Origin of the sequence: Winogradskyella luteola, assembly GCF_019203985.1 — a bacterium.
Lineage (GTDB): Bacteria > Bacteroidota > Bacteroidia > Flavobacteriales > Flavobacteriaceae > Winogradskyella > Winogradskyella luteola.
On sequence record NZ_JAGSPD010000004.1, the window covers coordinates 57,672 to 115,342 of the forward strand.

Annotated in this window: 46 protein-coding genes and 1 tRNA gene; 21 read left to right on the forward strand and 26 right to left on the reverse strand. The window is 34.9% G+C overall.

Features of this window, described 5'->3' with window-relative positions:
• Nucleotides 1-100: 100 nt before the first annotated feature.
• The 4 genes from KCG49_RS05975 to KCG49_RS05990 form a co-directional block, all read right to left on the reverse strand.
• Complete coding sequence (locus KCG49_RS05975; protein ID WP_218545294.1) at nucleotides 101-3,667, reverse strand: efflux RND transporter permease subunit; 3,567 nt, start codon at nucleotides 3,665-3,667, stop codon at nucleotides 101-103.
• A 164-nt stretch (nucleotides 3,668-3,831) separates the two neighbouring features.
• Nucleotides 3,832-4,995: an efflux RND transporter periplasmic adaptor subunit gene (locus tag KCG49_RS05980; RefSeq protein WP_218545295.1), complete on the reverse strand. Its 1,164-nt coding sequence runs from the start codon at nucleotides 4,993-4,995 to the stop codon at nucleotides 3,832-3,834.
• 10 nt (nucleotides 4,996-5,005) lie between these two features.
• Entirely contained in the window at nucleotides 5,006-6,349 is a 1,344-nt protein-coding gene (locus KCG49_RS05985) for a TolC family protein (RefSeq protein ID WP_218545296.1), read from the reverse strand.
• 7 nt (nucleotides 6,350-6,356) lie between these two features.
• Nucleotides 6,357-6,962, reverse strand: coding sequence for a TetR/AcrR family transcriptional regulator (locus KCG49_RS05990; protein WP_218545498.1), 606 nt, complete (start codon nucleotides 6,960-6,962; stop codon nucleotides 6,357-6,359).
• A gap of 154 nt (nucleotides 6,963-7,116) precedes the next feature.
• Between KCG49_RS05990 and KCG49_RS05995 the strand changes: the two genes are divergently transcribed.
• Both KCG49_RS05995 and KCG49_RS06000 read left to right on the forward strand, forming a co-directional pair.
• Nucleotides 7,117-8,091: a polyprenyl synthetase family protein gene (locus KCG49_RS05995; protein WP_218545297.1), complete on the forward strand. Its 975-nt coding sequence runs from the start codon at nucleotides 7,117-7,119 to the stop codon at nucleotides 8,089-8,091.
• Nucleotides 8,091-8,441: a hypothetical protein gene (locus tag KCG49_RS06000; RefSeq protein WP_218545298.1), complete on the forward strand. Its 351-nt coding sequence runs from the start codon at nucleotides 8,091-8,093 to the stop codon at nucleotides 8,439-8,441. Before KCG49_RS05995 ends, KCG49_RS06000 begins: the two co-directional genes overlap by 1 nt.
• Here the strand turns inward: KCG49_RS06000 and KCG49_RS06005 are convergent.
• A complete protein-coding gene (locus tag KCG49_RS06005; RefSeq protein WP_218545299.1) occupies nucleotides 8,438-8,983 on the reverse strand; it encodes an alpha-ketoglutarate decarboxylase in 546 nt (181 codons plus the stop codon). The two genes, KCG49_RS06000 and KCG49_RS06005, sit on opposite strands and share 4 nt — an antisense overlap.
• 114 nt (nucleotides 8,984-9,097) lie before the next feature.
• Here KCG49_RS06005 and KCG49_RS06010 point away from each other — a divergent pair, with 114 nt between their 5' ends.
• The gene (locus tag KCG49_RS06010; protein ID WP_218545300.1) at nucleotides 9,098-11,857 is read left to right on the forward strand and encodes a 2-oxoglutarate dehydrogenase E1 component; all 2,760 of its coding nucleotides are present in this window, start codon (nucleotides 9,098-9,100) and stop codon (nucleotides 11,855-11,857) included.
• Between the two features lie 87 nt (nucleotides 11,858-11,944).
• Entirely contained in the window at nucleotides 11,945-13,201 is a 1,257-nt protein-coding gene (gene odhB / locus KCG49_RS06015) for a 2-oxoglutarate dehydrogenase complex dihydrolipoyllysine-residue succinyltransferase (protein ID WP_218545499.1), read from the forward strand.
• 503 nt (nucleotides 13,202-13,704) lie between these two features.
• Here odhB and KCG49_RS06020 read toward each other — a convergent pair.
• Together KCG49_RS06020 and KCG49_RS06025 are read right to left on the reverse strand one after the other, a co-directional pair.
• Entirely contained in the window at nucleotides 13,705-14,331 is a 627-nt protein-coding gene (locus KCG49_RS06020) for a response regulator (protein ID WP_218545301.1), read from the reverse strand.
• 46 nt (nucleotides 14,332-14,377) lie between these two features.
• Nucleotides 14,378-14,830, reverse strand: coding sequence for a retropepsin-like aspartic protease (locus KCG49_RS06025; protein ID WP_218545302.1), 453 nt, complete (start codon nucleotides 14,828-14,830; stop codon nucleotides 14,378-14,380).
• A gap of 48 nt (nucleotides 14,831-14,878) precedes the next feature.
• Here KCG49_RS06025 and KCG49_RS06030 point away from each other — a divergent pair, with 48 nt between their 5' ends.
• The 8 genes from KCG49_RS06030 to KCG49_RS06065 all read left to right on the forward strand — a co-directional run bounded on the left by KCG49_RS06030 (nucleotide 14,879) and on the right by KCG49_RS06065 (nucleotide 20,042).
• Nucleotides 14,879-15,646, forward strand: coding sequence for a TatD family hydrolase (locus KCG49_RS06030; protein ID WP_218545303.1), 768 nt, complete (start codon nucleotides 14,879-14,881; stop codon nucleotides 15,644-15,646).
• A gap of 3 nt (nucleotides 15,647-15,649) precedes the next feature.
• A complete protein-coding gene (locus KCG49_RS06035) occupies nucleotides 15,650-16,675 on the forward strand; it encodes an asparaginase (protein ID WP_218545304.1) in 1,026 nt (341 codons plus the stop codon).
• A 74-nt stretch (nucleotides 16,676-16,749) separates the two neighbouring features.
• Nucleotides 16,750-16,837, forward strand: a tRNA-Ser gene (locus KCG49_RS06040).
• A 75-nt stretch (nucleotides 16,838-16,912) separates the two neighbouring features.
• On the forward strand, nucleotides 16,913-17,680 hold the full coding sequence (locus tag KCG49_RS06045; protein WP_218545305.1) for a MotA/TolQ/ExbB proton channel family protein: 768 nt from the start codon (nucleotides 16,913-16,915) through the stop codon (nucleotides 17,678-17,680).
• A 10-nt stretch (nucleotides 17,681-17,690) separates the two neighbouring features.
• A complete protein-coding gene (locus KCG49_RS06050) occupies nucleotides 17,691-18,128 on the forward strand; it encodes a hypothetical protein (RefSeq protein WP_218545306.1) in 438 nt (145 codons plus the stop codon).
• A gap of 6 nt (nucleotides 18,129-18,134) precedes the next feature.
• A complete protein-coding gene (locus KCG49_RS06055) occupies nucleotides 18,135-18,770 on the forward strand; it encodes an ExbD/TolR family protein (protein ID WP_218545307.1) in 636 nt (211 codons plus the stop codon).
• An 11-nt stretch (nucleotides 18,771-18,781) separates the two neighbouring features.
• A complete protein-coding gene (locus tag KCG49_RS06060) occupies nucleotides 18,782-19,246 on the forward strand; it encodes an ExbD/TolR family protein (RefSeq protein WP_218545308.1) in 465 nt (154 codons plus the stop codon).
• A gap of 97 nt (nucleotides 19,247-19,343) precedes the next feature.
• Nucleotides 19,344-20,042 carry a porin family protein gene (locus KCG49_RS06065; RefSeq protein WP_218545309.1) on the forward strand — a complete coding sequence of 233 codons (699 nt, stop codon included), beginning with the start codon at nucleotides 19,344-19,346 and terminating at the stop codon, nucleotides 20,040-20,042.
• On the opposite strand, the gene KCG49_RS16425 is transcribed toward KCG49_RS06065, so the two are convergent.
• From KCG49_RS16425 to KCG49_RS06105, 8 genes are all read right to left on the reverse strand, one after another.
• Nucleotides 20,037-20,282 (reverse strand): hypothetical protein, encoded by a 246-nt coding sequence (locus KCG49_RS16425; RefSeq protein ID WP_256259894.1) that lies wholly within the window; start codon nucleotides 20,280-20,282, stop codon nucleotides 20,037-20,039. The genes KCG49_RS06065 and KCG49_RS16425 overlap by 6 nt on opposite strands.
• Before the next feature lie 378 nt (nucleotides 20,283-20,660).
• Nucleotides 20,661-22,124 (reverse strand): RNA polymerase factor sigma-54, encoded by a 1,464-nt coding sequence (gene rpoN / locus KCG49_RS06075; RefSeq protein ID WP_218545311.1) that lies wholly within the window; start codon nucleotides 22,122-22,124, stop codon nucleotides 20,661-20,663.
• Nucleotides 22,125-22,203: 79 nt separating this feature from the next.
• Nucleotides 22,204-23,637: an asparagine--tRNA ligase gene (gene asnS, locus KCG49_RS06080; protein WP_218545312.1), complete on the reverse strand. Its 1,434-nt coding sequence runs from the start codon at nucleotides 23,635-23,637 to the stop codon at nucleotides 22,204-22,206.
• Nucleotides 23,638-23,671: 34 nt separating this feature from the next.
• Nucleotides 23,672-26,083, reverse strand: coding sequence for an efflux RND transporter permease subunit (locus KCG49_RS06085; RefSeq protein WP_218545313.1), 2,412 nt, complete (start codon nucleotides 26,081-26,083; stop codon nucleotides 23,672-23,674).
• 132 nt (nucleotides 26,084-26,215) lie between these two features.
• Nucleotides 26,216-27,496, reverse strand: coding sequence for a DUF5686 family C-terminal domain-containing protein (locus KCG49_RS06090; RefSeq protein ID WP_218545314.1), 1,281 nt, complete (start codon nucleotides 27,494-27,496; stop codon nucleotides 26,216-26,218).
• A 66-nt stretch (nucleotides 27,497-27,562) separates the two neighbouring features.
• Nucleotides 27,563-28,114, reverse strand: a complete 552-nt coding sequence (frr, locus tag KCG49_RS06095; RefSeq protein WP_256259895.1) for a ribosome recycling factor — start codon at nucleotides 28,112-28,114, stop codon at nucleotides 27,563-27,565.
• Between the two features lie 46 nt (nucleotides 28,115-28,160).
• A complete protein-coding gene (gene pyrH, locus KCG49_RS06100) occupies nucleotides 28,161-28,868 on the reverse strand; it encodes a UMP kinase (RefSeq protein ID WP_218545315.1) in 708 nt (235 codons plus the stop codon).
• A 208-nt stretch (nucleotides 28,869-29,076) separates the two neighbouring features.
• Nucleotides 29,077-29,880, reverse strand: coding sequence for a THC0290_0291 family protein (locus tag KCG49_RS06105; protein WP_218545316.1), 804 nt, complete (start codon nucleotides 29,878-29,880; stop codon nucleotides 29,077-29,079).
• A gap of 224 nt (nucleotides 29,881-30,104) precedes the next feature.
• Here KCG49_RS06105 and gdhA point away from each other — a divergent pair, with 224 nt between their 5' ends.
• From gdhA to KCG49_RS06125, 4 genes are all read left to right on the forward strand, one after another.
• Nucleotides 30,105-31,448: an NADP-specific glutamate dehydrogenase gene (gene gdhA, locus KCG49_RS06110; RefSeq protein WP_218545317.1), complete on the forward strand. Its 1,344-nt coding sequence runs from the start codon at nucleotides 30,105-30,107 to the stop codon at nucleotides 31,446-31,448.
• Between the two features lie 123 nt (nucleotides 31,449-31,571).
• Nucleotides 31,572-33,950 carry a type IX secretion system anionic LPS delivery protein PorZ gene (porZ, locus tag KCG49_RS06115; protein ID WP_218545318.1) on the forward strand — a complete coding sequence of 793 codons (2,379 nt, stop codon included), beginning with the start codon at nucleotides 31,572-31,574 and terminating at the stop codon, nucleotides 33,948-33,950.
• A gap of 2 nt (nucleotides 33,951-33,952) precedes the next feature.
• On the forward strand, nucleotides 33,953-34,672 hold the full coding sequence (gene recO / locus KCG49_RS06120) for a DNA repair protein RecO (protein WP_218545319.1): 720 nt from the start codon (nucleotides 33,953-33,955) through the stop codon (nucleotides 34,670-34,672).
• 32 nt (nucleotides 34,673-34,704) lie between these two features.
• On the forward strand, nucleotides 34,705-37,134 hold the full coding sequence (locus KCG49_RS06125; RefSeq protein WP_218545320.1) for a TonB-dependent receptor plug domain-containing protein: 2,430 nt from the start codon (nucleotides 34,705-34,707) through the stop codon (nucleotides 37,132-37,134).
• A gap of 12 nt (nucleotides 37,135-37,146) precedes the next feature.
• Here KCG49_RS06125 and KCG49_RS06130 read toward each other — a convergent pair whose 3' ends face one another.
• On the reverse strand, nucleotides 37,147-40,749 hold the full coding sequence (locus tag KCG49_RS06130) for a RemA C-terminal-like gliding motility protein (protein ID WP_218545321.1): 3,603 nt from the start codon (nucleotides 40,747-40,749) through the stop codon (nucleotides 37,147-37,149).
• A 105-nt stretch (nucleotides 40,750-40,854) separates the two neighbouring features.
• Between KCG49_RS06130 and KCG49_RS06135 the strand changes: the two genes are divergently transcribed.
• Nucleotides 40,855-41,325, forward strand: a complete 471-nt coding sequence (locus KCG49_RS06135) for a regulatory protein RecX (RefSeq protein ID WP_218545322.1) — start codon at nucleotides 40,855-40,857, stop codon at nucleotides 41,323-41,325.
• A gap of 69 nt (nucleotides 41,326-41,394) precedes the next feature.
• Here the strand turns inward: KCG49_RS06135 and KCG49_RS06140 are convergent, their stop codons facing one another.
• The 5 genes from KCG49_RS06140 to KCG49_RS06160 all read right to left on the reverse strand — a co-directional run bounded on the left by KCG49_RS06140 (nucleotide 41,395) and on the right by KCG49_RS06160 (nucleotide 47,324).
• Nucleotides 41,395-41,886, reverse strand: coding sequence for a DUF6646 family protein (locus tag KCG49_RS06140; protein WP_218545323.1), 492 nt, complete (start codon nucleotides 41,884-41,886; stop codon nucleotides 41,395-41,397).
• A 60-nt stretch (nucleotides 41,887-41,946) separates the two neighbouring features.
• On the reverse strand, nucleotides 41,947-42,807 hold the full coding sequence (locus KCG49_RS06145; protein WP_218545324.1) for a cupin-like domain-containing protein: 861 nt from the start codon (nucleotides 42,805-42,807) through the stop codon (nucleotides 41,947-41,949).
• 270 nt (nucleotides 42,808-43,077) lie between these two features.
• Nucleotides 43,078-44,505, reverse strand: coding sequence for a flotillin family protein (locus tag KCG49_RS06150; RefSeq protein ID WP_218545325.1), 1,428 nt, complete (start codon nucleotides 44,503-44,505; stop codon nucleotides 43,078-43,080).
• Between the two features lie 51 nt (nucleotides 44,506-44,556).
• Nucleotides 44,557-45,201 carry a hypothetical protein gene (locus KCG49_RS06155; protein WP_218545326.1) on the reverse strand — a complete coding sequence of 215 codons (645 nt, stop codon included), beginning with the start codon at nucleotides 45,199-45,201 and terminating at the stop codon, nucleotides 44,557-44,559.
• 302 nt (nucleotides 45,202-45,503) lie between these two features.
• Nucleotides 45,504-47,324 carry a TonB-dependent receptor plug domain-containing protein gene (locus tag KCG49_RS06160; protein ID WP_218545327.1) on the reverse strand — a complete coding sequence of 607 codons (1,821 nt, stop codon included), beginning with the start codon at nucleotides 47,322-47,324 and terminating at the stop codon, nucleotides 45,504-45,506.
• A 70-nt stretch (nucleotides 47,325-47,394) separates the two neighbouring features.
• Here KCG49_RS06160 and KCG49_RS06165 point away from each other — a divergent pair, with 70 nt between their 5' ends.
• Nucleotides 47,395-48,891 carry an aminotransferase-like domain-containing protein gene (locus KCG49_RS06165; protein ID WP_218545328.1) on the forward strand — a complete coding sequence of 499 codons (1,497 nt, stop codon included), beginning with the start codon at nucleotides 47,395-47,397 and terminating at the stop codon, nucleotides 48,889-48,891.
• Here the strand turns inward: KCG49_RS06165 and KCG49_RS06170 are convergent.
• Nucleotides 48,881-49,297 (reverse strand): putative signal transducing protein, encoded by a 417-nt coding sequence (locus KCG49_RS06170; protein WP_218545329.1) that lies wholly within the window; start codon nucleotides 49,295-49,297, stop codon nucleotides 48,881-48,883. The two genes, KCG49_RS06165 and KCG49_RS06170, sit on opposite strands and share 11 nt — an antisense overlap.
• Before the next feature lie 49 nt (nucleotides 49,298-49,346).
• Between KCG49_RS06170 and KCG49_RS06175 the strand changes: the two genes are divergently transcribed.
• The 3 genes from KCG49_RS06175 to KCG49_RS06185 all read left to right on the forward strand — a co-directional run bounded on the left by KCG49_RS06175 (nucleotide 49,347) and on the right by KCG49_RS06185 (nucleotide 52,168).
• Nucleotides 49,347-50,603, forward strand: coding sequence for a Y-family DNA polymerase (locus KCG49_RS06175; RefSeq protein WP_218545330.1), 1,257 nt, complete (start codon nucleotides 49,347-49,349; stop codon nucleotides 50,601-50,603).
• Nucleotides 50,604-50,680: 77 nt separating this feature from the next.
• A complete protein-coding gene (locus KCG49_RS06180) occupies nucleotides 50,681-51,124 on the forward strand; it encodes a LexA family protein (protein WP_218545331.1) in 444 nt (147 codons plus the stop codon).
• Nucleotides 51,125-51,316: 192 nt separating this feature from the next.
• Nucleotides 51,317-52,168: an OmpA/MotB family protein gene (locus KCG49_RS06185; RefSeq protein ID WP_218545332.1), complete on the forward strand. Its 852-nt coding sequence runs from the start codon at nucleotides 51,317-51,319 to the stop codon at nucleotides 52,166-52,168.
• Between the two features lie 83 nt (nucleotides 52,169-52,251).
• Here KCG49_RS06185 and KCG49_RS06190 read toward each other — a convergent pair whose 3' ends face one another.
• The 4 genes from KCG49_RS06190 to KCG49_RS06205 form a co-directional block, all read right to left on the reverse strand.
• Nucleotides 52,252-53,010 carry a CPBP family intramembrane glutamic endopeptidase gene (locus KCG49_RS06190; protein WP_218545333.1) on the reverse strand — a complete coding sequence of 253 codons (759 nt, stop codon included), beginning with the start codon at nucleotides 53,008-53,010 and terminating at the stop codon, nucleotides 52,252-52,254.
• 18 nt (nucleotides 53,011-53,028) lie between these two features.
• A complete protein-coding gene (locus KCG49_RS06195) occupies nucleotides 53,029-53,532 on the reverse strand; it encodes a hypothetical protein (RefSeq protein ID WP_218545334.1) in 504 nt (167 codons plus the stop codon).
• Between the two features lie 327 nt (nucleotides 53,533-53,859).
• The gene (locus tag KCG49_RS06200) at nucleotides 53,860-55,656 is read right to left on the reverse strand and encodes a ribonucleoside-diphosphate reductase subunit alpha (RefSeq protein ID WP_218545335.1); all 1,797 of its coding nucleotides are present in this window, start codon (nucleotides 55,654-55,656) and stop codon (nucleotides 53,860-53,862) included.
• A gap of 3 nt (nucleotides 55,657-55,659) precedes the next feature.
• Nucleotides 55,660-56,949, reverse strand: a complete 1,290-nt coding sequence (locus KCG49_RS06205) for a ribonucleotide-diphosphate reductase subunit beta (RefSeq protein ID WP_218545336.1) — start codon at nucleotides 56,947-56,949, stop codon at nucleotides 55,660-55,662.
• Nucleotides 56,950-57,671: the final 722 nt, after the last annotated feature.

The following is a 57,671-nucleotide window of genomic DNA, read 5'->3' on the forward strand; positions in this document are numbered from 1 at the left end:
GGATAATTAAATAAAAAGCCTCAACAATTGTTGAGGCCTTCCGCTATTAATCAAACCTTGTAAGCTTGAGGTTTATGTTCTTGTTTGGTTTTAATTTGTATCACTTATCCATATTCAATACTTCTTGCGGTACTAATCTTTCGGGCACAATGTCTTCTGGAATGATATCTGAGCCACCAAATTTAGATTTTAGCCACATTTTTAATGAAGTTGATAAATAGAATAAAACGGGTACTACAATTAAGGTTAAGAATGTTGCTATAAATAGACCATAGATAACAGTCCAAGCCAGTGGTCCCCAAAAAATTACGTTGTCCCCTCCAAAATAGATATTGGGATCGAACTCGCTAAAAAGCGTAAAGAAATTAATGTTAAGACCAATAGCCAAAGGGATTAGGCCAAGTATTGTCGTTATAGCTGTGAGCAATACAGGTCTTAAACGTGCCTTACCAGCTTTAATAATTTGTTTCAATAACTCGTCTTTAGGTAGGTATTCGGATATATCTAAATCTAACTGATTTTTTCTCCTATCAATCAATAGTTGGGCATAATCAAGTAAAACCACACCGTTGTTAACCACAATACCAGCAAGCGATATAATACCCATCATGGTCATTAAAATAACAAAGGAATCACCAGTTATGACAATACCACCAAATACACCGATTAAACTCAAGAAAATTGCAATCATGATAATGGCTGGCTTCGAAACTGAGTTGAACTGGAAAATCAATATGAAAAAGATTAAACCTAAACCTGTAAAGAAAGCGCCCATTAGGAATGCCATTTCCTTCTCTTGTTCTTCAATCTGGCCTGTATAATCTATTTTTACAGTAGAAGGTAAGTCATTAAAATTTTTCATTTCATTTTGAATCTGACTTACAACGGCACCAGCGTCTGTATAGCCAGGAGCTAAAGCAGAGTAAACCGTCACAACACGCTTAGTATCTTTGTGCTTAATGGCACTAAATCCTGAATTATTGTTTTGTTTGGCTACAGTAGATACAGGTATTTCCTTTACCTGACCAGAAGCCATATCTCTAAACACAATATTCTGATTGAAAAGCGCACTTGTGTTGTACCTTAAATCTTCGTTAAAGCGCACATAGATATCATAGTCATCACCATCTTCTTTATATATACCAGCTTTTGCACCAAATAATGAATTACGCAATTGCTGACCAACTTGTCCTGTACTTACCCCAAGCTCACCTGCTTTTTCTCTATCCACAAGAACTTGCATACCTGGTTTATCCTTGTTTACATCGATTTTAAGCTCATCAATTGCTGAGATGTTTTTTGAATTGATAAATTCGCGCATACGTTCTGCAACAGCAATGAGTTCGTCGTAGTCATTACCTTCTAATTCAATGTTTACAGGTGGGCCAGCTGGTGGTCCGTTAGCATCTTTTTCAACAGATATTAAGACACCTGGGTAGATGCCTGCAAGTGCTTCCTGTACTTTTTTACGTAACACTTCACTATCTTTTCCTTTACGGAATTTGTACTCACGCATAGAAGCCGTAATCTTACCTTTATGTGGCATTTCAGCAGCAGAGCCGCCATCGGTTTGAGGGTTTCCTGCACCTTCACCGACTTGTGACACTGCACTTTCTACCAAGAAATTTTCACCATCGGCGATGTACTCTTCGTCATAAAGAATACCGTACACCTTGGCTTCAATTTCCTTGGTGATCTTATTTGTCTTGGCAATATCTGTTCCTTCAGGATATTCTATATATACAATAATCTGATTAGGTTTGTTATCTGGAAAAAATTCAATTTTTGTTCGTTGGCTTGCAACAGAGGCTCCAAAACTTCCGAAGGCCAAAAAGAAAAGAATAAGACTTCCAAAGGCAATCAATTGAGGTTTCCAACCTTTAAAGGCTCCTGTGAGTGTGCGTTCATAGAAGTTTTCTAAGCGGACCAAGGTTTTTGTCTGGAATCTATTTGCAGCCTTTCTAAGTATTAAACGGTATATCCAAAGTAATATAGCTGTTACGATCATTAAGGTTCCCAAACCTCGGTAGGCTCCACCAAATATCATAATGATTAGACCAATACCTCCTAAAATTGCTGATATGGCAATGATATTTTTTAGAGGCATGTCTTTATCCTCGGTGGTCATAAATTGAGACACTAAAACTGAATTAAAAAAGATGGCCACTAATAAGGATGACCCTAATACGACAGAAAGTGTTATAGGGAAATAGACCATAAACTGTCCCATCAACCCAGGCCATAAGCCTAGAGGAATAAATGCAGCAACAGTTGTAGCCGTAGAAATAATAATGGGGAAGGCGATTTCGCCAATACCTTTTTTGGCAGCTTCAACACGGGATAGACCCTCTTGCTCCATAAGTCGATATACATTTTCGACAACTACAATACCATTATCAACCAGCATTCCCAGACCCATAATTAGACCAAAAAGAATCATGGTATTCATAGTGTAACCTAATGCATCTAAAATCATTAAGGACATAAACATGGACATTGGGATTGCAAACCCTACAAACAATGCATTTTTAAATCCTAGAAAGAACATTAGAACTGTTACTACCAGTATAATACCAAAGATGATATTGTTTACTAAGTCATCCACTTGACCTATGGTTTTAGAAGATTGATCGTTGGTAGTAGTTACCCTTAAGTTTGTAGGCAATACATTAGCTTTTGCGTCTGCTACAATTTTTTCGATCTTTTCTGCCGCGGCGACCATGTTTTTACCCGAACGCTTTTTAACATCGAGCATTACCACGGCATCACTTTTACTACTTTCAGGAAGATACTCACGTGCGTAAGTCGTCTTATCCTTTGGTCTAAAAGAAATGGTGGCAATATCCTTTAAATAAATTGGGTTATTGTTTTCAGATTTTACAACGAAGTTTTCTAAATCTTCAGGTCTGTCGATTTCGCCTATGATTCGTATGGTTCTTCTTTGTCCACTTGTAATGAAGTTACCAGCTGACATGGTCATATTACCATTGCCAATTGCTCCAGTAATATCATCAAAACTTACTTTAGAAGCCATCATTTTATAGACATCTACAGCAACCTCTACTTCTTTTTCTTGAGCTCCTCTAATATCAACTTGCTTTATTTCAGGCAAATCTTCAATTTCATCTTCGAGGTATTCACCAAATTCTTTTAATCGTTCTACAGTATAATCTCCTGAGATATTAATATTAAGAATTGGCATTTCTTCAGAGAGACTCAATTCAAAAACATTAGGCTCTACTTTAGCACCATTGAATGTTGGCCAGTCTTCGCTTGAGGTTTCAGAATCAATTTCGTCTTTCACTTTTTGCTTTGCGGCATCAACAGAAATGTCTTCGTCAAACTCTACAATCACCATAGAATAGTCTTCTTGGGATGTAGAAGTGATTTCAACAACATTGCTAACGTTCTTAAGCTTGTCTTCTAAAGGGTCAGTAATTAGCTTTTCAATATCTTCGGCAGTGTTTCCTGGGAAAAGGGAGCTAATATAGATTTTAGTCTCTCTAATCTCTGGAAAGCTTTCTCGTGGCATACTAAAATAGGCAGAACCTCCTAAAAATAGTATTAAGACAATTGCCACATACATCGTGGTTTTATTGTTAATTGCCCAAGATGATAAGCCAAATTCCTTATCGACTTTTTTCTTTTGTTTCTTTTTGTTAGTCATTGATTGCTAGTTTTATAAGTTTAATGTTTAGAAATTTAGCAGCTCTTAAACATTACTTTATCTTTTATTTTAATTGAGATATAACCTATCTGTCACAGCTGATATTTTGCTTATGGCATCTCTTTATATTCATCTAATCTTCTTTTGCTAAAGTTTGAAGATTGCTAACTAATAACCTTAACCGTTTGCCCATCCTTAACACTGCGTGCTCCTTCTTGTATAACCTCTGCATTTTCTTCTAAGCCAGATAATACCTCGATTTCGTCCCCTTGTGTTTTGCCGGTTTGTATAATAACTTGTTTTGCCGTTGCCTTGTCTTTATTTTTATCGGCAAGCACATAAATGTATTGCTCACCCTCAGCATTTTCTGAGATGATACTCTGAGGAATTAGAATTGCCTTTTTGTTGGTATAATCATTGATTTTTAGTCGAGCCGTTAGATTTGGTTTAATGGATCCGTCTTTATTGGGCACAGCTATTTCTACATCGAATGTTCTGTTGGCAGGATTGATAAAGTTACCTGTCTGTCTTACTTCTGAAGTTAATGTCTTGCCTAAAACAGGAAACATCACTTCCACTTTTTTACCGTTGGTTATACTTGTGATGTAGCTTTCTGGGACATCTGTTTTTATGTACATGTCCTTTAGGTTTACCAAACGCATTAATTGTGTTTGTCCTGGGGCCGCAACATTACCTTGTTCTGTGATAATATCGTCTATAACACCAGAAAACGGTGCTCTAACGTTATTTTTAGCCAACTGTTCATTGATTTGAGCGATGCTTTTTTGTAGACCTTCATACTGGGATTTTGTTTGAAGATACTGAATTTCGCTACCTATTTTTTGATCCCAAAGACGTTTTTGGCGCTCAAAAGTTGTTTTCGCCAGATTGGCTTGTACTTCTAGTTGTGCTTTTTGTTGGCTCAGTCCACCATCATCAATAGAAGCTAATAACTGTCCTTTACTTACTCTTTGCCCTTCCTTTACATGTACACGTGTAATAATACCACCTACTTCTGGTGTCACTACAATATTCTGTTTAGTTTCAACACTTCCTTGTAATTCTAGGTAATGCTTAAATTCTTCAACCTTTGCATTAAAAGTAGTAATGAGCGGTACATTTCTATCAGGGTTTATACTCTGAAGTTTTTCATCTAATTCTTTAATTTGAACGGCCAAGGCTTGCTGCTCATCAACCAATTCATCTTTCTTTTTTTGAATGGCTACGGCATCATCTGATGCAATGAGTTCTTCTACAGACTTTCCTTTTTCGCCCGAACATGCAGCTAAAAGTGATGTTAAAATGATTAAACTATATATTTTTTTCATGATGATAATTTTAAAAGTTGGTAGTATTGTTAGTGATGGTTTCTAATTCTGCTTTATTGTTTATAACATCTAACATGGCTTGCAATAATTCTTGTTGTGCAGTGTATAGTTGAGTTTGTGCCTGTCTTAATTCAAAACTAGAACCGATACCCTCAAAGAATTTGGTTTGATTTTTAGATTCTATACGCTCAGCAAGTGCCAGGTTTTGCTTTTTGTTGTTGTAATCTTCTGTTGCAAACCTGTAGTTGCTCTTAGCGGTTTCAATTTGAAGTTTAAGCATTTGCTCAGTTTCCGTTAGATCATCTTTCGATTTTTCAAGATTTATTTTGGCACGTTGTGTTGCTGCACTTCTTCCGCCAGAACTAAAGATGGGAATGTCTAAGTTAAAACCAAATGCAGAGAAACCTGCCCAACTTTGGTCACGATCTAAAAAAGTGAACTCATCGCTAAAACCCAAATATCCACCATTAATAAATGCACTTAGTCTTGGCAATGCCTTACTCTTTTCTAGCTTTAATAAAAGTTCTTTAGAGGTTTTATCGTTTTCAGCTATTTTATAATCAATGGTATTGGTAACGTCATTTTTAAGTTCTAGAACTTCTAGAGAGATGTTTTTCTCTGTGAGCTGCTCTAAATCTTCAGTTAAAGTAACATTGGTTTTATAATCTATGCCAAGTGTTATGTTAAACATCTGGTAAGCAATTTCCCTTAAACGTTCGGCATTGTTTAAACTGCTTTGCACATTGGAAAGTGTTATTTGCAGTTGCTCTACACTCTCTTCCTCTTCCAATCCATTTTCATAAATCTTAGTGGTCTCGTTGAGGGTTTTTTCTAAAACCGCAATATTTTTCTCGAAGATGGTTACACTTTCTTCCGATAGCAGAACATTACCATAAGCGTTGATTACAGCTTTTCGGACTTCTAAATCTGTTTTTTCCTTAGCATTTTTCGAAATTTCCAAGAAAACCTTGGCAGATTGTAAACCTACAAGATAAGAGCCATCAAAAAGTAATTGATTTAAGGTTGCAGTGGCATTGACATTCTGTTTTGTTCCAAAAATTACTTCTGCAAACTCGCCAGGTTCTCCACCAAAAAACTCAGCAGGAACAACAGAAACTTGTTGCTTTAAGAAGTTTTGATAGTTAATATTAGCATCAATTTGTGGTAAACCTGTAGCTGTAGTTTCCCATTTTTGCTTTTTTGCTGCTTCAATATCTCGAGCTGCATTTTTAGCGTTTCGGTTATTTTCTAAAGCGTAATCTATAGCTTCTTGTAATGTAAAGCTGGTAGGTATGTCTTGGGCAAAGCCAAAACTAAAACACACTAGAAAAATGAAAATTGATAGGTTTTTCATTCTATTGTTATGATTGATTTTTTGTTATGAATTGGTTTAATATTTTAAATCCTTTTTCGGTTACAATGGCACGCAAATGGTATTCTAAATAACTCTCCATTAAATACTCCATTTGATATTGTTCTGGAGGGAAAAACATGTTGTCCTTAATGCCTGTCATACCTGTAAAGTACATTCTAGAGATGAAGTCAACATCAATAGTATTCCTAAAAACGCCTGTATCTACTCCTTGCTGCAAACTGTCTTGAACGGAACTGTGCATTTTTTCAAACTGCTTAAATTTTAATTGCGCATGAATCTGAGGATAATATTTTTTTAATTGGTATTGCGGTGATGTTTTTTCGTTTTTTAAATGTTGCATTACATACATTTTTATGGAATACAATTCTTCGATAGGGTTAGGTGCACTATCACAAATCTCATCTATACCATCACAAATCGTATCAAACAAATGGAAAGTTACCGCCTCGACCAACTTTGTTTTATTGCTAAAATGTACATAGATCGTCTTTTTAGAAATGCCCATTTCATTGGCAATATCATCCATCGTAACACTCTTAAAACCTAGTGTTAGGAATAGTTCCGAAGATTTATGGATTATATTTTCTCTCATCTTTTTGGTTCCGCCAAAACGGAATAGCTCTTTTATTTGGTCTGCAAATGTAAACACGGAAACTTTAAAAACAATAAAAGTTTCCAAAGTTTTAATAATTATTTAACATTGGTAATGTTGGCATCAAATATCACTAAAGCCTTATTTTTGTATTATGCAAAACATTGAAGCGTATCAGAAATCTTTTTTATCGTATTTAGAGGATTTCGCTGTTGAAAAAGATCCTGGCAATCTTTACAGACCTATCAATTATATTCTTAAACTTGGTGGAAAAAGACTTCGACCGGTTCTCACTTTAATGACTTCCGAAATTTTTGGAGGCGAAACCAAAGATGCCATGGATGCTGCGCTATCTGTAGAGGTGTTTCATAATTTTTCGTTGGTACACGACGATATTATGGACGATGCTCCTTTACGAAGGGGGAAGGAAACCGTACACGAAAAATGGAATTTAAACACAGGGATACTTTCAGGAGATGCCATGTTGATTTTGGCCTATCAATTATTTGAGAACTACGAACCAAATACGTTTCAGGCTTTGGCAAAACTGTTCAGTAAAACGGCATTGGAAGTTTGTGAGGGACAACAGTACGATATTGATTTTGAAACCCGAAATGATGTTGCCATACCAGAATATCTCAAAATGATTGAGTACAAAACTGCTGTTTTGATAGGTGCTGCAATGAAAATGGGTGCTATTGTTGCTAAAGCTTCAGAAAACGATCAAAATTTAATATATGATTTTGGCCGTTATTTGGGCATAGCATTTCAGCTACAAGATGATTATTTAGATGCATTCGGAAACCCTGAGACTTTTGGCAAACAAGTTGGCGGAGATATTTTAGAGAACAAAAAAACATATCTATATCTAAAAACATTAGAGTTGGGGTCAGAAGAGGACATATGTAGTTTGTTGGAAGTAATGTCGAACAATTCAATCACCAATGCCCAAAAGGTAGATACTGTAAAAAAACTTTTTGACGATTCTGGTGCATCAAAAGCAACCCAAAAGGCTGTGGAAGATTATACAAATAAGGCTTTCGACGTACTTAAAAGCTTAAATGTATCCGAAGATAAAAAACAATTGTTGAGGTTGTTTGGTGAGCAATTAATGAATCGACGTGTTTAATGAGTTTACCGACTAATTTTGAAGATTTAATTGCAGAAGCAAATGTGCTCAATCTATATGAAAAGCTAATTATTCAATTAAACAAAGATTTGTTATTGGCCAATATAGATTTAGAGTTCGATGAAGAAACACTGCCCACTAGCTTAAAGTTGGTATTGCAAGAAACGGTATTTCATCTTATACAGAATAGATTTTCAGATTATCTCAATTTACTGTATCAAGTCGATGTTTCAGAATTAAAAATACGTTCGTTTGATGGCAACGATACTCTAAAACTCTCCGAAGATGTTACTTTTTTAATTTTACAGCGAGAGTGGCAAAAGGTTTGGTACAGGGATAAATACAATTAAAACCAAAACCTTACAAAAGGCATCCAGGCCTGGTTTTGTATGCTTTTATCTTCATCGTACAGAACATCGTATCTAATACCAAAAGTTACATTACCACTGCGATAACCGGCTCCTAAAAACAATGCAGGATACCAATAACTGTCATCAACATTATCTACAAACTGTTTATCAAAATCTCTGTCAACATACAATTGTTCAAATTCTGTAGAGATTTGTAATTCTCTGTAGGGGTTAAAAAGTCCAATAATGCTTCCGCCCACAACTGTTGACTTAAAAACATCGCGCTGCGAACTATATTGAAAATTTAAGCCCACTCCAGTTGAAACATAAGTGTTGTGTCTATATAACGCCGCAGGTGCCAATGCTCCACTAAAAAAGCCATCTCCGAAGTTTAACCCGAGACCTCCTCCAAACTGTACGTTTTTCCAAAAACTATTATTGCTGTCTAAATTATCCTGAGCCAGTGATGTGTTGCTAAATGCAAGTGCTAAAAAGACACTCATTAATATCTTATTACTTAGCTTTGTATAGAATTTTATCATAATTAAATAGGTTAATTTCTAATTGTTATAAATATAATAAAACCACATCTATTTTTGTTAAAAGTTGTATTTTTGAAGAAATTTTGTTGAAACGACAACGTCTCATAAAAAATAATGGATAAATATTCCTTTCTCAACGCAGCACATACAGCATACTTTGCTGATTTGTACGACCAATACTTAAAAAATCCTGATGCTATAGAGCCTAGTTGGCGTGCCTTTTTTCAAGGCTATGATTTTGGCTCTGAAAACTATGGAATGGATGGTGAAATTGTAGAAGGTGTCTCTGCCCAGATACCAGAGCAGCTTCAAAAAGAGTTTCAGGTTGTAAAACTCATTGATGGCTACAGAAACAGAGGTCATTTATTTACAAAGACAAACCCAGTAAGGGCTAGACGGAAATATGCCCCAACACTTGAGATTGAAAATTTTGGACTTTCAAAAAATGATTTAAATACCATTTTTTCGGCAGGTGAAATTATTGGTTTACAGTCGGCAACGCTTCAGGTTATTATAGATCATTTAGAAAGTATATATTGTGATTCTATAGGAGTAGAATACATGTATATTAGAAATCCCAATGAGATTGAGTGGATTCAAAATAAGCTTAATGTCAATGATAATCATGCTAAATTTACCGTTGACGAAAAAAAGTATATCCTTAAAAAGTTAAATCAAGCAGTTGCTTTTGAGTCGTTTTTGCATACTAAATATGTTGGTCAAAAACGATTTTCTCTAGAAGGGAATGAATCTCTAATCCCAGCTGTCGATGCCATCATTGAAAAAGCAGCCGATGAAGGTGTGAAAGAGTTTGTTATGGGTATGGCGCACCGTGGACGACTAAGTACTCTAACCAATATTTTTGGGAAATCCGCAAAAGATATTTTTAGTGAATTTGACGGTAAGGATTATGAGGAGAAAGTATTCGATGGGGATGTGAAATACCATTTAGGGTGGACAAGCAATCGCGAAACCTATAACAATAAAAAGATTAATTTAAACATTGCGCCAAACCCATCACATTTAGAGACAGTTGGTGCAGTAGTGCAAGGTATAGCAAGGGCAAAGCAAGATAAGGATGAAATAACGGATGCCTCCGAAGTACTTCCAATCGTGGTGCATGGAGATGCAGCTATTGCTGGCCAAGGCTTAGTCTACGAAGTGGTACAAATGGCCAAGTTAGACGGTTACAAAACCAATGGAACTATACATATTGTTGTTAATAACCAAATCGGTTTTACCACAAATTATTTAGATGGTCGTTCGAGTACATATTGTACCGATGTTGCTAAAGTAACTTTATCTCCTGTACTTCATGTCAATGCAGACGATGCGGAAGCTGTGGTACATGCTGCACTTTTTGCACTGCATTTTAGAATGGAGTTTAAACGCGATGTCTTTATTGATTTGTTAGGCTACAGAAAATACGGACATAATGAAGGGGATGAGCCTAAATTTACACAGCCTCTTTTATATAAAGCTATTGCTAAGCATAAAAACCCAAGAGATATTTATGCGCAACGTTTGTTAGATGAAGGTGTTATAAATGAAGGTTATGTAAAGCATATAGAAGCTAAGTACAAGGAAAAACTGGAAGAAAAATTAGAGGATTCTCGAAAAGAAGATAAAACAGAGATTACTGCTTTTATGCAGGAGGAATGGAAGGGACTATCTAGGGTTACTGAAGTTGCCATGATGGAGCAGGTTGATACAACGGTTTCAAAAAGTATACTTAAAGACATTACCAAAGTCATCTCTAATCTTCCAGCCGACAAAAAATTCATTCGTAAAATCCAGAGGTTGATTGAGTCACGACAGACCATGTTTGATGAAAATCGATTAGATTGGGCAATGGCAGAACATTTGGCCTATGGTTCACTTTTAACCGAGGGCTTTAATGTTAGAATTTCGGGACAAGATGTAGAGCGAGGTACGTTTTCGCATAGGCATGCAGTTGTTAAGGTTGAAGATAGTGAAGAAGAAATTATATTGTTAAAAAACGTTTCGGAAAATCAAGGGCAGTTTAATATTTTCAATTCACTATTATCAGAATATGGAGTTGTAGGGTTTGATTATGGTTACGCTATGGCAAGTCCAAATACATTAACGATTTGGGAAGCACAATTTGGGGACTTTAGTAATGGTGCCCAAATAATGATAGATCAGTATATATCATCTGGCGAAGACAAATGGAAAACCTCCAATGGTTTAGTGATGTTGCTGCCACATGGTTATGAAGGACAAGGAGCAGAGCATTCATCTGGGCGTATGGAACGCTATCTACAATTGTGTGCTAAGGATAATATGTTTGTGGCAGATTGTACAACACCTGCGAATATGTTTCATTTATTGCGTAAACAAATGAAGGCCAATTACAGAAAGCCATTAATTGTGTTTACGCCGAAGAGTTTGTTACGTCATCCAAAAGTAGTTTCTACAGTAGATGAATTTGCAAATGGAAGTTTTCAAATGCTAATAGATGATGAAAGTGCAAAAACAGATAAAGTGAAAACTTTGGTTTTTATAACAGGAAAATTCTATTACGATTTATTGGAAGAACGCGATAAGCAAGAGAGAGATGATGTTGCATTGGTAAGAGTAGAACAACTGTTTCCGCTTCCTGCTAAAGATATTAGAGCTGTTCTTAAAAAGTATAAGAACGCAGATGATGTTGTTTGGGCACAAGAAGAACCTAGAAATATGGGAGCTTATAGCCATATACTGATGCATTTGGATGAAGCCAGACAATGGAGAGCTGCAAGTAGAAGACCTTATGGAGCGCCAGCAGCGGGTAGTTCTGTGCGTTCAAAAATTAGACATCAACAAGTTATAGATTACGTTTTTGATAAAAGCAAAAATAACCAGAGAAAATAATGTCATTCCTGCGAAAGTGGGAATCCAAAAATAAAGTATCAAATTATAAAGATTCCTGCTTATGCAGGAATGACAAATAAAAACAATATGATTTTAGAAATGAAAGTGCCTTCACCAGGCGAGTCAATTACTGAAGTAGAGATAGCAGAATGGTTAGTGCAAGATGGAGACTATGTAGAAAAAGACCAAGCTATTGCAGAAGTTGATAGTGATAAAGCAACGCTCGAATTGCCAGCAGAAGCAAGCGGAACAATTACGTTAAAGGCAGAAGAAGGTGATGCCGTAGAAGTAGGTGCAGTTGTTTGCTTAATAGACACCAGCGCAAAACCTGAAGCTGATGCTACAACCACATACAAAGGTGGTGACGAAGGAGGAAATGATGATAATGTCGAAGAAAACTTAAAGAAAGAGCAAGAACAGACCGAGAATACGGGCGAAAAAGCTCCAAACCCTGCTAAAGAAACATATGCTTCTGGCACACCAAGTCCAGCAGCAAAAAAGATATTGGATGAAAAAGGCATAGACGCAAAATCTGTTTCTGGTACAGGTAGAGATGGTCGTATAACAAAAGATGATGCTGTTAATGCCACTCCTTCCATGGGTACACCAACAGGAGGAAACAGAGGTACTTCACGTAGTAAAATGTCTATGTTACGTCGTAAAGTAGCAGAGCGTTTAGTTGAAGCTAAGAATACCACAGCCATGCTGACCACTTTTAACGAGGTGGATATGTCTCCAATTTTTGATCTACGCAAACAATACAAAGAAGACTTTAAAGCTAAGCATGGTGTAAGCCTAGGTTTTATGAGCTTTTTTACTTTGGCTGTAGTAAGAGCATTAAAAATGTATCCAGCGGTAAACTCAATGATCGATGGTAAAGAAATGCTGTCTTACGATTTTTGTGATATAAGTATAGCAGTGTCTGGACCAAAAGGATTAATGGTGCCAGTGATCAGAAATGCCGAAAACCTATCATTTAGAGGAGTAGAATCTGAAGTAAAGCGTTTAGCAATTAGAGCACGTGATGGTCAAATTACAGTTGATGAAATGACGGGTGGTACATTTACCATTTCAAATGGTGGTGTGTTTGGTAGTATGCTGTCCACACCAATTATAAATCCACCGCAAAGTGGAATTTTAGGAATGCACAACATTGTTGAGCGCCCTGTAGCAATTGATGGTAAGGTTGAAATTCGTCCAATAATGTTTGTTGCCTTATCTTATGATCACAGAATCATCGACGGAAAAGAGTCTGTTGGCTTTTTAGTGGCAGTTAAGGAAGCACTAGAAAATCCCGTAGAGTTATTAATGGATAATGATCCAAGGAAAGCTTTAGAGATGTAAAATCTTAAAAGTTATAATAATCAAAAAGCGCAATTTGAAAACAAATTGCGCTTTTTTACTCCTAACTAATAAAGAGTCACTAACTAAAATTAACTAAAAAAATTAACAGCGATATTGGCTGAAATAACTATAATAGAGCTTATGATAAGTAATATCATAAAGATTCTATCCCTTTTTGCAGTATTGTCTTTCATTGCTTGCATAATAGTTTTTTTTTAAAAGCTCTGAACCATAAGCTTATTCAGAGCTTTCAAGACTTAACTTGAGGCGTTGATTAATAGCTGATGTAAAATTGCAAATAATTTTAAGGTGATACTATACGTAGGATTACGTATTTTTTGACCTTTTTTAGAATAATTCACAAAAAAAGAGCCCTGAACAAATGTTCAAGGCTCAAATAATCCCCTAAGAACTAATTAATAGCTCGTTATTAACCCTTAATTAATAACAATGTAAATTTCAGAAATATAATTATACCATAATATACGTAACCTTACGTATTTTTAAGATAAATGTCTTTGGTTCTCTTTTGCCCATATAAGAAGACTATTTGGGGTCTTTTCAATTTCTAATTTTCTGATAATGTTGCTTTTGTGTTTTTCAACCGTTCTCGGTGAGATAAATAATTGCTCAGCAATTTCTCTTGCCGTCTTATTTTCGGTAATTAATTTTAAGATTTTCAGCTCTGTTTTTGTTATGAGATTTAATTTTTCTGGAGTTTTATCTACTTCTATATAAGCCAAAAGTTCGGGACTAAAATATGGTGTATTCTTAATAACTGATGAGATGCAATTTTCTATTTCGTCTAGGGCAAATTCTTTTAATACATAGCCATAAATCTCTAATGCCTTGGCGTCATTGTATATTTTTTCGTCTTTTTCAAAGGTGATGAGGATAATTTTGGTAGAAAGATTAGCTTGTTTACATTTTTCTGCAATTTGTAATCCAGTGTAGAATGGCATTTTAATATCAAGAATGGCAATATCAGGGACATGGGCTTTGATTAAAGCTAATGCTTCTTTTCCGTTTTTTGCACTGGCTAAGACGTTGTACTTTTTTTCAAATAAAAATTCTTCAAGACCTTTTAGGACCAAAGGATGGTCGTCTGCAATTATGATGGTTGGGCTCATTTTGCTATTATTCAACTTAGATTTAAATATACTAAGAATCTTTAGGTTATGAAATCTCTTTCAATCTTAAATAAAGGTATTTTTTTTCGTAGTCTATAATGGCTTTCCCTTTCTTTAAAATATCAGCACCAATAATACCGTCTACAGGATCAGCATTATGGTTTATAAGTCCGTTGTTAACATGAGATAAATTAAACAGAATCAATGCGACTTTTTGCTTTTTCCATCTACCGATTTTTAAGTCGTTAGATTTTGAAATCTGCGTTAACATATCTGATGCACCAGCTCCAACAGCTTTAATTTCAGAATCTTTCGCTTTAAGCTTAAAGCGTTCAATCGCTTCAAAACCTACGCAACTGCTAGATGCTCCAGTGTCCAATATAAAACGCCCTTTTACACCGTTAATTGAAGCCTTAATTTCAAAATGGTTGGTTTTCGTCAGCTTTAATTTAATTTTAGAATAGCCTTTGGCAATAAGAAAGTCCTGTAGTGTCTCCATTTTAGTAATTTGTGCAAATATAAGACTCTAAACGATTATTTTTGCGGAATGATTATAACAGATACGCATACACATTTGTACAGCGAAGCTTTCGATGCCGATAGAGTTGAAATGATAAAGAGAGCTATAGATGCAAATGTTAAACGGTTTTTTGTTCCTGCAATAGATTCTACTTATACCGAAGCTATGTTGCAGTTAGAAAAAGACTTTCCGGGATATATATATTTAATGATGGGGTTGCACCCTACACATGTAAAAGATAATTTTAAAGAAGAGCTAAAACATGTTGAGGAGCAACTTAGCAAACGAAAATTTTATGCCGTTGGTGAAATAGGAATTGATCTATACTGGGACAAAACAACTTTAGATATACAGATAGAAGCCTTTAAACATCAAATTAACCTTGCTAAGAAGTATAAACTTCCGATAGTAATCCATTGTAGAGATGCTTTTGATGAAATTTTTGAAGTCCTAGAAACTGAAAAATCTGATGACTTATTCGGAATTTTCCATTGTTTTACGGGAAGCATAGAGCAAGCGCACAGAGCCATATCTTATAATATGAAATTAGGTATTGGAGGAGTGGTCACTTTTAAAAATGGAAAAATAGATCAATTCATAAATCAAATCGACTTAAAACATATTGTTTTAGAAACAGATTCCCCTTATTTGGCACCAAAACCCTACAGAGGAAAACGAAATGAAAGCTCCTATATATATAAGGTATTGGAAAAATTATCCGAACTTTACCAAATGAGTGAAGCAGATATTGCTCGTATTACTACAGAAAATTCTAAACGCGTATTTGGTATTTAACTTATGCAAAAACCTAACATACTTTTAATATACACAGGTGGTACCATCGGAATGATAAAAGATGCCGATAGCGGCGCTCTTAAAGCATTTGATTTCGATAATCTGTTGGATAAAATCCCAGAGCTACGCCTTTTAGATTGTGATATTGAAACTAAGTCTTTTAATACACCAATAGATTCCTCTAATATGAACCCAGAGTATTGGGGCAATATAGCTGAAATCATTGCATCTAATTACACAGCTTTTGATGGGTTTGTAGTGCTTCATGGCAGTGATACCATGAGCTATTCGGCATCAGCATTAAGTTTTATGTTAGAAAACTTATCAAAACCTGTTATTTTCACAGGATCTCAACTTCCAATAGGAGATTTACGTACAGATGCTAAAGAGAACCTTATTACATCTATTCAAATGGCATCTTTACAAAATTTGGGAGAACCAGTAATCAAAGAGGTGTGTCTTTATTTTGAATACAAGCTTTATAGAGGTAATAGAACTACAAAGATAAACGCAGAACATTTTGAAGCTTTTGAGTCGCTAAACTACCCTCACTTGGCGGAGTCTGGTGTGCATCTAAAAATCAATACAGAATATTTGCTTCAACCCAATTTAGACAAAGAACTTGTAGTGCGCACGGCAATGGATACCAATATTGGAATTTTAAAACTGTTTCCAGGCATATCTAAACCCATTGTAGAAGCTGTACTTAGAAGCCAGCTGATAAAAGGGTTGATAATTGAAACCTATGGATCTGGTAATGCCACTACAGAACCTTGGTTTATCGATTTGTTAGAGGAAGCCATCCATAAAGGTCTACACATTATTAATGTCACGCAATGTGCTGGTGGTAGTGTTGCGATGGGACAGTATGAAACCAGCTCGCAATTAAAGCATATAGGAGTAATTTCTGGAAAGGATATTACTACTGAAGCCGCAGTGGCCAAACTCATGTACCTGTTGGGTGAAAATCTCGAAGCAAAAGATTTCAAAACTGTTTATGAAACACCGTTAAGAGGCGAAATGACCTAAAAATAACAGTATAAATTTCAGTGTTTAAAGTTTTTTTTGTTATTTGGCGTTCTGTAATTTTTACTAGGATTTACAGAGAGGTGGCCGAGTGGTCGAAGGCGCACGCCTGGAAAGTGTGTATACTCCAAAAGGGTATCGAGGGTTCGAATCCCTTCCTCTCTGCATAGATTTTTAGGAAATTGTTACATTATTTTTTTATCTTTAACACTTTAACTAATAAAATTAAGATTAAGAACAATGAAAAGATTATTTTCTATCCTTGCCATTACATGTTTAATGGCTATCGGAACTGTTAACGCCAATGCAACGACATTAGCTACTACAACAGCAACTGTAACAAGTGTAACTCAAGACGCTGAAGAACCGGCAGAAGATTTGAGTTTCCATCAAGAATTAAAAAAGCGTTTTATTGAAGGTGGCCCAGGATTTATGGGAATTGTATTATTATGTTTAATTCTTGGATTGGCAATTGCTATTGAGAGAATTATCTTTTTAAACCTTTCTACAACAAACACTAAAAAATTAACCCAAAACGTAGAAGATGCCTTAAATTCTGGCGGAATTGAAGCAGCTAAGGAAGTTTGCAGAAATACTAAAGGACCTGTTGCGTCAATTTTCTATCAAGGTTTAGACCGTGCAGACGAAGATTTAGATGCTGCGGAAAAAGCAGTTGTCGCTTATGGTGGAGTACAAATGGGACAGTTAGAGAAAAATGTTTCTTGGATATCTTTATTTATCGCTTTGGCACCAATGCTTGGTTTCATGGGTACAGTAATTGGTATGATTCAAGCCTTTGATAAAATTGAAGCGGCTGGAGATATGCAACCATCTTTGGTAGCTGGTGGTATTAAAGTAGCACTTTTAACCACGGTATTTGGTCTTATTGTAGCAATTATCCTTCAGATTTTTTACAACTACATTATTGCTAAGATTGATAGTATTGTAAATGATATGGAAGATGCGTCAATTACCTTAATGGACTTATTAGTAAGACACAAAAAATAAAACATAAATTATGCACAAAATATTAAAAATCATAGCTGCTTTAATCGGGCTTGCTGGTATTGTCTTTTTGGTCAGAATTGTTGCGGCTGGAGATGATGCTATCAAATCTGGTGAAGAAGCAGGACTTGTTGACCCAATGGCTTGGGCGGCATATATTATTTTAGGGCTAACTTTATTGTTTGTAGTATTTTTTGTTTTGAAAAATCTATTTACAAATACTTCAGGTCTTAAAAACACGTTAATAGGAGTAGGTGCCTTTGTTGCAGTTTTAATCATATCTTATTTAACTGCTGGTGGTGACCCAATAACCTATAAATTGCAAGAAGGAGTTGCAACGAGCTCACAATCTCAAATGGTAGGTGCTGGTTTAACGGCATTTTATATTTTGATTGTCATAGCAGCATTAGCAATGATATTCTCAGGAGTTAAAAAAATAATTAATAAATAACATAGTATGGCAAAACGATCGGCACCAGAAGTAAATGCAGGTTCAATGGCTGACATTGCCTTCTTATTACTTATCTTTTTCTTGGTAACAACAACTATAGAAAAAGACAAAGGATTATTAAGGAGTTTGCCGCCTATTGACGATTCCCAGGTTGAGCCACCGATTATAAAGAAGAAAAATTTATTCACTGTACTTATAAACCGAAATAACCAATTGCTAGTAGAAGATGAGCAAATGGAATTAAAGGATTTAAGACAAGCAGCTATAGAATTTCTTGATAACGGTGGTGGTACAAATGCCGCAGGTAAAAGTTGCGATTACTGCCAAGGGAAGCGTCTAGACGATTCGTCGGATCATCCAGATAAGGCTATTATCTCTATGAAACATGATAGAGAAACGTCTTATGAACAATATATGGATGTTCAAAACGAATTAGTTGCAGCCTATAATTTTTTGAGAGAAAGAGAAGCAACAAGGTTGTACAAGCAGTATTACCCTAATGCTGACAAGGTGTTTACGGCTATGTTAGAGGAGAAAGAAAAGAATCAATTTAGTAAGGACGAAGTGCTTAATGAACGTATCGAAAACATTAAGACATTGTATCCGATGAAATTGTCTGAAGCAGAACCAGATAAAAATTAAAAGTAACAATTATGTCAAAATTTAAAAAAGGAAAACAAGGAGACTTACCGGCAATTTCGACGGCATCCTTACCTGATATTGTATTTATGTTGCTTTTCTTTTTCATGGTGGCAACCGTTATGAGAGATAGCACATTGATGATTGAAAATAATTTACCTAGTGCGGATCAGGTTGAGAAGCTTAAAAAGGACAGAACGACCTACATCTATGCTGGAAAGCCAAGTACGCAATATAAACATCTAGGTGATGAACCTAGAATTCAGTTTAATGATGCATTTATTGGCGTTGAAGATGTAAGATCTTCTGTACTCCAAGCGCAGGCAGATATGGTTGAAGAACTGAAAAGTAAAATTGTTATTGGACTTAAGGTAGATAAAAATACACATGCCGGCTTAGTTTCAGATATTAAGCAAGAGTTACGTAAAGCAAATACGCTTAAGGTTATGTATATCGCAAACGCAAGAGCCGAAGAATAATCAAAATCTTAATTTTATAAAAAACGTCTTGAGTAATCAGGGCGTTTTTTTATTGCATATCAACAAAGTTGAAATAAAGATTTTGTAGATTTATCTTATGAAGTATAACATATTGCTTGTAATGGTTTGCGTAAGTTTTTTTGGGTTGGCCCAAGATAGTAAAAACATCGATAAATCCGAGTTATATAAAAACTATAGAGAAGACCAGTTTTATATTTCAGCGACCTACAATTTACTAGCCAACAAGCCAAACGGTGTTAGTCAGAGTGGGTTTTCGTCTGGATTTCATTTTGGTTTTATAAGAGATATGCCAATTAATAAGAGAAGGAACGTCTCACTAGGTTTGGGAATAGGTCTATCCACAAACTCTTACAACCAAAACATATCAATTTTAGAAATTGACAATGAATTTGTTTACAATACGATCGATGAGAGCGAAATCAATGTATCAAAAAACAAGTTTACGACCTATTTGATAGAAGTACCTTTTGAGTTCAGGTGGCGAACATCTACTGCTACAGATTACAGCTTTTGGCGCATCTATTCAGGATTTAAAGTTGGCTATCTGTTTTATAATTCCTCTAAGTTTAAAAGTAACGTCGGTGACGAAAAACTATCTAATATAGACGATTTTAATAAAATTCAATATGGTCTAACATTAAGTGTTGGCTATGGCACTTGGAATTTCCATGTGTATTACGGACTAAATCCAATCTTTGATGATAACGCTCAACTAGATGGTGAGGCGATTGATATGAAATCCTTTAAGCTAGGATTAATGTTCTACATTCTATAACCAATAGTTTGAAAAAATAAGTTGAGGGAACAACCCAACAAATACACCAATGATCAATTCTTGATTAGTGTGCGCTTTTAAGTGCAAACGTGATGTGGCTATAGCACCAAGAATTATCATCATTAAAGCAATGGTACCATTTATATTTATTTGGTAGTGTATACCAATAGCAACTGCAAACATAAAGAAGCCAGAAGCAGCTATCATATGGATACTTGCCTTTACTTTAAAAACTGCCATTATAAAGCAGGCTAATGTAGAACACAAAATACCTAAGAAGAAGTAATATAGTTCAACAATCTCATTTGGAGTTAAGACCCGTAAAAGAATGAGACTAATAATAATACAGTTAACAAGCAATGGAATCAATCTTTCTTTGGTGCTTTTCAAATAAATGGTTTGTACCTTATTTATAGTTTTTAATAAAAAAAACAAAAGAATAGGTAAAATGATTGTAAGGATTATAATTGAAAATATTTTGGCATTTCTTATGGGTTCTGGTATAAAACGGGGAGTCTTTGAAAAGTAGAACAGTACACCAAGAAGCGGCATTATCAAAGGATGAAAAACAAACGATATACTTTTTAGAATAAAATTTTTCATCCAAATTTTATAGGTTTATAATTCTTTTCTTAAACGTGCTACAGGAATATCTAGTTGTTCTCTGTATTTTGCAACTGTTCGTCTGGCAATAGGGTAACCCTTTTCTTTTAAGATTTTAGAAAGAGCTTCGTCAGTAAGTGGTTTCTTTTTGTTTTCCTCCTCTATTACAGTCTCAAGAATTTTCTTAATCTCCCTCGTTGACACTTCTTCTCCCTGGTCGTTAGTCATAGATTCAGAGAAAAATTCCTTTATAAGTTTAGTGCCATATGGTGTATCTACATATTTACTATTGGCAACACGCGAAATCGTTGAGACGTCCATTTCAATTTCGTCAGCGATATCCTTTAAAATCATCGGTCGTAGCTTACGTTCATCACCAGTTAAAAAATAGTCTTTCTGATAGTTCATAATAGAACTCATCGTCACAAAAAGAGTTTGTTGGCGTTGTCTCACAGCCTCAATAAACCATTTTGCAGCATCAAGTTTTTGTTTAATGAACATGACCGCATCTTTTTGGGCTTTAGACTTTTCTTTGCTGTCTTTATAACCTTTAAGCATATTGTTGTACTCTCTCGATACATGAAGCTCTGGTGCGTTTCTACCATTAAGCGTCAACTCAAGTTCTCCATCAACAATTTTTATGGCAAAGTCTGGTACGATGTGCTCAACAATTTTATTATTTCCAGCATAAGAGCCACCTGGTTTTGGATTTAAGCGTTCTATTTCCTCAATGGCATCTTTAAGCTGCTCTTCATTAATGTTGAATTTTTTCATCAACTTTTTGTAATGCTTTTTGGTAAACTGTTCAAAAGCTTTATCTATTATAGCAATTGCTAATTCTACATCTGGATTTTGCTCTTTTCTATGCAATTGAATGCTCAAACATTCTTGAAGATTTCTAGCTGCAACTCCAGCAGGATCTAGCTGATGTACAATTTGAAGCACTTTTTCCACCTCTTCTTCTGTAGTATACACATTCTGTGTAAACGCCAAATCATCTGTGATATCAGATAGAGAACGACGTATATAACCACTTTCATCAACACTTCCTACAAGAAAATATGCGATTTCCTCTTCCTGGTCAGATAATCTAAATGTGTTTAATTGATTGATTAAATGTTGGGTAAATGATGTTCCAGCAGCATAAGGCACACTTTTTTCGTCATCGTCAGCGCTGTAATTATTGGTTTGAGTTCTATATTCTGGTATTTCATCATCACTTAGATACTCATCAATATTAATATCGTCGGTATCAATGGTATCGTTATCATTTATATCATCACTCGTATTATCGAACTCGTCAAAATTATCTTCGTTAGTTTCCTCCTTACCAGTATCTAAAGCTGGGTTTTCCTCAAGTTCTTGTTTTAATCGCTGCTCAAAAGCCTGTGTAGGTAACTGAATCAGCTTCATCAGTTGAATCTGCTGAGGTGATAGCTTTTGTGATAGCTTAAATTGTAAATATTGTTTTAGGGCCATTTTATAATTTCTGAATAGATATAAAAATACTAAAAAAAACCTGTTAGGTTTCTAAAACCTTACAGGTTTAATATTTAGTTTAAAACTCAGCGTTTTGAGGTGTACGTGGATAGGGGATTACATCTCTAATGTTACCCATTCCGGTGGTAAACATTACCAAACGTTCAAAACCTAATCCAAATCCTGAATGCACAGCAGTTCCGTATTTGCGCAAATCTAAATACCACCACAACTCTTCTTCGGGTATGTCTAAGGCTACCATTTTTTCTTTCAATACATCCAAACGTTCCTCACGTTGCGAGCCACCAACCATTTCACCTATACCAGGGAATAGAATATCCATGGCTCTTACGGTTTTTCCATCTTCATTTAAGCGCATGTAAAAGGCTTTGATATTTGCCGGATAATCAAATAATATTACAGGGCATTTAAAATGTTTTTCGACCAAAAAGCGCTCGTGCTCAGATTGTAAGTCTGCTCCCCATTCTTCAATAATATAGTTGAATTTCTTTTTTTTATTAGGTTTACTGTTTCTAAGAATCTCAATAGCTTCTGTATAGCTTACGCGCTTAAAATTGTTATCGACCACAAACTTAATTTTATCAATTAAATTCATAGGACTACGCTGCGCTTGTGGCAATTTTTTTTCTTCCTCTTGCAAACGCTTGTCCAAAAACTCAAGGTCTTCTCTGTTGTGCTTCAAAACATAACTTAACACAGACTTCATAAAATCCTCTGCTAAATCCATGTTACCAGCTAAGTCCATAAAAGCGACTTCTGGTTCAATCATCCAGAATTCTGCTAAATGCCGTGATGTATTCGAATTTTCTGCTCTAAATGTTGGGCCAAATGTATAAACCTTTCCTAGAGACATGGCATAGGTTTCAGCTTCCAATTGACCAGATACGGTTAAATTGGTTTCCTTTCCAAAGAAATCTTGTTTATAATCTATCTCGCCATCCTCGTTTAATGGTGGGTTTTTGGGATCTAATCCTGTGACTCTAAACATCTCTCCAGCACCTTCTGCATCACTACCCGTTATAATTGGTGTATGCATATAATAGAATCCATTGTCATTAAAGTACTTATGAATAGCAAAAGACAACGACGAGCGTAGACGCATCACTGCGCTAAATGTATTTGTTCTGGTGCGTAAGTGAGCGTTTTCTCTTAAGAACTCGAATGTATGTTTTTTAGGTTGAATTGGATAAGCTTCTGGGTCTGAATCTCCATGAATCTCTATGGATTTTACCTGTATCTCAACGGATTGTCCTTTACCTTGACTTTCCACCAATTCTCCCATAACTTCTATAGCTGCACCAGTGGTGATGCGCTTTAAAAGGGCTTCTTCAAAATTTTCAAAATCTACAACACACTGAATATTATTTATGGTCGAGCCATCATTTAATGCTATAAAACGATTTGCTCTAAACGTTCTTACCCATCCTTTTACGGTAACATCTTGTAGTTTTACGTCTTCAGATAATAATTCTGCTACGGATTTTGTTGTCATTTTTTAGTTATTTTGAAATGCTAAGATAAATTTTTTATTCTTCGTTTTCTGAGTCGATTTCGGCATCATCATCTTCCGATGGAATAATATCGATTGTGGGTTTACGCAATACTTCTTTATTTGCGATATTTCGTTCTAGCGACAAGAGTAATGACGGCAATAAGAGTAAGTTAGAAAGCATAGCAAATAACAATGTTATAGATACTAATGCTCCTAAAGCTACAGTGCCACCAAAACTTGATATAGTAAATACCGAGAACCCAAAGAACAATACTATGGATGTATAAAACATACTGACACCGGTTTCTCTAAGTGCAGCGTAAACCGATTTTCTAATTTTCCAATGGTTGGCCTGTAACTCTTGTCTGTATTTTGCCAAAAAATGAATGGTATCATCAACCGAAATACCAAAAGCTATACTAAACACCAATATGGTTGATGGTTTTATTGGCACACCAACATAACCCATTAAACCTGCAGTGACCAGCAGTGGTAATAGGTTGGGAATAAGCGATACAATAATCATTCTGAAGGAACGGAACAAGTACGCCATAAATAGCGAAATAAGAAAAATGGCAAGTGTTAACGAAATAACAAGGTTTCTTACCAGGTATTTTGTTCCTTTTTGAAATACCAAAGCTTTACCCGTCATGGTAACTTGGTAACGTTCTTTAGGGAAAACCTTATCAATTTTATGCTGAAGATTCTCTTGAATACGCTCCATCTTAGCCGTGCCTATATCTTTCATAAACGTAGTAATACGTGCATACTGACCTGTACTGTCTACAAAGTTTTTGAGTAAATCTATATCAGAGGATGAGTTTTTGGCATAAGATAAAATAAAACTGTTTTCTTGACTTGTCGGTAACTGATAGTATTTAGGATTACCGTTATAATAAGCTTGTTTACTGTATTTCACCAAACTTACCACGGAAATAGGTTTAGACAATTCTGGTGTTTCTTCTATAAGGGTTTCCAGCTCATTGATGCGTTTTAAGGTTGCTAATTTCATAACTCCTTTTTTACGCTTGGTGTCTACCATGATTTCTAATGGCATAATACCATTAAATTCATCTTCAAAAAAACGAATATCCTTAAAAAACTGCTTGTCTTTTGGCATGTCTTCAATTAAACTTCCTGAGATTTTAATCTGGTTCATGCCAATCATACTGCCAATAATAAGTATAAGCGCAGTGACGTAAATAGTAATTTTCTTATGTTTTACCATGCGCTCCATCCAGTCGACAAAACCGCCAATCCACCGTTTATTGAGATGTTCTAAATGACGTTTTTTTGGATATGGTAAAAACGTATACATTATAGGAATAATAAGCAGGCATAAGATGAAAATAGCCAAGATGCTTAATGAGGCTACGATACCAAATTCTTTTAATAATTTACTCTCGGTTAAGATAAACGTTGCAAAACCTGAAGCTGTGGTAACATTAGTCATCAAAGTAGCATTACCTACTTTGGTAATAACACGTTGTAGTGATTTTACCTTATTACCATGCGATCTTACCTCGTGCTGGTATTTATTGATTAGAAAAATACAATTAGGTATACCAATGACGATTATTAAAGGCGGAATCAATGCTGTGAGCACTGTGATTTCGTAACCCAATAGACCTAAAATTCCAAAAGTCCACATAACGCCAACGCATACTACAATTAACGAAATGAAGGTGGCTCTAAAGGATCTGAAAAATAAAAAGAAAATCAATGAGGTCACCAATAATGCTGCACCTATAAAGAGCCCAATTTCATCTACAATATTTTGAGAATTTAAGGTTCTAATATATGGCATGCCAGAAACTCTAACGTCTAATCCGGTTTCAGTTTCGAAAGTATTGATTTTTACTTCTAAATCTTCAATTATAAAGTCTTTACGGGCAGAGGTGTTAACAATATCTTTCTTTAAATAAATAGCAGTACGAATAGTTTTTGTTTCTGCATTAAACAGAAAATTATCGTAAAAAGGATATTTTTCAAACAACTCATTTTGTAGTGTGTTGATCTGTTTAATACTAGAAATAGAATCTTTTATAAAAGGCTCTAAGTCGAATTGCTCTTTTTTGGTGTTTTTCACCAATTTTTGAAGATCTTTTATTGATAAAACTGTTTCAACTTCATCATAAGCTTTAAAAGATTCTGCAAGATTGTTCCATGCATTGAGCTGTTTTACTGAGAATAGAGTTGAATCTTTTACGCCAAGTACAATGAGGTTACCTTCTTCACCAAAGACCTTGAGAAAATCATTGTAAACCACGTTGACTTCGTGGTCGTCAGGTAACATATTAGCTTCGGTGTAGGTAAAGCGCATATGTTTCCATTGCATACTAAAAAACACAGTTGCCAAAACTATGGCAATAAGTATAAAGATTTTATTGCGAAGAATAACCCTTGCAATAGCCTCCCAAAATCCTGTGGTAAATAGTTTAAGCATTATATAGCAATAACCCCAAAGCTAAATCCTGAGGTATTAATTAAAATTCAAATCTCTTTCAGCGACAAACAAGGCGCAAAGGTAGAAAAAACCTAAGGAATTGCTAAAGAATTAACAGGAATATAATAGTGGTTATAATGATATATTAAAGGTAAACTTAAAAGCAATATTATCTTCTAATTCTGGCAAATGGTAAGCACCATAACGGTAAGCAAAACTTAATCCAAAGCCTAAGAGCAATTTATTGATTTCAAAACCAGATTCCGAGTAGAGTTTATCCAGTGTATTAAAGCCTATACCTTCATGTCGGTCTATGCTATTCATATCACCAATGGCATACCTTGAGATGAGTACTAATTGTGGTTTAAAGCGTTCAGAAATATTAAAAGGTCTCAAATAGTGTTTTAACTGTAGTGTTGAAAACTTATCACTAAAAAATTCATTAAAATACATGGTTTCAAAGCTATTGAGACCTGCTACAGAGAACCGCTGAAGAATGGTTTCTTTGGTAATATTATTGGGGTAGGCATGGTACAAATGAGTTAATGGTGCATCACCACCAGCTATACCCGCGGCTAAGGTAATATTGGTTACGGCATTATTATTATGATTAAATTGTTGAATGGTTCTAAAATCTAACTTTGAAAAATTAAAATCCCCATTTAAAACAGATTTAAAGCTTTGTGTTAATTGCAAGGTAAACTTTGGAAAACCTTCCTTGGTCGTTTTTATATTATCTTCGGAAATCTCAAATTGGTTAAACGGACTCCATTGCAGGCTTACTCTTGCTGTGCTAATATCAAAACTACTATAACTCTTATCATCTAAAATAAAATTATAAAAGTAAGTTGGATTAATGTTGCTAATGGCTATCTGCGTTTCTGATAACAGATTGTTTGAGAAGCGATGTTCTAAAGAAACAGATTTTGTTATGTGGCGATGAAACAAATCAATATTTAAAAGACGAGGTTCAAAAAAGGTGAAAAAGCGCTTATCGGTTAAAAAAGTTGAGCTTCCTGTTTCTTGTAAATCGTCTGTGTAGGTTAGGTTAACCCAAGTATTGTGCGCTTTGTTGACCCTAAAACCTCCCCCAGCACTAAATTTTATACGCTTGTCGGTAAATCCGTAAACAACATAACCGTTGAGTCTATAACGGTCGGAAAATAGCTTATTGGTTACTCCACCTAGACCGGTTCTAAGACCTTCATATTGATTAAATTTTATTAGATATCGTAAATCGGCATCAAAATAATTGAAAGGTAAAAACCCATTACCTAACTGCTTTAAGAACTCAGTTTTTTTAATTGAGTCTTGTTCTTTTTTAATAGAATCTTTTTCTTTTGTAATGGGATTTTGTGCAAAGCCACTTGTTGCAAATAACATAATAAAAACAACAAATAAATGCTTTGGCATATATGTACTAAGTTAAAAAAAACATCCCAAATAAATTTTGGGATGTTTTATGCTTTTTATTTTTGACTAGACGGTCATAATCTCTCTTTCCTTGTTATCTAGAATGCCATCTATTTGTTTAACGTAAGAATCAGTGAGTTCTTGTACATCGATCTCTGCATTCTTTTGCAAATCTTCAGAAACATCAGATTTTTTGATGTCGTTCATGGCATCTTTACGTGCATTACGTACACCAATTTTTGCATCTTCAGCTTCAGATTTAGCTTGCTTTGCTAAATCTTTACGACGCTCTTCAGTTAGTGGTGGAACATTAATGATAATCATTTCTCCATTGTTCATAGGATTAAAACCTAAATTAGCGAGCATAATACCACGCTCAATTTCCTGTAGCATACTTTTTTCCCAAGGTTGAACGGATATGGTTCTACCATCTGGTGTATTTACGTTGGCTACTTGGTTTAGTGGAGTTTGGGATCCATAATAATCAACCATAACACTTCCTAGCATTGCCGGACTTGCCTTACCAGCCCTAATATTAACCAGTTGTTTTTCAAGATGCTTTATGGCAGCATCCATGGCTTCTTTTGCAGTGTCTATTATAAATTTAATTTCGTCCATAATTTTTAAAACTTTAATTGAGGATCATCAAAGGTTGTACCAAGTCTTAAAGAATAACCTCTGTACCTATATTTTCTCCGGAAACCACCTTAAGCAAGTTTCCTTTTTTATTCATATCAAATACTATAATTGGTAGTTTGTTTTCTTGACTTAAAGTAAAGGCCGTTGTATCCATAACCTTTAAACCTTTACGTAAAACATCATCAAATGTAATATGATCAAACTTTACCGCTGTGCTGTCCTTTTCAGGATCTGCTGTATAGATGCCATCTACACGCGTTCCTTTTAAAATCACATCAGCTTCAATTTCTATAGCACGCAAAACTGCAGCAGAATCAGTTGTAAAATAAGGATTCCCCGTTCCGCCACCAAAAATCACTACACGCCCCTTATTTAAATGACTCATGGCTTTACGTCTTATAAAAGGCTCAGCGACTTCGTTGATTTTAATTGCAGTTTGCAAACGTGTTTTAACGTCAGCATCTTCAAGTGCATTTTGTAAAGCTAATCCGTTTATAACGGTTGCCAACATTCCCATATGATCTCCTTGAACACGATCCATGCCATTCATAGCACCTGCAACACCTCTAAAGATATTGCCACCACCTATGACAATGGCAACCTGTACACCTAAATCCGTAATCTCTTTAATATCTTTTGCGTATTCTGCCAAACGCACTGGGTCAATGCCGTATTGCCTGTTTCCCATTAAAGCTTCCCCTGATAATTTTAGCAGTATTCTTTTGTATTTCATGTTTTGATTGAAAATTAAGCAAAACTACATATTTTTATTTTTAATAGTATAAATTACATAGTACAATTTTTGATAGTTATCCCACTATTATTTGCCCGATAAATTTGAAATTTAAAAAGTGAAAGAATTGACAGCCCGATTTATGAAGATGTAACTTTAATGCTGCTGAATAGAATTAGAAAGGGATTACATTAAATTGTAAAAGTAATTAATCTAAGTAGTAGATATAACCGAAGTTGAGCCATAAATTCCAATCATTATTTTTATTTGAAGGTAATTTATGATTTAGGCCATCTACAAAATCATCAAAGTAATATTGCCATCTTAACTCAACAAATAAATCGGAAAGTATGGTAAGTTTATAGCGTGTACCAATACTTGCAACAACAGACCAGGTAGAACCGGATTCATCACTTACAAAGGGATCACCCCCAGCAACATCACTCCAACCACTGTAAAAATTATTGTTATCTAATATATTGCCATTGCCATAAGTGGTCTCAACTGAAGGATTGAAAGCAACATAATGTGCACCCAGAGCAGCAAAAGGGGCAAAAGAATAGGCACCAGCGGAAAAAGCTCTAATACTTCTGGGGAAATACTCTAGTTGCATGCCAATATCCCAATTTTGGGATTCACCAGAATGACGCCTTAATCGTTCAGCATTTTCACTGGTTCTAGAGTCATCTACCCATTCTCCAAAGTGGTTTAAGGTGGTTTTATTCCATGATATTTCACTTCTTAGTTTAAAGTGATCATTAAAATAAGTATCGGTAGAGTAACAATTACAATCTGCACGATATGCAAAGTTTATATAATGCACAATACCTAATGCAACACCGGTATTTCCTGCATTGGTTTCAAAATCTTTTCTTACTCCAAAATCAGACTGAAACGCAACTGCACCAACAAATGCACCGATTTCGTGAGAAAAGCCCAGCTGTGCTGAGACGCTTTGCATTGAAAGCAAAATAGCTAACAAAAGGAACAGCTTTTTAATAGGTAATGCCATATAACTTCAAATATAATTGAAATAGTTATCGAACAAATATATAAAAACTCGACGAACTACAAAGTAAAACAGACAAAATGCACACTTCCTATAAGAATAGAGGATTTTTTTGTAATTCTGAAATATTGAAAAAATTATTGAGAATATAAAAAAAATTAAGGCTTATTTTTACAGATAATGTATCTTTGCAACCATTAAATCACAATTTCTTAACAATTTTTTATATGAAAGATAAAATTGAAGCATTTTTAGATCTTGTAAAGGAACGCAATGGGCACGAACCAGAGTTTTTACAAGCAGTCCAGGAAGTAGCGGAGACAGTTATTCCTTATATAGCTAAGCACGATATTTACAATGGGAAAAACATTTTATTGAGAATGGTAGAACCAGAACGACTGATTTCCTTTAGAGTTAGTTGGGTAGATGATGCTGGCGAGATACAGGTTAACAGAGGGTATAGAATACAAATGAATTCTGCAATAGGTCCTTACAAAGGAGGATTACGTTTTCACCCTACCGTAAATGCAAGTATCCTTAAATTTTTGGCGTTTGAGCAAGTTTTTAAAAACAGCTTAACTACATTGCCTATGGGCGGTGGTAAAGGGGGTTCTGATTTTGATCCAAAAGGAAAGTCAGATAATGAAATTATGCGTTTCTGTCATGCCTTTATGACCGAACTTTTCAGACACATTGGCCATAATACAGATGTGCCAGCAGGAGATATTGGTGTTGGTGCAAGAGAAATAGGCTTCATGTTTGGGATGTATAAAAAATTGAAAAATACGTTTACAGGTGTACTTACTGGAAAAGGCCAATCTTGGGGCGGATCTTTAATTAGACCTGAAGCAACAGGATATGGTAACGTATATTTTGCTGAGAACATGTTAAAAACTAAAAATGACTCTTTTAATGGGAAAAGGATTGTTATTTCTGGTTCGGGCAATGTTGCGCAGTTTGCAGCAGAAAAGGCTATTGAGCTTGGAGCAACAGTATTGACACTTTCTGACTCTGGAGGATACATTATAGATGAAGATGGTATTGACACCGAAAAGCTAGAATTTGTTATGGACCTTAAAAATGTAAAGCGAGGTCGTATTAGTGAATATGTTGATAAGTATCCCAATGCTAAGTTTGTCAAAGGAGAACGACCATGGTCTGTGAAATGCGATATTGCATTGCCATGCGCAACACAAAATGAATTAAATGGTGATGAGGCAAAACAATTAGTGGATAATGGCTGTATTTGTGTCTCTGAAGGAGCTAATATGCCTTCAACACCAGAGGCTATTCACGAGTTTCAAAAAGCAAAAATTTTATTTGCTCCAGGAAAAGCTTCTAACGCAGGTGGTGTAGCAACATCTGGTCTAGAAATGAGCCAGAATTCATTACGTCTCAGTTGGACGAGAGAAGAAGTGGATGAAAAGTTGAAAGGTATAATGGAGGATATCCACGACTCATGTGTAGAATATGGAAAAAACGATGATGGATCTGTAGATTACATCAGAGGGGCAAATATTGCTGGTTTTGTAAAAGTAGCAGATGCAATGTTGGCACAAGGCGTGGTATAATATATAAAATGTATATTTTTAAAAAAGCTTTCATTGTACATGAAAGCTTTTTTTATGACTTAGTATATGATTACCTATATATTATCGTTACTATTAAATATATTTGAGCAAACGAATTTTATAATGCAAAGAGCTGTCCTTAAAATCTTTATTTTGTGTTTGTCCGTTAATGTTTATGCACAAGACTTTTCAGCACTATGGCAATCACATTATTCTTATAGCGATATAGTTGATGTTGTTAACGGCGATAACAAGATTTATGCAGCTGCACAAAATGCTATTTTTGAATACGATACTTTAACACAAGAACTAAATACTATTACCACCGTTCAAGGTTTGTCGGGTGAGCAGATAACTACTATATTATATAGTGATTTTTATCAATATTTACTCATTGGTTACGAAACTGGATTGATAGAAGTCTATTCCGAAACTGATGAAGATGTCCTTGCGGTTGTTGATATTTTGGAGAAAGAAAATATTACACCTGTAAATAAACGTATTAATCATTTTTACGAACATGAAGGTTTGGTATACATTTCCACAGATTTTGGTATTTCTGTTTATGATTTAGAACGTTTAGAATTTGGGGATACCTATTTTTTAGGTGATGGAGGCTCTCAAATTACCGTAAAGCAGGTTTCTATTTTAAATGATGAAATTTATGCAGCTTGTTTAAATAATAATGGCATTAAAAAAGGAAATATAAACAATCCTAACCTAATTGACTTTTCGCAATGGCAGACGGTAATTACTGGTAATTACAACACGATGAATACCGTAAACAATAAGTTGTATTCTGTAAGGTCAAATAGGGTTCTTTATGAAATAGATGGTACGTTATTAAATACTTTGTTTACATTTCCTATACTGCCTGTAGACACAGAGGTCTCAAACTCTAATTTAGTTGTGTCAACAACAAATACAGTTTATGTTTATGACACTAATATTCAATTGATTAATAGCTTTCAGCCTAATGAAGAATTTGATACCAGTTTTACTTCTGCAACTCAATTGGGAGACTTTGTTTATATAGGTTCAAGAGACTTTGGAGTTTTAAGAAGCTCAATTAACGACAATACATTTTACACAGAAATAAAGCCAAATGGGCCTTTGTTTAATGAAACCTTTAGGATAAATGCAGAAAGTGAAACGGTTTGGGCAAGTTTTGGGGATTATTCCCAATCCCTAAATCCTTCTCCAGTTAGAAATAGAGGTTTGAGCTACTTTAGAGATGAAATTTGGGAAAATATACCTTTTGATAGTGTTTTGGGCGCACGAAATCTCTCTGAAATCTCAACCAATCCGTTTAATCCAAACCAAGTTTTTATAAGTTCGTTTCAAGATGGGATTTTAGAAATTAATGATCTAACTCCTACAATTTTATATAATCAAAACAATAGTGGTTTAGAATCTTTAGTAATACCAAACAATCCAAATGCAATTAGTATAAGAGTTTCTGCTTCTACTTTTGATGATAACGGTGTGCTGTGGTCATTAACATCACGTGCACCCAATCCATTAAAATCGTATGACCCCAATACTGGTAATTGGGAAGGTTATGACTTTTCGGCTATTATAGAAAATGCTCTTACAGATGAGTTTGGTTTCTTTGATATAGATATAGATAATAATGGTACAAAATGGATTGGTGGTTACTCTAACGGATTGTATGCTTATAACGAAAATATCTCAGATAATCCGTTAAGAAACATAGAATCAGAGGAGCAAAACCTTCCTTTTCCCAGAGTAACATCTTTAGAGGTCGATAATAGAAACCAACTTTGGATAGGCACCTTTTCTGGCTTACGTGTGCTATTTAACACCTCTGGTTTTTATGATGACCCAAATCCAACATTAAGTTCAATTATAGTTTTAGAGGATGGTATCCCCCAAGAATTGTTAGAGGGCCAATCCATAACTGATATTGAGGCAGATGGCTCTAATAATAAATGGGTCGGTACAGTGGACTCAGGAGTATTTTATTTTTCACCAGATGGGCAAAGAACCATATACCATTTTACAACCGATAATTCGCCTTTGCCTTCTAATCGAATTAATGATATCTCTGTGGACCCTAATAATGGAATAGTGTATATAGCAACCATAAAAGGATTGTTATCCTTTAGGGCAGGAGGCTCTAAGCCAGAAGAAACTTTGGAAAACGCATTCGTATATCCAAACCCAGTACGCCCAGAATATGATCTGCTTGGTTTTAATGATCTTAATGATATTAATAAAGGTATTAAAGTTAGTGGTCTTACAGAAAATGTAAATATTAAGATTACTGATATAGAAGGTAATTTAGTCGCCGAGGCGCAATCTAATGTTAACTTAAGATCCTCCAGTGCCAATTATAATTTTGCAATTGATGGAGGTACTGCTGTTTGGAATGGTAGAAACCTAGCCAACTCGGTAGTAAGAACAGGTGTATATTTAGTAATGATTTCAGATTTAGACTCGTTTGAAACCAAGGTTCTCAAGGTGCTTATAGTTAGGTAAACATGCTTACAAAAAATAATGGCATTGTTCTTTCAAAAATAAAATATAAAGATTACGATCTTATTGTAAAGTGCTACACGCAGCAGCGTGGTGTGGTGAGTTATATATTAAGAGGGGTTTTAAAGTCTAAAAAAGGTCAAACTAAAACGGTATATTTTCAAGCGCTATCCCAACTTCAAATAGAGGAAAGCTATAGACCAAATCAATCACTTCATTCTATAAGAGAAGTAAAGCCAAACTATATTTACAAAAGTCTTCATACTAACATTTATAAGAGTGCTATTGTTTTATTTTTATCCGAAATTTTATCGAATGTATTAAAAGAAGAGGAGAAAAATACGGGTTTATTCGACTATATGAGGACAGCATTACAGTATCTTGATAATGAGGAGCAATATGCAAATTTTCACTTGCTTTTTCTGTTGAAATTAACACGCTATTTAGGGTTTCAACCAGAAAACATCAACAAAGATTACCCTTATTTTAATTTAGAATCCGGAACTTTTGAAGCATTAGCAAATGGGGTTTATTCAGTTTCAGGGGAAAATTTAACACTGTTAAAACGCTTGTTGGGCATAAATTTTGATAGTTTAAATACTATAAAAATAAATGCAAAACAAAGACAAGAGTTTTTAAATATGTTATTGTATTATTTTGAATTACATTTGGGGGGTTTTAAAAAACCCAAATCATTACAAGTGCTAAATGATGTATTTCATTAGGCAAAATTTATGCTGAGATTTAATGAAGATGTATGTGCTTAAAAGTGAAATGTAATATCATTTTTAGTGGAGTATTGTTTCTTTTTATACATGTAGCGTTTTCACAGACCATTACAGTATTAGAAGCGGGTACGGATGAACCCATTCCTGGAGTAGCGCTTTACAATTTGAAGAAGACCAAATATGTAATTACAGATATAGATGGAAAGGCACAATTAAACACTTTTAACGATCGTGAAGTCATATATTTTCAGAACCTCTTATATGAAAAAGCACAATTTAGAAAACTCGAAATAGCTGAAAAAAACTATATTGTTTATTTAACTTTTAAAGTTGAAAGCTTAAACCAAATTGTAATCTCAGCATCTAAATTTGAGCAAAATAAACGCGACATCCCCCAGACCATTGTAAGTCTTAATGCTAAAGAAATTGCACTGGCCAATCCGCAGACCAGCGCAGATTTACTAGAAAATACAGGTAATATATACATTCAGAAAAGTCAGTTAGGTGGAGGAAGCCCAATGATTAGAGGTTTCTCTACTAATAGACTGCTTATAACAGTAGATGGTGTACGTATGAACAATGCTATTTTTAGAGGTGGAAATCTTCAGAATGTCATATCCATAGACCCATTATCCATTAAAAATACAGAGGTGACTTTAGGTGCTGGCTCAGTAGTCTATGGTAGTGATGCCATTGGAGGCGTAATGAGTTTTTACACCAAAAAGCCACAATTGTCTTATAAAGACGACATGTTTTTTAATGGTAATGCACTAATGAGATACGCAAGTGCTAATAATGAAAAGACAGGGCATTTTGATCTCAATTTGGGCTATAAAAAATGGGCATTTTTAACTAATGTAAGCTATACGGACTTTGATGATTTAAGAATGGGTAGTAATGGTCCAAGTGATTATCTTAGGTCAGAATATGTGATTAGGCAAAATGGCGAAGATGTTATTATTGCTAATTCTGAACCCGAGGTTCAGAAACCAACGGCATACAGCCAAATCAATTTAATGCAAAAGGTGCATTACGGGCCTTCAGATAACTTAAACTTTGATTTAGGTCTGTACTATACGACTACCTCAGATTATCCAAGATATGACAGATTGATAAGACCCAGAGGCGAAACACTGCGTTCTGCAGAATGGGAATATGGTCCGCAACAATGGTTTATGGGAAATATACAAGTAACAAAAACAAGTAGTAATTCTAATTTGTACGATAAAATACAAGCTACAGCTGCTTATCAAAATTTTGTTGAAAGCAGAAGGGTTAGAGAATTACAATCACCATTAAAAGAAGTAAGAGAAGAAAATGTAGATGCTATTTCATTTAATTTAGATTTAGAAAAAAAGATAAGCCCAAAGACATCAATTTTTTATGGTGTGGAGTATTTATATAATACGGTTGGTTCTAAGGCAAAAGAAGAAAATATTGAAACCAATACCGCTATAGCAAACGTAACACGATATCCAAACGGGTCTACATGGCAATCCATGGCTGGCTATGCTAGCTTAAAATATAAACCGAATCCTAAATTTGTTTTTCAATCGGGTTTAAGATATAATCAGGTTATAGCAAATGCAAGTTTTACCGAAAATAATGCATTCTTAAACTTACCTTTTGATGATGCCGAGGTTAATACAGGTGCCTTAACAGGTACTGCTGGTATTACTTGGTCGCCAAGTAAAACCATTCAATGGAAATTAAACGCCTCAACAGCCTTTAGGGCACCAAATATAGATGATATAGGTAAGGTATTTGATTCTGAACCAGGCTCGGTAGTTGTACCGAACCAAAACCTTAAAGCTGAGTATGCCTATGGTGGTGAGCTAGGTTTAAAACTAAATTTTGATGGAAAGGTAATTATCGATTTAGCGACATATTATACCTTCTTGGACAATGCCTTAATCCGAAGAGATTTTGAACTTAATGGTGAAACTGAAATTATGTATGATGGTGAATTAAGTACAGTGCAAGCCATACAAAATGCCTCCAAAGCTTGGATTTATGGTTTTGAAGCTGGGATTGAGGTTAATTTTTCTGAACGTTTAAAATTACGTTCACAATATAACATTATTGGTGGTACTGAGGATAATAATGGAGTAGAAGTCCCCGTAAGACATGTGGCGCCAAATTTTGGAAGAACACATTTTATCTGGAAAAATAACAAGCTACTTTTCGATGCTTTTTTAGTCTATAATAACGAATTGTCATTTAATCAATTGGCGCCATCAGAACTGTCCAAGGATTATCTGTATGCAAAGGACAAAAATGGTAATCCTTATGCCCCGTCTTGGCATACTATAAATTTTAGGACACAATACAATTGGAACGATAAATTTTCGATAACTGCAAGTTTAGAGAATATTACTGATCAACGCTACAGACCTTACTCTTCTGGTATTTCTGCACCTGGTAGAAATTTAATAGTGGCATTAAAATATAGTTTGTAAAACTATAATAAACTACTGCTTAATGGCTTTTTTATTAATTATTTGTCCGTTAGATAGAGTGACTTTAGCAATATATGCAGTACTACTAAGTTGAGATAAATTAAATACCTCTGTAGAGCTATTGCCTTGTAATAAATAAACTTGTCTTCCCAATAAATCTAATATTTCTATTTGGTTAATTGTAAATTGAGAACCGACTTTAAACTTAACATCGCCATCAGTTAGCTCTGTAATTATAAGCTCAGAAGAATCAATAATATTATCGTTTAAAGAAAGTGCTTCGGGTGTAAAAACAATCTCAAAACGTTGGTTGAATTCTCCAGTTTCAGATATAAAGGAATAATCGGATGTGCTCAGTTCGTGGATACTATTATCTAACCTATCAATGAGATAAATAGTATTAGAATTCATAAAGCTACCTTCTCTTTGCGCTATAGATAAGGTGTAAATGGTAGGTTCTTCTATCGCTGTATAAAATCCTAAAGGAATAACTTCATCTAAAGTTAAACTACTTGCATTTTTACCTTGTATGGCAAATTGTTTCTCGTGGTTGTTAATTAAAGAATATATACCAGAATGCACTTCGTTTGAAAGATTTCTGTAAGCATCATAATAAGCTCCATCAAAACCATCAGTAGCACCATCAGTATAGCCTACCAATATTTGACTAAAAATGCCGTTGTCTGAAGTTAGGTTTACCCATAATTTATTATCCAAGTTGGGTTGTGACGCATTTCTAAAAAACTGGTCATTATTAGCCCTAACACGCATGGCATTATTAAAAACAACCAGATCAGCTTCTGTACTTGGGCTAGACATGTTATAAGCAGGTCCGCCATCATCAGACATGGCAACAAAAAATGCTTGCCCAGAAGGGATAAAGCGATTAGGTAGCGTTTCTCCAGTACCTTGTTCTTCTGTTGGTGTTACCGTTCCCAGACCATTTATAACTACATAATCTGAGGCTAAAAAATTAAGACCCTCATTACCGTTATTTGCTGCATCCGGAGGCGAATTGTGAGACCACATATAAACAGCACCTTCAATAGTCCCTGATGCAGATCCATTAGGGTTAGTAGTACTGTAGAAATTTACAGCAAAGAATTCATCTACATCTATAGCTGATGGGTATGGATTTCCGATAAGGTTCCAGTTATTATCATTTCTCTCCAGATCATTTCTGTATATGCTAGGTTCAAGAATACCATTATTAAATAATCCGGAAAACGTATATCTAACACCAGGTCTAGGATCTGGACAACCCGGGCCAGGTGTGCAATTAAACGCTGCAGGATTATGAGTTGCAACATAGCCAATTCCAGGTTCTAAAAACGAAGAATTGTTGATTGTTGATACATCAGTGATTTGCTGCCAATCATTACCGTCGTCATCTATATCATCTTGCCCTTCATTACCTGGACCTGTAGCATTGTTATTACCTACTTCAGCGTATTCATCCAAGTAGTTCTGGGCATTAAACCAGTAGCGTCGATTTGCATTGGAAGGTAAAAGCGCATCACCAATAGTTTCGTTGGCGACTGGGGAACTCCAATAGGTGTATTCGTACCAGTTATTTGCAGGAGCAGTGAGTTTATTTACCGTAAGATCTTCAGGACCATCAGCACTTACCAATCCATTATCATTAATCTGCACAAAAGAGCCTCTAGGTTCAATATTAATACCACCTGCTGTGCTGTTATTAACGACTAAATCATTTTGCACCTCTACATAATCATCATTGTCAATAAACAATGAGGCGTTATCATTGAGTGTTAGATTACAAGCACTAAAACTTTGTTGTAAACCGCCAACAGAAGTGTTAAAATTATCATTTAATACCACATTAGAAGCTAATGATGGTGGTGTGTCTATAGCTGTACCATTATTCCATATCCAGTTGGTGCCGTCCCAAGTGGCAGTACCAATTCTTAATTGTGCGGCATTAGATATTGTACCACATGTGCCATCTTCAGTAACCTCACAATAAAATTGATAATTATCATAGTTGTACAGGCCACCACTTAAAGTTAACGTGGAATTGGTTGCACCTGTAACTGTAGTTAGTGGTAAATTAGTGGCATTAACGATTGACCAAGCGGTGTTTGTACCATCATTAAAGTACCATTGATAAGTTATTGTGCCGCCAGCCGATGCTGTTCCGTTAGATGTAAAAGAAGCAGAAGTTAAACAGCTGCCAATAACATCTGATGGGTCTGTGGCTGATGGATATGTTGTTGTGCTACCTGAGTAATTAAATGTACCTAAGTCCATCGTTTCTGGTGCAGTAGAAGAATCAGGTGTTCCATTATTGCTTTGTGGACTTTCTGTCCAATCTGCAGGATTACTTGTGGCGTTAGGACCGGCTGTATTTGTATTTCTTTGTGCATAATAACCTGCACCAGTTGAGGTAACGATGTAAAAATCAATGATTCCAGAGCTATTTAATAATTCAAAAATATCTGAACCATTAATTCCTGAAGAATTACCATAGTCGAAATCTGGTGTAATTCCCGCAACATTGGCACTTGTAGTTATCCTACCAAATAAGACTTCACCATCATTAATAGTCGGAGTTCCAAAAGTATACTCAGTAAAATTACCAGCTATATAATTAGTGTTATCAGCGTATCTTCTGATAACATAATCTGTTAGGTCTATACTCATTCCAGTGCCGTTATAAACTTCAATATAGCCTAGTGTGCCACCATCATTATCATAAATTTCAGTCATTATTAAGTCCGATAGGTTACCAGAACAACCGCCAGAAGTATCAATAACTGTGAATGGCGATACCGAAGTTAAAGTACAACCTGCTTCGGTTATAACAATATCACCTGTTGTTGCTAATGTTGGCACTTCTGCTAATAAAGTGTCTATGATGCCATCGGCATCTGTATCTAAATAAATGATATTTGTAGACGCTGTACCATTAAAATCCACTGAAGTAGTATTGGAAAAATCATCACCGATAATAGTTACTACAGTACCTATTGGGCCTTCAGTTGGAGCAAAATTTGTTAAGCTATGTGTTGGTGTGCAGGCTAGATTTACAGAACCGTTAACTATAATGTCATTGCCAGTTCCTTCAAAACCTCCAGTACCACCTCCTGCTTCAGCCCAACCATACACTCTGTAAGTCACTGCAGTAGCATTGCCAGTTTGGTTAACTGTAAAAGTAAAAGTCTGTACAGCACCACTGTCTACTATAACTTTTTCAGTATCAATATTAGCTGCATAACCATCTAAAGAGCTTCTTAAAGCTATGCCTCTCGGACCAGTACCAGATCTTTGAAAATTAACATCAATTGTGGTAACATCAAATTCGTAGGTAGCACTTGGCGTAATAGTAAACTCCATGTAATCATCACCAGCTACTGCATTTGCAATACTTGTCGCAGCCCAACCTGTTGCGTTAAATCGATTACCATTTAATCCAGGGTTTAAACCCGCACCTCTACTTATCGTAGACACGTTAAGGTTAGCATCATTAAAATTTGATATAGCTGTTGCTTCATTTCCTGCTAAACCATCAAAATCAAAAGTGATGATTTGCCCATAACCAGACACAACAAAAAACACTAATGCAACGAAGACGAGGGAGTACTTCTTTTTCATAGGGATAAATTAACTAATAGCGCTTACAAAGATATGTCAAAATCATTGCAAATCAGTACTTTGTAAGGTAAGGAATTATTAACAAAATGTTATATTTTTAGCCATGTGAGCCTACAAAAAACATATACAGTCGATGAAGCGCAGAAAAAGCTTGAAAATTATTGCGCTTACCAAGAGCGTTGCCATAAGGAAGTAAGGTTAAAACTCAAGGATATGAAAATGATTCCTGAGGCTGTTGATAAAATTATTGTACATTTAATTCAGCAAAATTATCTCAACGAAGAACGCTTTGCAAAAGCCTTTGTTAGAGGGAAATTCAGAATTAAGAAATGGGGAAAGAATAGATTGACTAGAGAGTTGAAGTTTAGGGAAATTTCTAAGTATAGTATAGATGCTGCACTCAAAGAAATAGACTTGGATGACTATTACAAGACTTTAGATGAACTGACAAAAAAACGTATAGATGAGGTTAGAGAAAAAAACCAACTAAAGAAAAAAAAGAAAGTTGCTGATTACTTACTGTACAGAGGTTGGGAGTCTCATCTGGTGTATCAAAAGCTTAATGAATATTTATAAAAATGAGGCAGTCGAAAAGCTTAAGCATTTGATTGCAAATGCATTTCGACTGCACTCAATGTAACAGTTTTATAAATTAAAACTAGCACCTATATTTAATGTAAACTGGTTATAGATATAATAACCGACATCGGATTTGTCGTCACTATATTTTGCTAACGGAAATGCCGCTTCTGTGTATATACCAAAACCATCAGAAAAGAAGTAACGTGCACCGACGTGCCCTCCAAAATTCTTTAAGCTTAAGCTAAGACCAGGATAGAAATCGAGATTGTCGTCAATATTTATTACACTCCCTAAGTTGGCATTAAATCTCGCTTTTAAATCAAAACGATCACCAAAATCTGCATCTAAGCGGTCATCGATACCTAAAGCGTATGATGAGGATATACCAACAGACATATTATCACCTATACCATAATCATAGGTTACATTAATACCTGTGGCTTCATCTTGAAAGTTGGCACCAATCTGAAATTTCTGATCTCCTTTACCTTCAAAAACTTGTGAGTAACCAAAACCAAATGCCAATACTGCTATTACAAATACAATTTTTTTCATATCATAAATTTTTAAAATGTGGGCAAATATACAAATTGAATTTTATTTCTTGTAAGAAAATTAAACGAAACGATTTGTATTTATAATCGCTTTTTCATTTTTCCAGTCTATCCACCTTTGCCCTCTTATGCGTCTCATTAGGTTATCGTAATTCCGCATTAAAAAAACATTGTACAAAGCTTTGCCAAGGTTTTTAGGGTTTCTGGCAATGGCTCTTAAGCTCATTGAAAAACCTGGGGTTATGTAACGCATATAATGCCAATAGCCTTCTGGCATGTATAATACTTCACCATGGTTTAAATTACATATCCAGCCTTTGGCATGCTTAAGCGCAGGCCATTTTTCAAAATCTGGATTATGAAAATCTATATCTTCTCGTGTTATTAAAGAGTGTGGGACTTTATACAGATACTTATTCTGTTTTTGGTCGAATAGGATACATTGTTTTTTGCCTTCAAAATGAAAATGAAAAATATTGGCTAAATCAATATCATAATGCATAAACGTATAAGAGTCCTTACCGCCAAAGAACAGCATCGGTAAACCTTTCATTAGCCTAAGTCCAAAATCTGGATAGCTAAAATCTTTTTGTAGCTGAGGGACTTCTTTTAAAATGTTCCAAAGGAAAATTCTGAATTTTGTAGGTTCTCGTTTTAATAGATCAACATACTCATTCATCTTCATCGTGGCATGCGCTTCGTTAAACCCATCTTTATAGTCTACAGGTCTATCATCGTAAAGCGGAACAGTTTTATCACCGGCCACCTCTTTCATATAATCCAAACTCCATTTGGAATATGCAGGCCAATCTTCTATAAAACGTTCTATTACCACAGGTTTTTGCGGTTTAAAATAATGCTTTATAAAATCCTCTTTAGTGATGGTTTCAACACGAGGTATGTCTTGAAGATTTAATTTCAACGGTTAAAACTTTAGTGGCCAAAGTTAATAAAACGTTACCAAAACTGACTTATTGTTTATCTTGAATTTAAGATTAAAAGCTTTACAGCCATTTAGATTCTCGTTCTGTGGCATCTAAAATATCAATATTTAGAATTGTGGCGATTTGTTTTGCTTTTGCAAAAGCATCCTATTTATGCCTGTTTGTTAAAAGAGTTGTTAATTGCTACTTAAATTTTGAAGAAATAAAAGACCTGCAAGATGTTAAAAATTTTGCAGGTCTTTTAAAATTTAGTTGTCATTTGACTTGTCAATCTCAGCATCATCTGCTTCAATTTTCTTTTTGTCTTTACCTTTTAAATACTCAGGTAAATCCATACCGGCCATGTTAAACATTTCTTGTAAAGGTGGTACAGCCTTATACATGCCTGAGATAAAATTGGAGGTTGAAGACTTTCCATTTTTATTCCCTCCATTTTCCCAAACGGTTACCTTATCGATCTTAATGTTTTTGATAGCTTCAGCTTGAGTTTTAACCAGTTCAGGTAATTTATCAGCAATCAATAATAACACAGCGTCTTTAGAATTATTGCCAGCAGCTTTTACAATTTCATCGAGACCAGCAGCTTGCTTGGTTAAGACCTCATAAAGTCCTTTTGCTTCGGCTTGGGCTTTAAATAATATAGCATCGGCTTCACCTTTAGCACGTCTTCTAATACGCTCAGCTTCTGCTTCTGCATCGATTTCTACTTTCTTCTTATCAATTTCGGCAGGTACGATAACATCAGCCATCTGAGATGAGCGCTCGCGCTCTGCTCTAGCTAATTCAGCTTGTTGCTCTGCAGCGTAAGACTCCTCTAATGCTTTTGCAGACTGTACTTTTTCTGAAGCAATAGCTACACGCTCAGCTTCTGCTTCGCGCTGACGACGTAAAGAATCAGAGTTGGCAACAGCAATCTTAGCTGTGTTTTCACCTTCTACAGCTTGTGCATTTGCAGCAGCAACCTGAGTTCTTTCATCTTGTAAGGCATTAGCTTCACCGATAGAACCATCTCTGGTCTTTTCTGCAACTGATTTACGTGCTGCGTTAATAGCATGTGCTGCGGCTTCTTTACCAAGTGCTTCGATATAACCAGACTCATCAACGATATCTGTGATATTTACGTTGATTAACTTTAAACCAACTTTCCTTAATTCGGTTTCAACACTTTGAGAAATATTGGTTAAGAATTTATCTCTATCATTATTAATTTCTTCAATATCCATAGAGGCTACAACTAAACGTAACTGACCAAAAATAATTTCTTTAGCCAACTCTTGAATGTCTTGTAAGCCAAGGCCTAATAGACGCTCTGCTGCATTTTGCATTACGCCAGGTTCTGTAGATACACCAATAGTAAAACGTGAAGGCACATTAACACGAATATTTTGCTTAGATAAGGCATTTACTAAATTAACTTCTATAGAAATAGGTGTTAAATCTAAAAACTCATAATCTTGAATCACAGGGTAAATGAATGCCGCACCACCATGGATACACTTGGCAGATTTGCCTCCACCAACTTTACCATAGACTACTAAAATTCGATCCGATGGACAGCGTTTGTAGCGTTTTATTAGAATGACTAAGGTTAGAATAATAAATAGGGCTACAAAAATGAGCAGCATAGGTCCGCCAAAGCCTTCCATATTAATGTTTTCTTGAATGAGTAAGTTCATAGGACAATGATTTTTTAATGGTTAATATTCAGTTTTTTTAGTTAGTTTTAATTATTCGTTACTTAATAAATGCTTTCCTCCTTCACCGAGTTCTTTATTTTGTGATTGTGTAGGCTCAATGGGTTTACGTGTATGGTCTACAATTAGAATTCCATTTGAGGTAACATCGACAACTTTTATAATAGTTCCGGACTTTAAATCGTTTGCAGCATCCGTAAGTGCATCGAGTTCTCTAACAGTTCCCTGTACGTTAACAGAAACTTTTCCTATTCTTGAGCGATCAGCTCCAATGGTTAAATACACTTCGCCAACGGCATCTAACGCATTTTTGTATTTTAAAGTGCCACTATCGGCAAGTTTACTGATAAAGTAAAATAAAGTGGCCATTATTAACATCATTAATAATCCACAAACTACAGAAATAATAATAGTCATTGGTTTAGATAAGCCTGCGTCAATACAAGCAATACCGCTCCAGCCAAAAATGGTGAAAAAGCCTATTAGATTTTTAAAACTGATAAATTGAAATCCGGCACCTACATCGCCATCAAAGCCACCATCGACATCACTAATATCATCAGCATCTCCACCTGCAAAAGCCATAATCATTACTATTGTAAAAATAAAAGAGCCAATAATGGCAACAGCCCAATATATCTTAGCTAAAAACTCCAAGTTTGAAAACCATTCTGTCATAATTTATATGATTTATAATGCGTTAATAAATATACGACCATTGAAAGAATTTTTCATCTTATTTCTGAAAGTAAATCGGACACAGCATCGCCACCAAGAAAGACGTTTTAAGTCGTGGTTTTTTTGAAATCTTTTTTTGAACGGTTAATGTTCAAATTAGGAATGTCAATTGTAATTTGATGGTTATTGAAAAGTACGGTCGTCTCTATACTTTGGTAATCAAATAAGTTTTGATTTGAGACTTACTTTCAATATATCAGTAGCAATTGAGAGATTTTTGTTACAAAATCTTAAAAATATTTTTATTTGAAGTTATAGCGAAGTCCAAATAGCACATTACTTGGTGGCATCGGAGTAAAGCCGGTTTCAATATAATCTGCATCAAAAATATTGCTAGCTGTAATTGTAAATTCCATTTGCTTTAATCTGTAAACTAGGGAAGCGTCCCAAACATTGTAGGTTTGCCCAGTGGTACGTTCGGCATATTTGTATACAATATTCTGGCGCATATCTTTAAACAATTGTGTACTAAGACGTGTTGTATATTGATGCTTTAAGGTGTTTAAAGAATAACGTGATAATTCTTCATTTTGTTCCAAAATAGTATCATCTAAGTAGGCATAACCAAATGCTAAGGTCTGGGTAAACCCTTTTAATTTTAAATTATAGGCTGCATCAAATTCTAAACCTTTGGTATTTACTTCCGTAATATTAGTTGCTGTAAAGATTTCTTCTATAGTATTTGGTCTTATATAGTCGATAAGATTTTTAGCATCTCTGTTAAATACAGCAAGTGTAGCTCTAAATTTTGGAGTGATGTATTTAATGCCAACTTCTTGCGCAAAAGCTTCTTCTGGTTCTAAATCTGGATTTCCATTAGTGCGAGGGTCACTATAATACAAATCTGTGTACGTTGGTATCCTATAAGTGTAACCTACATTTCCATAGGCCTTTAAATCGTTGGTAATATCAAAACCAATATCTATACCGGGAAAGGCATGAAACTTAAAATCTGAAAAATAAGTCAATGCCACGCCAGGTGTAATATCTAGTTTGTTATTTAAGAGTGAAAACCGATGCTCTAGAAATACATTAGTCATAAAACGATTACGATTACCTAGATTATTACTTCTTAGGTATATTTTAGATAGGTCTATCCCAAAACCGGTAATACCAAGTTTTGAAACGTAAGAGGCGTTTGCTTCCGCGCCGATTTTATCCGAAATATGAAAATTTCTGAAAAAGTTAGGTTCAAAACGTCTCAATAAGAACATATCTTGATTACGCTTCCAATAGACTCTGGGTTGAATTTTAAGATTATTTTTTCTAAACGTCGTTGTGAACGCAATTAGACTATTTTGAGTTTCTTCGTACTCATTAAATGTTGGATTTGTGGTGTAAAAATTTTCAGCACCAAATTTACGCTCAAAAAATGTGGCAATCATTTCAATGGGTTGTGCATTTTTATTGAAAACACTTTTTAGAAAGTAATTTGAATTATCATAGTCTGAATTATTTCTATAACCATTTGAAGTGACCCTACCAACATGTACTATATGCGAAGAGTTTTCTAATTCTGTGCCAGCGGTAGCATTTCCATTTAACTGACCAAAGGATCCGGTTTCTAAATTGGCCGAAACCAAATTATTCAGGTTCTTTTTAGTCACAATATTTATAGCACCTGTAAATGCATTTTGCCCAAATACACGAGCGGCAGGACCTTTAATAATTTCTATACGCTCAATAACTTCAATTGGTAAAGCGGCATTCATAGTGTGATGGCCAGTTTGTGCATCATCCATTTTAATACCGTCGATAAGTAAAAGTGTTTGGTCAAAACCTCCGCCTCTAATATAAAGGTCCGCTTGGCTACCACCAGTACCACGACGTCTTATATCTACACCAGCGACTTGTTGTAATAGATCAGCAACATTTACAGCAGCACTGTTCTTAATATCAGTTGAGGTAATAATATTAATTGTTCGGGAGTTTTCTCTAAATGGCAAATCAATTCTCGCCCCTGTTAGCGTAACAGAATCTAATTTTTGTCGAGGGATGTCTTGTGCATTAAGTTGAAAACCAATAATTAGTATAATAGTACAAAGGATGTATATTTTTCTCATGATGTAATAAAATTTGAAGTTGCAAAAATCGTAACTTTCCGGACGATTACAATAGTCCACTTTTAAAACAATGAATAGTCCGGTTAATAATGTATTGAAACAACTGATTACATTCGATAAATCCTTAGTGCAACCTGTGTACATACAAGTGGCTCAGCAAATTATAAATGCCATTCAGCGAGGTTATATATCTAAAGGCAATAAACTACCAGGTACACGTACTTTAAGCCACTTATTAAATATTCACAGAAATACGGCTGTAGCTATTTATGATGAACTGGCATCACAAGGATGGGTAGACATTATGGCTAATAAGGGTACTTTTGTCTTGGAGCCAGAACAAACTACGGCAAAAATAAAAGCCACGGGCAAACCCATGAATCTGGCTTACACATATCCAAAAGAAGCTGGTTTTCCTTTTCAAACATCATTTCATTTAGCATCTACAACACAAGAAACAACGGCAAAATATATTATAAACGATGGTAGGCCAGATTTGCGGTTGCATTCTGCACATCAGTTTTCGAAATGGTATAGTGCAGCCATGAAACGAAGACCATTAATACATAAATGGAACCGATCATCTATTTCAACACCTTTCAAATTTAAAACTCAGCTTTGTAATTATTTAAATGCTACACGCGGGTTTCATATCACTCCAAGTAATTTAATGAGCACGCGAAGTACAGAAATGAGCCTTTACGTTGTATCCCAATTACTGATAAAGCAAAATGATGTGGTTTTGGTAGGACAGTTAAGTCATTATGCTTCAAATACCATTTTTCAAGAAGCGGGTGCTACCATAAAAACTGTTCCTGTGGACGATAATGGTCTGGATGTTGAGTACATTAAAAAGCATTTTGTTAAAAATAGCATTCGGTGTGTTTATGTATGTGCACATAGACACTACCCAACGACAAAAACTTTGAGCGCCGAAAGGCGATTACAGCTTCTACAGCTGGCAAAAACCTATGGCTTTGCCATTATTGAAGATGACTATGATTACGATTTTCAGTTTGAAGGTTCGGCCATGTTACCAATGGCAACTGCAGATGCAGATGGTATGGTTATTTACTTAGGTAAAATGGGCCAGTCCTTGTTTACAAGTTTTCAATCTGGTTTTGTGGTAGCACCAGAGAATTTAATTTCTGAAGCCAATAACTACTTAACTTTACTTGACGAGCAGGGAGATTTAATACAACAGCAAATGTTGTCTGAGTTGATTTCTGAAGGTGAAATTTACAGATTGGTCAAAAAAAGCAACTTGGTTTACAAACAACGTTGTGATTGCCTTTGTGAGCATTTAAAGTATTATTTTAAAGATATCGTAACTTACAAAAAACCTTCAGGCGGGTTAGCTATTTGGTTGGAATTCTGCAGAAGAATTTCGTTAGTAAAACTTGCGGAAGAAGCCGAAAAAATAGATGTATTTCTTCCAAAAACCATTCTTTATCAAAATAAAAATACCTGTTCTATTCGCTTTGGTTTTGCGCATTTAAATGAAGAGGAAATAAAATCTGTAGTTATAAAACTAAGAAGCGCTTATGATAAAGTTGCTAATTTTTAGCAGCAATTACAGTATCGCAAGCTTCACACTTGTATTGATAGCGTGTACTAAACGGTAATGTACCCGATATAACGCCAATTATAAATGAGAAAAAGGATTTAAAATCTGTTATTGTGGAATATAGACCTACACGTTCTTGGTGACAGTTAGGACATTTTATGGCATTCCCATTATCATCTGTAGAATAAGACCGAATGGAATTTAAAATAGCTCTGGCAGCTTTTTCATCCTTGGATAGCACCTTAAGTTTTACGCCCCCAATGGCATTACTTACCAAAGGATCTGTATCGATAGTAATATTATCTCTAAGAAATACTTCTATACCTTCTGCTTCTAATCTCCCTTTTATAATTTGAGCCTCAGATGAATATTGATATCGCGCTATAGTAATGAAAGTGTTTGACATGTTGTAAAGATAATTAAAACCTGAAAGGTCTTTTTGTATCTTTACATTTATGTATGCCTTAGTAGATTGTAATAATTTTTATGCGTCTTGTGAACGCGCTTTTAATCCTAACTTAAAAGGACAACCAGTTGCTATCCTCAGTAATAATGATGGTTGTGTTATTTCCATGAGTGATGAAGCAAAAGCGTTACAACTGCCTTTTGGAGCACCAATCTTTAAATGGGAAGGGTTTTGTAAAGTTAATAATATTAAAGTGCTATCCTCAAATTACCCATTATATGGCGATATGAGTAACCGTGTAATGAAAATTTTAGAGCAATTTACACCAGACGTTGAGGTATATAGTATAGACGAAGCTTTTCTTCAGTTTAAGGGATTTAATGATTGCGATTTTGAAGATTACGGACATCAAATCAGAAAACGTATTCTCAAATGGACGGGTATTCCAACCTGTGTGGGTATAGCGCCAACGAAAGCACTGAGTAAAGTTGCCAATAAGATTGCAAGGAAATTTCCGGAAGAAACAAAAGGATCGTATGTTATAGATTCTGAAGAAAGTAGAATTAAAGCTTTAAAATGGATAAAGCTCGAAAGCGTTTGGGGTATTGGTCATGGTTTACAAAAACGATTAAAAGCCAAAGGTTGTAAAACAGCCTATGATTTTACGCAGTTATCGGATGAATGGGTCAGAAGAACATTTTCAATAACAGAATGGAAACTCAAAAAAGATTTAGAGGGTATTTCTAAAATCAAGCTAGACGAACCAACTCAAAAACGCGCCATTGCCACAACCCGAAGTTTCGATTATACGTATGATGATATTAATTATATAAAAGAGCGTGTCTCTACTTTTGCAGCAAGTTGTGCCGAGAAATTACGGAAACAAGGCTCTAGCTGCCATATGGTTATAATAACATTGAGTAGTAATAGGCATAAAAAAGATCAAGAACAACATCGGGCAAGTAAAATAGTAAGTTTTCCATATCCTACGGATTCGTCACTGCTAATTAGTAGAGCAGCTGTTAGTGCTGTAAAGTCTATTTACAAAACAGGAATTAAGTATAAAAGGGCAGGAGTTATCGTTACGGGTTTAGTGCCTACAGATAATTATCAGTTGGATATGTTTAGTAAAGAAGACCCCAAACATAAACCTTTAATGTCTGCCATTGACGCTATAAATAAAAGATATAAAGGCGATAAAATTAAATTAGGAAATCAAGACTTAGAACGTACCTGGAAAATGCGACAAGAACGACTTTCGCCTAGATACACCACAAATATTAATGATATCATTGTGGTAAAATAAATGAGGTCCCTGCCTACGCAGAAATCTTATAAATTGAAGTTAAACTTAAAAAGATCACCGTTTTGCGGCGAATAAATATGATAGCACATAAATCGAATAACTTAACTTTTTTCATTCCAGAATCCATTGAAGATGCTGGGGTAAATTTTTTTGATACCGGAATTTCAGCAGGGTTTCCGTCTCCAGCAGATGATTTTAAAGAACAACGCTTATCTCTAGACGATGAGCTGGTTAAAAACAAAGAAGCCACATTTTATGCACGAGTAAGCGGACAATCTATGATTGGTGCAGGGTTAGATGATAATGATTTATTAGTTATTGATAGAAGCCTAGAGCCAGAGAACAATAAAATTGCGGTGTGCTTTTTAGATGGTGAGTTTACCGTAAAACGCTTAAGAGTTTCTGATGGTGAAGTCTGGCTTCAGCCAGAAAACCCAGATTATCCGATTATAAAAATAACAGAGGATAATGATTTTTTAATTTGGGGAATTGTTACAAATGTCATTAAAAAACTATACTGATGTTGATCATTAATTAGCTCAATATGCCTGTCATTTTATCTAAAATATTAAAGTGAATAAATGCCTTAGAAATCTCTAAGGCATTTTTTTTGAGTTAAACAAAATTTTGAATAGAGCAGTAGTTAAACATCCAAGCAAGTAATTTCGTCGTATATGTAAGTGTATTGAATAAATTAACCTAAAAATTTAAACATGAAGAAAATTTCAATTCTTTTAGTAACAGCAATTCTTTTGAGTTCTTGTGTTTCAAAAAAGAAATACATAGCCCTAGAGCAAGAGAATGGTGAGATTAAAAGTCAACTAACCAAAACCCAGGTAGAAAAAGAAGACTTGGAAAACAAATTTGCTAAAATTCAAGCACGTGTTGATAGATACAATGATAAGATTAGCTCATTAAACGAAGATGTTGAAGGTCTTAAAATTGAAAACGACATTAAATTAGGCGTTAATGCAGATGGCACAGTAATCTCTAATGAGAGTAAGCGTAAAATGCTAGCAACATTAGAGAATGTGGATCCTGCAAAACTAGCTGAAGCCAAAACTTTAAAAGATTCTATGAACTTAGCGGTTCAGTATAATCTTGAAAAAACTATGGATACTTCAGATTTAAACGAAGACGAAGACATTGCCGTAAACATTAATGAGACTGTGGTAATGATTTCGATTTCAGATAAGATGTTATTTAATTCTGGTAGCTATAGAATTAGCAGCAAGGCCAATAACATACTTCAAAAATTGGCAGATGTTATCAATTCTGAAGAAAGTATCGATGTTATGGTAGAAGGTCATACAGATTCCAGAAGTATTAATACCGAAAAAATTAAGGACAATTGGGATTTAAGTGTATTAAGAGCAACATCAGTTGTTAGAAAATTACAGAACAAGTACAATGTAGATCCGACTAAGTTGATTGCTTCTGGTCGTAGCAGCTACCAACCTTTAGTTGAAAACAACACGAGCGAAAATCGTTCTAAAAACAGAAGAACACGTATTATATTAATGCCAAACATTGATAAGTTCTTTGCTTTAATGGAGGCGAATTAATCCATTATAAATAGAGGTGAAAAAAAGCACTCTCCCGTACAGTTCGGCATTGAGTGCTTTTTGTTTTTATACGTTTCTAAAAATTACAATTCCAAGAAGTAAGTATTGTAGATATAATAGTCTATCATTATTACTATAAAATTGTGGATAAAATGAATAACTATGCCATACCACAAGGTGTTATATTTACTACGAATGTAACCAAGGATTAATCCAAAAGGTAAAATCCAAATCAGCGATATAAACGAAAAATGTACCAATGCAAAAATAAAAGCTGTTGCGATTATAGTTACGTTTTCGCTTGCTACCTTCTGTAGCTGATTAAATAAAAATCCTCTAAAAGCAAGCTCCTCAAAAATAGGTGGCATAATCGCTGTAAATAGGATTGCCCAAAATAAAGGGTGCTCTAAATATACATAGCCACCATAATAACTTTCGTCAACAGATCCGAACAAAAATGAGTTAGCATGCTCTACAGTAAAGTATACCGTAAATGCTGAAAAAACAGGAAATGCAACTGTGAATATTAATATTTTCCAATCTATTATAGGTAGTTTATAAAGCTTTAAAATTCCTTTAAAATCAACTAAAGAAAACCCTACAACTAATAAAGCAAAGACACTTTCAATCGCTATTTCTATATTAATATTTGTTGGATATTCTGAATATAAAAAATAGCTAACTACAGCAAAAAGAAGAAAAACCGCATAGAAAACAATAATGATGTTTAGAGACGATGTTCTTGTCTCAAGATTAGTTTTCTTAAGCGAATTACCACAATTGGTACAAAATTTTGCTTGATTTTTAACTATGGCTTTACAACGACTACAGCTATTATTCATATTTTAAAATGAAAGCGTTTATTTTTTAATTGACGAAGCTGAATACACACCTTTACCCAAATAAGCAATTATAATTATTTTAAAAATTATCCCTTTTATTAGGGTCTCAGGTAAAAGTATTGCAGAAATAATTACCGTGGTCAAATACAATAAAAGGCCAAGCAGTATTGCCACTAAAGGTTTTTGGGAAGTCCATGATCCTAAAGCCAAATAAATAACACCAAGTATAACATTGGTAACTAAAACTGCTATATCTTGATTGTTAAAAAAACTAATTATGCCAAAAACCAACGTAATACCAGCCATAACATAAAGTACATTTCTTGCAGATTTTATTTTTTTATCCGCATCCATATGTTGGTTGTTTTCCATAGCTCTTCTGGCATGGAATTGAGCAACTTCTTTATCAGTGCCTTTTTCTGGGAAACCACATTCTGAGCAATATATTTCTTCAGTATCCATGGCTGTTTTGCAAATAGAACAAGTAGGTTCTTTGGTTTCTATACTTATTTCATTTTCCATATCTTGGAGCATTATATTTTGTTGAAACGTCCAATATAGAGAAAAAGCCCTTACTTTAGTATACATCAAACAAATACTCGATATGATCGAAAAAATATCGATTACGTTTCTATAGTAAGCGAAGAAGATTTAAATATCAAAAAACCAGAGAATGGTATTGTAATAAAAATTCTGAAAATGAATTTAGCATGACAACTATTCATATTTATCGTATTTATGACTTAGATTCTTCATTGCGCTCTGAATGACAATAAGCAAAAAAGCATCTCAGAAATGAGATGCTTTTTTGATACTTAATTTTGGGATCCCCGCTTTCGCAGAAATTTATTAGCCTTCACAGCTTGTACATTCTTTCTTCTGCTTAAATTTCTGTGCGGCATTCATACTGTGTTGGTAGTACAATGACTTTACACCTAATTGCCATGCGGTAACATAAATTTTATTGATGTCCTTAACTGGCATATCTGGATGTACCATGATGTTTAAAGACTGACCTTGGTCGATATGATTCTGTCTATTTGCCGCCTGATAAATGAGAGTCATTTGGTCGATTTCAGAATAGGTTTTAAACACATCCTTTTCAAGTTCTGTCAATCCTTCTAAATGCTGTACAGAACCATCATAATCGCGTATACTTCTCCAAATCTCAGGTGTGTTCATCCCCTTTTCTTCAAGAAGTGCCAATAAATATGGGTTCTTAATTGTGGTCTTAATCTTAGCAATATCTTTCACATAACAGTTAGACCATATCGGTTCAATACCTTGAGATACTTGCCCTAAGATAAAAGCAGAAGACGTTGTTGGTGCCACAGCGTTTAATGTAGCATTACGTCTTCCGTAACCTTTTAATACTTCTGGCTCACCAAATTTTTCAGCTAATTCTTCTGATGCTTTAACTGATTTTTCTTTAATGGTCTTAAAGATTTCACTATTAAGGTTAAAGGCTTCCTGACTATCAAAAGGTAACATTTTAGATTGCAATAATGAGTGCCAACCTAAAGCGCCCATTCCTAAAGCTCTATTTTCCTTAGCAAAGTTGTAAGCTTTCTCCATAAACAAGAAGGTCTGTCTGTCATCTCTGTCTGGCGAATCTCTATATACTTCTAACTTCGTTACAAACTCTTCTAAAACGGCATCTAAGAAATAGATCATAGTTTCAACTGCATCTGTATTTTTCCACTTATCGTAATGCAATAAGTTTATTGAAGACAATACACATACAAAAGACCATCTGTCGTTTGTTGGTAACATAATTTCTGAACACAAGTTGCTTGCGTAAATCTCATGTTTATTTTCTTGATAAACCTCTGGTGCAGCATTGTTTGCATTATCTTTAAAGAAGATATAAGGGTATCCTATTTCACCTCTTCGTTGCAATACTTTTGCCCAAATAGCTCTTTTTTCAGTATCGCCATCGATCATTTCTTGCATCCACTCGTTACCAACGGTAACACCATGTGTTAACTCTTGTATAGGATTACCTTCTGTACCAATTTCTAAAAACTCATGTATATCATTGTGTTCGATAGGCAGATATGGGGAAAAGCGACCTCGTCGCACTGAGCCTTGACTTACAACATCAACCATTTTTTCAAACAATTGCATAATATGTACGGCTCCAGAAGATTCTCCATTATTTTTTACTGGCGCACCTCTATGACGAAGTTTACCAAAATAACCTGAAGTACCACCACCTAACTTAGACATCATACCAACTTCTGATTGTGTGTAGAGTATATCTCCCATATCATCAGAAATATGTGAACCAAAACAACTGATTGGTAAACCACGCTTTTTACCAAAATTAGACCATACCGGTGATGCCAAAGAGTAAAAGCCTTCTGCCATATAGCCATAGAACTTATCTGCAAAACCATCAATTTTTAAGATGCGCTCTGCATTATTAGCTATTTCTCTAATTCTTGCTTCGGGAGTTGTCCCTTCCGTAAGATAACCAGAGGATAAAAATTTACGGCTATGTTCTGTTAACCATTTTATTTCAGGTTCTGCTTTTGCCTCCTTTATGGCTTCTTTTCTAGCCTTAATCAATTCATCGTGAGGTGAAGCTGTAGTTTGAGGGTTTACTACTTTGTTTTCGAAGTCTAAGTTAGTTTTGTCGTTCATGGTTTAAAATAAGTCGTCGCTAGTTATACTTTTAGTTCTTTTGCTATAGTTAATAGAGCGTTTTACGAAGAAGTCTCCGTGTTTGGTACCAATGATTTCATCATCAAACCATTCGGTCTGCTCTAGCAAGCTCTCGTCAATATCAAATATCTTATCAATGCCGATACTTTCAAGGGAGTTATTGAATCGGTTTTTTATAAATTCGTTTATTACGTTTTTAGGAAGGAAGTCTAATTCACCTGCTTCAAAAATCCAATCGATGATTCTACTTTCAGAATCAAAGGCTTCTTCACACATCACCCTAACTATGGTTTTATATTCTTCGCCAAACCATGTTGGGTTTTCGTCTTTGATAATTCTAATCACATCGATACCAAAATCACCATGAATTTGCTCTTCTTTAGAAGTCGCTTCAACAACATTAGAAATGCCTTTGAGCATATTTTTATGTTTGTTAAAAGCCATTATGATTAAAAATTGTGAAAACAAAGACACATGTTCTATAAAGAGTGAGAACAATAAAATAGATTCTGCATACTCTTTGTTGTCTTCACTTTTTGCATTCTTTAAAGCGGTTTCCAGATAATGAACACGTCTCATTATTACAGGATTCTTCTTTAATCTTTTAAACTCGTTATTAAGCCCAAGGATTTCCAATAAATGAGAATACGCATCGTGGTGGCGTACTTCACTTTCTGCAAATGTTGCTCCTACAGACCCAATTTCTGGTTTTGGCATTTTATGGTAAATATCTCCCCAAAATGTTTTTACTGCAACTTCGATTTGCGAAATGGCAAGCATAGTGTTTTTTATGGCGTTTTGCTCAACAACGGTAAGCCTGGCCTTAAAATCTTGAATATCACTGGTAAAGTTAAATTCTGAATGAATCCAGTACGAATGTCTAATGGCATCCACGTATTCGTTTAGTGCAGGATATTCGTAAGGTTTTAGATTGATACGCTTTTCAAAAATATTTGTCTTTCTATTTCTGGCTTGCTCATCTCTATACAGAATGTATGCTTTTGCAACGTCCAAAAACTGGCTGTCCATCAATTTGACTTCAACAAGATCCTGAACCTCTTCTACAGTCGGTACATACTTATAATCTTTAGCCTTTCTGTCTAATAATTCTTGTAGCACTTTTACAGCAATGGTATTGGCATCTTCTTTGGTGCCATTTCCAACTGACATCATCGCTTTTTCAACTGCATTGGAAATTTTGTTTAAAACAAATGGACTCGTTTCGTAATCTCTTTTTATTATCTCTTTGATTTCTAGTTGTTTAGTTTCCATAGTTTGTTTTAATTTAGAGGCTAAAAGACCTGTAGAATAATTGCTCAATTACTCCGAATTCAATTAGCAAATGCCTGTAATATTGTGTTAAATTCTTCCTATTAGAGGAATAAAAAGAGGCATGAAATTTTCAAAAACAGAGATTTTTTTAAAAGGCTAAAAAACCACTACTAAAATCTATTTTCTACTTTGCCCTGAACAAAGATTGATAATTGTCGTTAAAATTAAAAGACAATATCGTAAACGTTGTCAACAAGTTTTTAACAAACCAAGGTATTGCCCATAAAACCTAATGGTTTTATAAAATTTTATATTAAATAATTGATAATCAAATACTTAATAAATTTTTATAATTATTTTATTGTAGGTTTTATCGTATGAAAATTAAGGTTAGTGGGCGTGTTTATTGATGATTTATATTTTGATTTTAAAAAGTGTATAACGAAAAAGAGCGTTTTAAAAAACGCTCTTTTTCTCCCTAATAACTAACTAAGTAATGAAAAGCAACCCTTAATTGCTTTATAGTAAATTAACACTCAAATAAAATTTAAGCATTACATTTTAATCTTAAGAGCAAACCCTCAATAAGCTCTTAATTTTGGTCAGCTTTATACTTCAAATATCCTTATAAATACAAGTTCCCAATACCCAAAATGTATAAATGGTAAAAAAACGTGTATAATTGGATATGAGTATTTTAGCTGTTGGTTGGTGACACATTA

Excerpts from the sequence above, each read along its gene's own strand:
- KCG49_RS05975 (WP_218545294.1), bottom strand. The coding sequence starts at position 3,667 with ATGACTAACAAAAAGAAACAAAAGAAAAAAGTCGATAAGGAATTTGGC.
- KCG49_RS05980 (WP_218545295.1), bottom strand. The coding sequence starts at position 4,995 with ATGAAAAAAATATATAGTTTAATCATTTTAACATCACTTTTAGCTGCA.
- KCG49_RS05985 (WP_218545296.1), bottom strand. The coding sequence starts at position 6,349 with ATGAAAAACCTATCAATTTTCATTTTTCTAGTGTGTTTTAGTTTTGGC.
- KCG49_RS05990 (WP_218545498.1), bottom strand. The coding sequence starts at position 6,962 with ATGAGAGAAAATATAATCCATAAATCTTCGGAACTATTCCTAACACTA.
- KCG49_RS05995 (WP_218545297.1), top strand. The coding sequence starts at position 7,117 with ATGCAAAACATTGAAGCGTATCAGAAATCTTTTTTATCGTATTTAGAG.
- KCG49_RS06000 (WP_218545298.1), top strand. The coding sequence starts at position 8,091 with ATGAGTTTACCGACTAATTTTGAAGATTTAATTGCAGAAGCAAATGTG.
- KCG49_RS06005 (WP_218545299.1), bottom strand. The coding sequence starts at position 8,983 with ATGATAAAATTCTATACAAAGCTAAGTAATAAGATATTAATGAGTGTC.
- KCG49_RS06010 (WP_218545300.1), top strand. The coding sequence starts at position 9,098 with ATGGATAAATATTCCTTTCTCAACGCAGCACATACAGCATACTTTGCT.
- odhB (WP_218545499.1), top strand. The coding sequence starts at position 11,945 with ATGATTTTAGAAATGAAAGTGCCTTCACCAGGCGAGTCAATTACTGAA.
- KCG49_RS06020 (WP_218545301.1), bottom strand. The coding sequence starts at position 14,331 with ATGAGCCCAACCATCATAATTGCAGACGACCATCCTTTGGTCCTAAAA.
- KCG49_RS06025 (WP_218545302.1), bottom strand. The coding sequence starts at position 14,830 with ATGGAGACACTACAGGACTTTCTTATTGCCAAAGGCTATTCTAAAATT.
- KCG49_RS06030 (WP_218545303.1), top strand. The coding sequence starts at position 14,879 with ATGATTATAACAGATACGCATACACATTTGTACAGCGAAGCTTTCGAT.
- KCG49_RS06035 (WP_218545304.1), top strand. The coding sequence starts at position 15,650 with ATGCAAAAACCTAACATACTTTTAATATACACAGGTGGTACCATCGGA.
- KCG49_RS06045 (WP_218545305.1), top strand. The coding sequence starts at position 16,913 with ATGAAAAGATTATTTTCTATCCTTGCCATTACATGTTTAATGGCTATC.
- KCG49_RS06050 (WP_218545306.1), top strand. The coding sequence starts at position 17,691 with ATGCACAAAATATTAAAAATCATAGCTGCTTTAATCGGGCTTGCTGGT.
- KCG49_RS06055 (WP_218545307.1), top strand. The coding sequence starts at position 18,135 with ATGGCAAAACGATCGGCACCAGAAGTAAATGCAGGTTCAATGGCTGAC.
- KCG49_RS06060 (WP_218545308.1), top strand. The coding sequence starts at position 18,782 with ATGTCAAAATTTAAAAAAGGAAAACAAGGAGACTTACCGGCAATTTCG.
- KCG49_RS06065 (WP_218545309.1), top strand. The coding sequence starts at position 19,344 with ATGAAGTATAACATATTGCTTGTAATGGTTTGCGTAAGTTTTTTTGGG.
- KCG49_RS16425 (WP_256259894.1), bottom strand. The coding sequence starts at position 20,282 with ATGGCAGTTTTTAAAGTAAAGGCAAGTATCCATATGATAGCTGCTTCT.
- rpoN (WP_218545311.1), bottom strand. The coding sequence starts at position 22,124 with ATGGCCCTAAAACAATATTTACAATTTAAGCTATCACAAAAGCTATCA.
- asnS (WP_218545312.1), bottom strand. The coding sequence starts at position 23,637 with ATGACAACAAAATCCGTAGCAGAATTATTATCTGAAGACGTAAAACTA.
- KCG49_RS06085 (WP_218545313.1), bottom strand. The coding sequence starts at position 26,083 with ATGCTTAAACTATTTACCACAGGATTTTGGGAGGCTATTGCAAGGGTT.
- KCG49_RS06090 (WP_218545314.1), bottom strand. The coding sequence starts at position 27,496 with ATGCCAAAGCATTTATTTGTTGTTTTTATTATGTTATTTGCAACAAGT.
- frr (WP_256259895.1), bottom strand. The coding sequence starts at position 28,114 with ATGGACGAAATTAAATTTATAATAGACACTGCAAAAGAAGCCATGGAT.
- pyrH (WP_218545315.1), bottom strand. The coding sequence starts at position 28,868 with ATGAAATACAAAAGAATACTGCTAAAATTATCAGGGGAAGCTTTAATG.
- KCG49_RS06105 (WP_218545316.1), bottom strand. The coding sequence starts at position 29,880 with ATGGCATTACCTATTAAAAAGCTGTTCCTTTTGTTAGCTATTTTGCTT.
- gdhA (WP_218545317.1), top strand. The coding sequence starts at position 30,105 with ATGAAAGATAAAATTGAAGCATTTTTAGATCTTGTAAAGGAACGCAAT.
- porZ (WP_218545318.1), top strand. The coding sequence starts at position 31,572 with ATGCAAAGAGCTGTCCTTAAAATCTTTATTTTGTGTTTGTCCGTTAAT.
- recO (WP_218545319.1), top strand. The coding sequence starts at position 33,953 with ATGCTTACAAAAAATAATGGCATTGTTCTTTCAAAAATAAAATATAAA.
- KCG49_RS06125 (WP_218545320.1), top strand. The coding sequence starts at position 34,705 with ATGTGCTTAAAAGTGAAATGTAATATCATTTTTAGTGGAGTATTGTTT.
- KCG49_RS06130 (WP_218545321.1), bottom strand. The coding sequence starts at position 40,749 with ATGAAAAAGAAGTACTCCCTCGTCTTCGTTGCATTAGTGTTTTTTGTT.
- KCG49_RS06140 (WP_218545323.1), bottom strand. The coding sequence starts at position 41,886 with ATGAAAAAAATTGTATTTGTAATAGCAGTATTGGCATTTGGTTTTGGT.
- KCG49_RS06150 (WP_218545325.1), bottom strand. The coding sequence starts at position 44,505 with ATGAACTTACTCATTCAAGAAAACATTAATATGGAAGGCTTTGGCGGA.
- KCG49_RS06155 (WP_218545326.1), bottom strand. The coding sequence starts at position 45,201 with ATGACAGAATGGTTTTCAAACTTGGAGTTTTTAGCTAAGATATATTGG.
- KCG49_RS06160 (WP_218545327.1), bottom strand. The coding sequence starts at position 47,324 with ATGAGAAAAATATACATCCTTTGTACTATTATACTAATTATTGGTTTT.
- KCG49_RS06165 (WP_218545328.1), top strand. The coding sequence starts at position 47,395 with ATGAATAGTCCGGTTAATAATGTATTGAAACAACTGATTACATTCGAT.
- KCG49_RS06170 (WP_218545329.1), bottom strand. The coding sequence starts at position 49,297 with ATGTCAAACACTTTCATTACTATAGCGCGATATCAATATTCATCTGAG.
- KCG49_RS06175 (WP_218545330.1), top strand. The coding sequence starts at position 49,347 with ATGTATGCCTTAGTAGATTGTAATAATTTTTATGCGTCTTGTGAACGC.
- KCG49_RS06180 (WP_218545331.1), top strand. The coding sequence starts at position 50,681 with ATGATAGCACATAAATCGAATAACTTAACTTTTTTCATTCCAGAATCC.
- KCG49_RS06185 (WP_218545332.1), top strand. The coding sequence starts at position 51,317 with ATGAAGAAAATTTCAATTCTTTTAGTAACAGCAATTCTTTTGAGTTCT.
- KCG49_RS06190 (WP_218545333.1), bottom strand. The coding sequence starts at position 53,010 with ATGAATAATAGCTGTAGTCGTTGTAAAGCCATAGTTAAAAATCAAGCA.
- KCG49_RS06195 (WP_218545334.1), bottom strand. The coding sequence starts at position 53,532 with ATGGAAAATGAAATAAGTATAGAAACCAAAGAACCTACTTGTTCTATT.
- KCG49_RS06200 (WP_218545335.1), bottom strand. The coding sequence starts at position 55,656 with ATGAACGACAAAACTAACTTAGACTTCGAAAACAAAGTAGTAAACCCT.
- KCG49_RS06205 (WP_218545336.1), bottom strand. The coding sequence starts at position 56,949 with ATGGAAACTAAACAACTAGAAATCAAAGAGATAATAAAAAGAGATTAC.